Genomic DNA, 57,671 nt, shown 5'->3' on the forward strand with positions numbered 1-57,671 from the left:
GTTTCAACAGATAAACAGTTACCTTTGTCGTACCACATACAAGCCATGCCAAGCAGAGGGAAAGAGATGAAGGTTTCGATTGAAATCAATTTTTTAGGAGCATCCAAGCGCATTTGATATTGCTCCTGGAACTGCAGGTTCTTAATGAGTACCTCTTCAAAGTCATAATCAATATCGGTTGTCAGGGCGGCAAAGGTTTCTAAAATGCCCATGGCGATTTCTAATGCCCAGTCATCACCCTGAGCAACTGCAGCGTCCATTGCTGCGACTAGCTTATCGGGGTAATCCGATGTGCGGTTGTGGAATGACTGAATCACATCCACCAGCATGTAAGAAAGCTCACCAGCCTTCGTAGAACTTTGTTTCATCAGAGAAATCGGAAAGCTCGCCAATACGTCCATACTTGGCCTGTCACGCACGATCACCGAAGTGAAATAAGCATCAAGCCATCGGTTAGGGTGTAAACACCCCGTTTTTAAAATACCTTCACCTTTCCAGGTTACTTCCGGGTATCCAGGTAATTGAATACTTTGAGGCTCGTCAGGTCTCATGGCGAGCTGATGATAAAATGCACGCATTAATGATGCTTCATATAGACATAGTGTGCCGGTTCTCTCATCATCATTTAATGGAGGTAGCCATGTATACAGGCGAATTTGCTCAGACACATCATCACTCAAATAAACCAAGTTTTCTCTTTTTATCGCAATGCGCCTTTTTCGTTTATCTAAGTTCTCTTTTACTTCTTCTCTGTAAGCATCTATTGCCGCTTGAGTTAGACTAATATGAGCCAATCGCTCAATCTTTTTTAATTCCTTGGCATCAAACATTTCCAAATTCTCCCATGTCTATATCAAATTCTTTCGCTTTAATTTTCGAGACTTTACCATCTGAAGATATTTCTGCTTGTGTATGAATATAACGAATCGGAATATCATCTTTGATAGCGGATTTGATGTGATTTGCAGCAATCTTTTCCGTTGTACCTTGTTCTTGCTTAGACATCTCACCAATAATTGCTGCTGTATATTCAGTTGTCCCTTGCTGATATGCCATATTTCCAATTTTACGACTGCCGAGCGGGCTGCTGCCACCCTTAGCCTCGACGATGATGATTTCTTCAGGATCATCTGAGAGGTACACCATATCGAAATCACCTGGTTTCGATCCCGAAGTTGCAAGGTCTTTGGGATGGATCAACTTAGCATTAGGGCGTATATTCCGAACAAAGTCATCCGCGACCAACTCACCAATTTTTGCTGACTGCTGGTTAATTTTAGCAATTTGGGCGTTATGCCCTTCTTCGCCGCTACGCGCATCCATTGCCTTTTGACGTTCTGCTAAACACTCATCAACCTTTTGTTTGCATTCTTCAGAAAGTTTGTATTTCTCATTCTCATCCTCATCCTTATTATTGAATTCGAATTCTGAGTTATCCTTGTAATCCGCTTTATTCAGCACTAGGTCCTCGGTGAAGATGGTGCAGGTCTTATCGCCACCGACCTTCTCTGAATCAAACACGTGAGCATTAACAAACTCTTCTATCCCGACTACGTACTGCACTTCATGTTTGCTTCCGTCAGAATGATTAATGTGGCGATAAAAAGTAATCTCGTTCTTCTCGCAATCAATATGGTCTAAATCGTATTCATATCGAATATGATTTTTACCTTTGGGTTTTCGGATTTTGACTTGCGAGCGAACGCCATCTTCTCCGACGGATGACTCTTTTGCTGCTTCTAAAATCTGATCGCAAACCTCTTGGGGGACATCGCTTTGCGCCTGATACTCTGCCAACATTTGACCCAAGCGTTTTAGCCCTTCTTCACATAGGAAACCTGTTGGGTCAATCCATTGAATTGGGTTGACTGCATATTGGTAATGGTTAATGCCACCAGCAATAGATATCGGATCTTGTTGGATAAAGCGTCCTAGCTTAGGATCGTAATACCGAGCGAGGTTGTAGTGTAAGTCGGTTTCTTGATCGAAGTACTGTCCTTGAAAACGCAGTGGATTTGCTACATTTTCAATATGTACATGAGCAAAGCCGTTAGCATCGTAACTGGCACTCCATACAACATTCCCTTCGCAATCGATTAGTCGCTCTGGTTTACCAACTTGATCGCACTGGTACCAATAAATAACGTCATTTTCTAGCAGTGCCACTGGCGTGTAGGTTTCGGGTTGATATAGGTACCAGCGGAAAGCACCTGAAGAGCGTTCACCAATTAAACGTTCCCCTTCCCACAAGAACTCCGTAACGCCTTGTTGTGTAATTTTTTTCGTTCTGCGCCCTAATGCATCATATTCATATTGACTGATACCATCGTCGGTGTGAACTTCAATGAGCTGATTTAACGCATCAAATACGCGAGTCTGAACGTGTCCTTGCCCCTCACGTTTTGTCTGGTTTCCTTGCGCGTCATATTTGAACCTGACACCATCGTGTACTTCAATACGATCAGCGAATACCTCTGAAGTTGGCAAAGTAGGATTGCCAAAACTATCGTATTCAAATTTAGCCACATCTCCGGAAGCATTGACTCGTTTAAGTTGCCCTAAGGCATCGTACTGATAGTGTGTTGCTCCTGCCGTATTATCAATGATTGATGAAATACGGTTTTGCGCATTGTAAACGTACTTTTTCTCTCTATCTGGCCAATGCTGTTCAACCAAGCGACCAACACCATCATAAATGATGCGCTCATTAAAATATGCCGTTTCAATTTGGGAAACTCGTCCCATTTCATCGTAATGAAATTTGATTTGAGGTAAATCTAGGTTTCCAAACCGAATCGCTGAAAAACGCCCATATCGATCATAAGAGAAGTTCAGCTCCGTATTATCTGGCAGTACCTGAGATACGCGTTGGCCAACTCTGTTAAACTCCTGCGTTATCTCAAACTGGCCTTGAATGCGCTTTGTTAAATGCCCGAATGAAGAGTATTGGTATTGCAGTGTGTGATGGCGATTGGATGCGAAAGTAAGTCGCCCACCAAGCGTATAATTGAAGTGGTTCTCTACAATACTGCTACCATTTCCTGCTTTGACGTGCTTGAGATAACCCGCAGCGTCATAGCGATACAGCACCGTCCTATCGGCGACTTGCTTACGATGGATTCGCCCCATATGATCATAATCAAATTGGCTTTGTAGATTATCAAACCCGACAGTTCCTGACAGCTGGCCTTCATCGTCATACAGGAATTCGAACTCTAAGCCGTCACTCCGAACTAATTTAGTCAGGTTACGTTGTTGATCGTATTCGTAAGAAATATGGCTGCCATCGGGAAAGATGACTGCTTCTTGTTGCGCGAGTGCTCCCCATTGATACGAGGTAATGCCTGCTGGCGTTCGAATCTGAGCAACACGGCTGTGCTCATCGTAAGAATATTCTTCGCTATAACCGACTTTGTCTTCGTCGTTAAAATAACGAACTGATGTACGCCTGCCAAATTGATCATAAGCGAGTTGAGCAATACACCCATCGGGATAAGCAACGCCATTCACTAAATCTTCTTCATTGTAGCTATAACGAAGTAATGTACCGTCTATTTCATTCGCGATAAGTCTTTGTTGTTCATCCCACCACCACTGACTTTTCTTACCATCTTCAGACTCTTTTTTGACGACTTGACCGTGTTTATCGTAATCATATTCCGTGACACAGCCGAACTGATCGGTATCCCAAACTCTTTGACCGAGGCTATTGTAGTAAGCCTTCTCGATATCCCCGTCAGGTGAAACCGTTTTAACTAACTTACCTAAGCCGTCATAACCATATTGAATTTCTTTGCCAGAGGAATGAAACTTAGAAACTAATTGACCATGCTGATTATATTGATAATTGACCGTTGACTGATCAGGATAGATAGCTTGCGCTTTTCGCCCTAATTCATCATATTGCCATCGCCAAGTTCTACCTGTGGGGCTTATTTTCTCGAGTAAGTTACCCTGCTCGTCATGCAAGAAAGACCATTGATGATCTAACGAGTCAGAATAAGAAGAGTGATTTCCTTGATAATGGAAGCGATAGTCATAAATTCCTGCGTCCCCAACGTTTCTGATGCATTTCGCTTTTGCACCTTCGCCATCCCATTCAAAATAATGAGTAAAGCCAGTTGGTCGTACACGTTTAACAATTAAATGCCCGCGGTATTGATACTGTTCCTTTAAGCCTAAATGATTAGTTGCACTGACCAAATCATCGTGCTCATCATAGGTATAAGTTGTCAGAACTTTTTGGGACTTTGCATTTAGCAGTTCTACAAGGCGTCCTTGCTTATCATATTGACATTCAAGAACCGGACGCTTGTTGTATGCAATCTCGATCAATCGATGGTTTCGAGAATACTGCAGTTGAAACGTTGAAAACGTGCCATTTCTGACTTGTTTAACAACCCAACGATCATCTTTCTGTTCAAATCGATATTGATGCCCACTAGCGAGCGTCACGATCCGAGTTGCTGAATTTAGGAAATAACAGCTCGCACCAGCGTATATCTGGTAACTTGTTGCTCCAATATCTACTGGCTCAAATTCTGTGATATCGGCCTTATCGTCAACAAACTCCCAAGCGATAACATTGTCTTTCTCGTCCGTCTTTTCGCGTAATTCAAACTGAAATGCATGTCGCCAACCAAAGCCCATTCCATGATTTACATCCGACTGCGAAGAGCGGTAAGTACGCTGCCAAGTAGTACCTTGTTGTAGCTCGATATCATAGAGTTCGAGAATTTCTTCACCCGTCACAAGTGATACAGGATCACCGGCTTTCTCATGTTTTTCGCTGCTTTGTTGCTGAGGCTTGGCGGATGCGGCACTTCTGCCACTCTTTTTATTCGACTTCCCCTTTCCCTTCGATGGTTTTGCATTGACGGTATTTTGAGTCGGTGGAGGCGTAACCGCTGACGAGAGTGCGTAGTTTTCGCCGGTAGGTACAATTCGAGCGACATGCAAATCACCGTTCACCAAAGCATTGGCAAACGTTGAATTATAGTGTTGGGAAGTAAGCTCACCGTCAGGTATGTTTGGCTTGAGTTGACCAATCGTATAGAACAAGTCCTCGACAGAGCGAAGGTCAAGCTCACCAAAGCTCTCAAGAAACTCTATTGCCTCTTGTTTGGTCACGAATGTTTTAGGTTCGCCGCTAGTAAGTAACTGACCAGAGAAGTGATAACTTTCGCCAAAGCGATTCGTGATAGGAATGACGAATTGAGGGATCATAGCCGTAACGTGTTTGTCCTTTTCTTACCTTGCCGCATCATTTAATGCTCGTTTCGCTCTTTTTATTTGTGAGAGCAAGATGCCTTAATCAAACATCCTCCGATAGAGATTCCTCTGTATGCGTAGACTGAATGTATTGATGGCAATTTTCACGTATGCAACTCTTTGAATTTCTGAGCGCAGCGTACTTTAACGGGACGATGAATCCTGAGTAAATGAACAATAGCGTGAGTGAGACTAATGTCTCATCGTGACGCGATTTTTTTACATGTTTCTTACTTAACTATGATTTTCTGCCCAGTTACGTAAATTCACTCAATAAGTTGCATCAAGTATCACCACTGCGACTAAGTGCTTCATATTTGAGACAAAACAGCAACAAAAAAACCGCCTATTACGGCGGTTTTGCTTAAAGAATACTGATTAAAGGTTTGGACCTGTCGATGGTCTGTGTGGTTGGTTATTGAGCAGTTGCTGCATCCCTTGAAACATTCGCATAAACCACACCAAGATGGCTAATGCAGCAAACACCATCCCTACCCAAGGAATAAAGTAAGCGATGGTTTCAAGCAAAGTACTATGCAACCAATAATCACTCACGCCAACGAGTACACCGTTAGAAGTCGCGACGGTGACGATCAACACAACAAAAAACGTCAGGTAGAGAAAGAAGGTGCGAATTAAACCGTAGTAATGAGAAATCACTACGTCGCTGTCTTCTCCCTTATCTAATCGGTAACCCGCATAGATAATTGCGATAACGCCTGAGATCAGAAACGTAAACGGGGTCAGACAGCTCAGGATGTACGCAATCCAAATCCCGTTATGAGGTTTGTTCATTCGCTTTCGCTCCTTTTACTTCCGTTTGTGCCGTATCTGTTTCACCCATCGCTTCTTTGGACTTCACTTCCTCATACCAAAGATCGTGATGCTCTTTCGCCCATGTTTCATCAACTTCACCTGTCACCATGCCTTCTAGCGCACCTTCCATTCCGAATAGACCAATATAGATGTGGAAGATAAAGCCACAGATTAGAATCAGCGCCGAAATCGCATGAACTAAGTTAGAAAGCTCCATGTCACGGCGAGTTTGGCCAAAGATAGGAAAGTCCAGAACTAAGCCACTCACTGCCGCGATAGCACCAAAGAAGATTAACAACCAATAGATTGCCTTCTCACCACCGTTTGAGAAACCAGCTGACGGATGTGTGCCTTTGTGTTTACCAACCATGCCGCCCATTTTCATAAACCAACGAACATCTGTCATGTTTGGAATCGACTTGCGCCACCATTTAAAGAGCACGAGCATCAGTAAAATGAAGAACAATGGTCCCATGTAATTGTGGTACTGCTTCGCCAACATGACGATAAAGCCCCAGAACTCAGTAGGAACGTACGGTTTTAAGAAGTGCTTACCGTAAACCAGCATCAAACCACTGAATGCCAGCGTTAAGAATGTAAACGCCATGCTCCAGTGAAGCGCGCGGTCTAAACGAGACCAACGCTTCATTTTTTTACCAGTACGCGGCTTGCTAAGCATCAAAGGACCAACGAATACGTAAGCCATGATAACCATCGCGATACTGCCGAAAATCGCGACAGCACCAGCAGGAGACATCCATTTCTCTTTTAGAATGTACCAAGTCTCACCAGGTTTACTGATCAATACGCCATGTTCTGGCGATTGGGACGTGGTGTAGCCTTCTTGCCCCTCTCTGACTTCACGCCAATAGTCTGCCCCGGCGAGTCGCGTGATCTCCTGTTGAATAACTTTAGAAGATTGTTCCTCTGCTGAAGCAGGCATTGCGAAAGTCAGCAGCAATGCTGTCATCATTGACAGCATTGCTAAAGATGCACGTTTAAGCGTGTTTAACATGTGCCTCTCCTTACTTAGCTTTTCGTCGCATCGTAAGAAAGATCGTTTCCGTCTGTCCAACCTGCGTTTTTCGCGCCGCGTTCTACCACACGTTGACGGAAAATGTCAGAGACTTTCTCTGCGTCACCCGCAAGCAGCGCTTTAGTTGAACAAAGCGATGCACACATCGGTAACTTGCCTTCTGCGATACGGTTCGCACCGTATTTTTGACGTTCTTCCTCAGAGCCAGGCTCTGTTTCTGGGCCGCCCGCGCAGAAAGTACATTTATCCATTTTGCCACGTTCACCAAACGCTTCTTGTTTAGGAAATTGAGGTGCGCCAAACGGACAAGCAAACAAACAGTAACCACAACCGATACACAGATCTTTATTGTGAAGAACGATGCCGTCTTCGGTATGTTCGAAACAATCAGCTGGACAAACTGCCATACAAGGCGCATCGGTACAGTGCATACAAGCAACAGAGATAGAGTTTTCACCAGCTTCACCGTCGTTTAGTGTTACCACGCGGCGACGTTGAATGCCCCATTCAAGCGCATCGTCGTTTTCGTTCTTACATGCAGTAACACAGCCGTTACACTCGATACAGCGTTTGGTGTCACATAGAAATTTCATTCGTGCCATTGTCAGACTCCTTACGCTTTACGAATGTTACATAGGGTTACTTTGGTTTCCTGCATCAAGGTAACCGGGTCGTAACCGTAAGTGGTTGCCGTGTTGGCCGATTCGCCAACAACGTAAGGCTGTGTACCTTCTGGGTATTTAGGACGTAGGTCTTCACCTTCGAACTTACCGCCAAAGTGGAACGGAATAAACGCCAAACCAGGTTTCACACGACGTGTTACCATCGCTTTCACCTTGATTCGTCCTTTCTCTGCACCTTCAACCCAAACATCATCACCATCTCTAAAGCCAAGATCGTTCGCGTCTTTCGGGTTCACTTCAACAAACATTTCTTGTTGAAGCTCGGCAAGCCAAGGGTTTGAACGCGTCTCTTCACCACCACCTTCGTATTCAACCAGACGGCCAGAAGTCAGAACGATTGGGTACTCGCCCGATTTGTCTTGCTCTTGAATGGATTTATACAACGTAGGAACACGGAAGATTGCATCTTTGTCTTCCCAAGTTGGGTAATCCGTTACAAGGTCACGACGTGGTGTGTAAAGTGGTTCACGATGCAGTGGCACACGGTCTGGGAACGTCCAAACAATCGCACGCGCTTTCGCGTTACCAAATGGAATACAACCGTGCTTGATCGCGACACGCTGAATACCGCCAGACAAATCTGTTTTCCAGTTTTTGCCCTCTGCTGCCACTTTCTCTTCTGCAGTTAAGTCGTCCCACCAACCAAGTTGTTTCAACAACTTGTCAGTGAATTCTGGGTAACCGTCTTTGATTTCACAGCCTTTCGAGTAACTGTCTTCTGCAAGAAGGCTCTTGCCTTCGAATTCCACACCAAAGCGCGTACGGAAGTTACCGCCACCTTCTGCAACCGTCTTAGACGTATCGTATAGAATGTGTGTGCCTGGGTGTTTCATTTCCGGTGTACCCCAACATGGCCAAGGTAGACCGTAGGTTTCACCGTTGACAGGGCCACCTTCCGCTTCCAATGTGGTTTTGTGGAACGTATGCCAGTTTTGTTGGTGCGCTTTCAAACGCTCTGGGCTTTGGCCTGTGTAACCAATCGTCCACATGCCTTTGTTGAATTCACGCGTTAGGTCTTCAATCACCGGCTGGTTGTTTTCAACACGGATGTTTTTGAACAGAAGATCGGAATAGCCCAGTTTCTTCGAAAGCAGGTACATGATTTCGTGGTCTGGTTTTGATTCAAACAAAGGTTCAATCACCTGATCACGCCATTGTAGAGAACGGTTAGATGCGGTAACGCTGCCGTGTGTTTCAAACTGTGTTGTTGCAGGAAGCAGGTAAACGCCGTCGGTACGGTCGTTCATTACCGCAGCAACCGTTGGGTAAGGGTCCACAATCACCATCATGTCCAACTTCTGCATCGCTTTTTTCATCTCAACACCACGTGTTTGAGAGTTAACTGCGTGTCCCCAGTAGAACATTGCACGGATGTTTTCGCGTTGACGAATGTTGTCTTTGTTTTCCAGTACACCATCAACCCAACGAGATACAGGAATACCTGCACTGTGCATTGGTTTCTGACCGCTATAAGCGTTGTCATCGAAACGACCTTTGATCCATTCGTAATCGATTTCCCACACTTTTGACCAATGACGCCAAGCGCCTTCAGAAAGGCCGTAGTAGCCCGGTAGCGTGTCAGAAAGTACGCCAAGGTCGGTTGCGCCTTGTACGTTATCGTGACCACGGAAGATGTTTGCGCCGCCGCCTGATTTACCAATGTTACCAAGCGCTAGCTCAAGCACACAGTAAGCACGTGTGTTGTTGTTACCAGTAGTATGCTGAGTACCACCCATACACCAAACAATACAGCCTGGGCGATTTTCAGAAAGCAGTTTTGCTGTTTGGTAAACGTCTTCTTCACTTACGCCTGTTACGCGCTCTACTTCTGCTGGCGTCCACTTCGCTACTTCAGCACGGATTTCATCCATACCGAATACTCGTTGACGGATGAACTCTTTATCTTCCCATTGGTTTTCGAAGATGTGCCACAACACACCCCAAATAAATGCTACGTCAGAACCTGGACGAAGTGATACATAGAGATCCGATTTTGCTGCCGTACGTGTACGACGAGGATCCGCTACGACGATCTTACAGTTGTTCTTCTCTTTCGCGATCAGAATGTGCTGCATCGCCACTGGGTGTGCTTCAGCTGGGTTTGAACCAATGAACAGCATCGACTTACAGTTGTGCATGTCATTGAAAGAGTTGGTCATCGCACCGTAACCCCAAGTGTTTGCTACACCCGCCACGGTTGTTGAGTGACAAATACGCGCTTGGTGGTCAACGTTGTTAGTGCCCCAAAGTGATGCCATTTTGCGGAACAAGTACGCTTGTTCGTTGCTGTGCTTTGCGCTTCCCAAGAAGTAAACCGAATCAGGGCCAGACTCTTTGCGGATGTCCATCACCTTGTTACCGATTTCTTCGATCGCTTGATCCCAAGAAAGCTTTTTCCACTTACCGTTTTCAAGCTTCATTGGGTATTTAAGACGGCGCTCACCGTGACCATGTTCACGCAGTGCTGCGCCTTTTGCACAGTGACCACCGGCGTTAAATGGGTGGTCGAATGCAGGCTCTTGACCCGTCCAAACACCATTTTGAACTTCTGCGTAAATACCACAACCCACTGAACAGTGAGAACAGATAGTACGTTTTACTTCTGTTTTCGCTTCTGGATCGACTGATTTTGCTTGCGCTTTTTTCATCATTCCCGGTGCGAATAGACTAGCACCAACCACTGCGCCACCAGCGGCAAGCGAAGTGTTTTTCATGAATGCACGACGAGATACGCCAAGCTGGTTCGTTTCTTTGCTCACACTGTCGGAGCGTTTGACAAGTTTCATCCGTTATCTCCTAAAGTGTGTCGTAGTAATCGCGAATGTGTTGAGTTTCACGATACCCTTTCTTCTTCACGTCGTTTTCAGAAGGCTCAACCGTTTCTGAAGCAACGGCCACTTTCGTGGTTCCCGCAACAACAGCACCGGCAACGGCAGCGGTTGTGAAGCCTTTTAGGAGATCCCTACGGCTTGTGTTTATTTCTTTATTATCTTTCATCATTGCTTCCTTACCTTACGGTAGATCTTTGGAGACTCATGCCTCTCTATCGATATGACCAAGTACTGCTCGATTACTCGTAATCAGTGACGTTTTTCACATCAATTTTTAATTTGTTCTTACTGCTTTTGGTGTTCACGCTAAAGCGCACTTGCTCTAACGTTAAAAACGCATCGCAAAGCTGTGCAGCTGGCTTGTAGAAGTTCACGCTTTCTGCGCTCTCTAGTTGGCGCGTAAAAGATTGGAACCAAGGGGCGATGTGTTTGTTAAACACCGCTTGTTGAAGTTCTTCCTCTTCACCTGTCAGCATTGCCATCACTTCGCACAGTGCAGAAATATGGTCTTCAGGCTCTTTCACGTTCTCTTCTCGTTCGATGCCTAAAAGATCCAAATCGCGACGAATTTCCGCTAACGGTTTTTCCATCATCGAGCCAGTGCGATGCCAAGATCCGAATGGCACAACTTCACCACGTCCAATGCCAATAAACAGATCTTGATATTCTTCTTCTAACGCTTCTCGCTGCGTTTCGTTCGCGGCTTGTTGCAGTGCGAGCCAAGCTTTTTGCATCGCGCTCTCAGACGGTTCAATTTCTAGCGACTTCAGGAACGCCAGCATTTCATCACTAGGCGCACTACGAAAAAGTGCAGATAGTACGAGATAAATGTCTGTTCTCAGTGTTTGTTCTTGTTGTGTGTCCACTGCGAGCTCCTAGTATTTCAGTTGTTTCATTGGGTCTTCTGCCATCGACTCAAACATGTCGATCACACGGCAGTCTTCACACATCGCGATACGATTGATTGCCGCTTCATCAGAGAAATGAGAGTGACCGCGTAACTTGTTTTGTAGCATGTCGATCATCGATTGCGGAGCAAAAGGCTTGTGACAACGAATGCACTCGGCTGCCTTTTCTTCATGAATCACAACCGCTTTCTGGCGTTCTTCTTTCACCCAGTTCATACGAGGAGTAAGCGTCAGCACTTTCTCTGGACACGCTTTCTCGCACAGCCCACATTGAATGCAGTCTTGCTCGACGAATTTAAGCGACGGAGATTGACCATCGGTATGAAGTGCACGTGTAGGACAAACTGCCACACAGCTCATACACAACGTACAACCTTTACTTTCACAAGAGACTGTGCCGTAAGGTGCGTTCGCTGGAAGTTCAACAATGTTCTCAACTGGAATACGTGATGCGGACAACGCATCCAACGCCGTAAATAGACGCTGACGTTTGTTACCTTGCAAGTCTCCTAATGCCAAATCAAAAGACTCGGTACAAAGTGTCGGAGCACCTTCACGTAGTGACTCTAGATACAGAATGTCGATGGTTTCTTTGGCGATACCAAGCTGACCGAGCAGCTCTTGAGCAATACCTACTTCGCTATTAAGCACACGAATAATGGTTTGAGGCATAAAACGTGAAGCCGCAAACAGCACCTGAGTAGCACCATTCACAAGCGCGGCGAACCAAGTATCAATACCAACCGAAGGCAGTTCTTCCACCACAATTGGAATCACATTATCTGGCAGTGCTTTTAGTGCCATCACGTTGTAGCTCTCGTGGCGAGAACTACAAATCAATACGATAGGATCTAAACCACCCGCTTGCTCATAGTTGGCGAGCGTACGTTCAATAAACTTTTGCGTATCTTCAGGGTTTGGCAGTGCGTAATGAATCGCTTCTGTCGGACACGCTGTAGCACAAGTACCCACGCCTTGACATAGGTATGGGTTGATCTCGATGCGATGGCCCGTTCTGTCGCTGCCTTCACTCGATAGTGCCCCTGCCGGACAAGCATCCACACACCGTTCGCAACCTTTTACGCCACGAGAGCTGTGTGCACATAAATCGGTATCTAAACGGAAGAATTTCGGTTTATCGAACGTCCCCATTAAGGTTGGAATCTCTTCCAACGCTTCAGCCAGTTTCGGATAGCCACGACCTACTGGGTAGTAGCCCGGTACTGGGACTTCTTCCGACATGCAGCTGTTAAGGCAAAGATCGAGTACGATATCGAAACAATCGCTATTGATCGCGACCTTGGCAAGATTGTTGGTCGAACCATGATTTTCAATCAGAACTTCAAACGTACCTAAGAACCCTGAAACCTGAACCGAATTGGCGTAATAAAGCTCGGGATTTGTGCCCTTTTCGCCATCGGTAGAAAGCAGCGTTAGGCTGTTCATTTGCGACAATTGCGCTGCCGCACTTTCGATGATTGCTGTTGGGCCCACAATCAAAGTATTACCGCCGCTTTCATAGCTTACGGTTGGTGGAATAAGATTGGTCAACTCTACGGTATTTTCGAAAGCGTACAGCCTCGCTTTACCGTTATTGGAAGTTGCTTGTTCTAATAATTGTTTCAGCATTGCTCAATTCCATTTATGAACATGGATAGTCTTTTCCATCTCTTAGTGTAGTTAGCGCCGGAGATTCTGCTGATTAACTTATCAATGAGCATTCTTATTCCGCCATCTATAGGCGATGAATACTACGCAGTGCGTCCGTACTAACTTCAACCAGATTGGTATTGAGCAACAGATAGCAAGTGTCATGCCAATAAAATATCAACTAAAAATCAATAGGTTATCAGTTTTACTGACAAATAGTAGGGATAAAAAAACCGGTTGAGACATTTTGTCTCAGCCGGCTCATTGAGTGTTTAGTCAAAATGTACCTATTCTTTGTGTGGTATATTTTGTCTCACCTCGTTAGGCGGTGATTCTTCAGCAAAAGTATCACTTTCGCCAAGCACTGTATTTATATACAGTTCATTTTCATCTTGAGTAATTTGGGCATTTTTGTCGGTGTTTGACTCTGCGTCTTCAACTACCTCAGATGCGATATCGTTAACATTAAGCTCAGACCCTTGCGCAGTTTCAGCGTCTGGTTCGTCTTCCACTTTGTCTTTAACCCAATCACGCAGCGTCTCAGCGACGTCTTGAGAAAGTGACTTTAAGTTACTGTAATCATCATCGTAATCGTCTAGGCCGTCACGCACGTTAAATTCTTCGGACAAGAACATTTTGCGCAGCGCGGCTTTCTTAACGCTTTCTGAAGCTTCAGAAACCAGCAGTTGCGCCACAGACATTTCTTCGGTTTTTTCAGTCTCTACACTCGCGGTAATGTCTGGAGCCTGACTATCCTCATCGATGTTCAAAGCATCTGAGCTTTCGTCAGCGTTTGAAAGCGCTGTGACATTATCTTCGGATTGCTCCGTCTCTGCTATCGGCGTAATCTCTTCATCATGTTGGGAAGATTCTTCTAGTTTACGTTTCGACCAACGGCTTAAAAAACTAGTTGCCATTTGCTCTGCCTGCTCCTTTGCGTTTCTTGCGTCTTACTTCTAACAACTCACCGTGACGACCAATAAAGGCTTCCATCCAAGCCTGAACGGCTAACGGCATATCGTTGGATAGTACAAGGTTATCACCATCCATATATTGCGCCGCAACAGATTGTGAGGCCGTCAGTAGCTGTATCGCTGGTTTTTCACCAGACTCGACGTTATCCATCACTAAAAAGAGTTTAGGTTGCTGAGAGCTTAAGTTAAAACGGTAGTCTGTACGCTCGTCTTTATGTAATTGCAACAGACAAACATCTGGAGTCTCTTCCGTCGGATTCAGCGCAAATCCTGTCAACTGCCATTGGGTTGTCACCCAAATCCCTGTACTGATCTCATGCTCAACAAGCTCTACGCCGATTGGCCATGTATCCTCAGTCTTTTCGTAATTTTTTTCGAAATCTTTCTTATCCGACATAACTCACCCAGTCTTTCTATTTTTGGTCTGAAAACACACGGGAGATTTTGCCCCCGTTTTCGACCATTTTTATTGTCTTCGAAGCAATAAACGCGCCAAGCTGATATAACTTAGTCTATATACTCCCTCAGGCTACTCAGGCTATAAGTACCAAACTAGACGAAACTCAAATGTATTGATGTGTCATTACTGCGAACTCGCAGTTTTAATGCATTGTTGACATAAAACCTCGCAATTTCTGTGGGAACCGCTATTTTGGAATGAGATTTGCTAGCTATTTAAAAAGCTAAAATGCGTAGCAACCTAACGCTCTTAATCACTAGGACACGACTGTGCTGAAACCAAATATTATTAAAACCAGTGAAAATCCCCTGCAAACCATTGAAGTCGATGTGTATGACGAGTACGGCGAAAAGCTCACGAAGCAAATCGCTTGCGAGCGTCCTCTTACGGTCATGCTGAACTGGAAAGAAGTGGTCACGCTCATGACGCTAGGTTCGCGTCCAGAAGCACTAGTACTGGGTTATTTAAAAAACCAAAGCTTCCTGTCCGATCCAGCCGCGATTGAATCTGTTATTATTGACTGGGAAACGCATTCCGCAGCGGTGATTACTAAAGAAAACACTGAGCACTTAGAAGGCGCCCTGAAAAAGAAAACCGTCACCTCAGGTTGTGGCCAAGGCACTATGTATGGCAACGTGATGAAGCAGCTTGAAAATTATCAAGTGCCTCAAGTTCCTCTTAAGCAGTCAGAAATTTATTCTGCGCTGGAAGCGTTAACTCATTACAACGACACCTACAAAAAAGCGGGCGCAGTACACGGCTGTGCGGTTTGCAAAGGTAATGAGGTGTTATCATTTGTGGAAGATGTCGGCCGTCACAACGCAGTGGATACACTTGCAGGTGAGATGTGGCTCAAAGAAGAAACAGGTGAAGATAAAATTTTCTACACAACTGGTCGCCTTACATCAGAGATGGTGATTAAAGTGGCTCAAATGGGCATTCCTGTTCTGCTTTCTCGCTCTGGCGTTACTCAAATGGGGTTAGATCTAGCGAAGCAATTTGGTATTACGACCATTGCGCGTGCGAAAGGTTTGCGCTTCCAAGTGTTTACAGGAGCCGACAAGGTTGAATTTGATGTAAAAGGCAACCAATAACACCTTTTCAGTGTAAACTAAAACCAATAATGCGGATTCACAGAGGATGTGGACTATGAATAATGACCAATTGTGGAATTTTCTGCTTACGCCCAGCGGTATCATGCTTTCTATGATTATTACCTTTGGCGTAGTCGGAATCTATGCGTATATAACAGGTCAGTTTAAGGATTAAGGCCAAATATCAAAAAAGCCTCGCTAAATAGCGAGGCTTTTGCTTTTTAAACGCTTTGCGAGTAATTACGCGTCAACGCCACGAGATTTTAGGAACTCAGAGTACGTGCCTTTGAAGTCTGTGATCTTGCCATCGCGGATTTCGATAATACGCGTTGCTAGCGAGTCTACGAATACACGGTCGTGAGAGACGAAGAACAACGTGCCTTTGTATTGCTCAAGCGCCGTGTTCAAAGATTCGATCGATTCCATGTCCATGTGGTTGGTTGGTTCGTCCATTAGCAGCATGTTTGGCTTGTGCATCATTAGCTTACCAAGCAGCATACGACCTTGCTCACCACCAGACAGTACTTTTACTGACTTCTTAATGTCATCTTGACCAAATAGCATACGACCAAGGAAACCACGAACGACTTGCTCGTCATCACCTTCTTGACGCCATTGACCCATCCAATCCGTTAGATTCATATCTTCTGCAAAGTCATGCGCGTGGTCTTGCGCGTAGTAACCGATGTTTGCATTTTCAGACCATTTGAACTCACCAGCACGCGGTTCAAGTACACCAGCAAGCGTGTTTAGAAGTGTTGTTTTACCCACACCATTTTCACCGATGATCGCAACGCGCTCTCCCACTTCAAAAATTGCATTGAAGTCTGAGAACAAGTCCTCTTCAAAACCTTGGCTCAGGTTTTCTACAATCAGAGCGTTACGGAACAGCTCTTTAGACTGTTCAAAACGAATGAATGGGTTTTGACGGCTAGACGCTTTCACTTCGTCCAGTTTGATCTTGTCGATTTGCTTCGCACGAGATGTCGCTTGTTTTGCTTTCGATGCGTTTGCAGAGAAACGTGCAACGAACGTTTGTAGCTCAGCGATTTGTGCTTTCTTCTTCGCGTTGTCGTTTAGTAGACGTTCGCGAGCTTGAGAAGCCGCCGTCATGTACTCGTCGTAGTTACCAGGGTAAACGCGTAGCTCACCGTAGTCCAAGTCAGCCATGTGTGTACATACTGAGTTTAGGAAGTGACGGTCGTGCGAAATGATGATCATTGTGCAGTTACGCGCGTTTAGCGTATCTTCCAACCAACGGATTGTGTCCATGTCCAAGTTGTTGGTAGGTTCGTCAAGAAGCATCACATCTGGGTCTGCGAATAGAACCTGCGCTAGAAGCACACGAAGTTTCCAGCCTGGTGCTACTTCACTCATTAGACCGAAGTGTTGCTCCATTGGGATACCTACAGCAAGAAGAAGCTCGCCCGCTTTGGCTTCTGCCATGTAGCCGTCCATTTCAGCAAACTGAACTTCTAAGTCAGCCACTTTCATGCCGTCTTCTTCGCTCATTTCAGCAAGTGAGTAGATGCGGTCACGCTCTTTCTTCACTTCCCATAGCTCTTTATGACCCATGATAACGGTATCGATTACAGTAAATTCTTCGTAAGCGAACTGGTCCTGGTTCAGTTTTGCAACGCGCTCGTTTGGATCGTAGCTTACGTTACCACTGGTTTGCTCAAGCTCGCCGCTGAGGATCTTCATAAAGGTTGATTTACCACAACCGTTAGCTCCAATTAAGCCATAGCGATTGCCTTCGCCGAACTTAACTGAAATGTTTTCGAATAGCGGCTTAGCGCCGAATTGTTGAGTAATATTCGCTGTGGAGATCAAAACCTTTACCTTAGCAATTGGGGTGTATTTAGAAAAACCGGGCAACGGTACTTGTTCATGCTACATACTGCAAGTGTTGTTTTTATTAATTCACTCCAAGTGAAATCATTGTAAGGTTTCTAAGAAGCAAAAGCGTAAACATAAATGCGTCATTAAATACAAAAAAGAGCCACTATCGTCAGTGGCTCTTTTTCCATTAATACTTCAAAAAAGTGACTAAGCGATGTTCGTCACCTCTAGGATCAGTTCGGCTTTTTTAGGTAAATAAATACTGAATTTACTGCCTTTTCCCCATTCAGACTCTGCTTTTAACTCACCACCCGTTTGGCTGAGAATACTTTGGGAGACCGATAGCCCTAACCCTGTGCCTTCTCGTTTAGTTGTGTAAAATGGCGAGAAGATTCGACTCAAGTTTTCTGGTTTAATACCGCAGCCCTCATCGATAACATGAATCGCGGCTCCTTTCACTTCGCCCTCTTCAATCCAGTCTTCACTGACTACTGTTAAAGTTCCTTTACCGCTCATTGCGTGAATGGCGTTCATTTGCAAATTAACTAAGATTTGTAGCAAGTGGTGACGGTTTATCTCAACGGACGTATGCGCTTGTAGGTCAGTCACAAACTCAACGTCGCGTTTCTTGGTGCCAGTTTTAACCAAGGTGATGCTTTCATCAATGATAGGATTGACATGTTGCCAAGTGATTTCATCTTGAACACCGCCTTGGCGACTGTATTGCAATAAACTGCGTGTGATATTGCGGATACGGTCGATTTGCGCGTGAATCGCATCAATCTCTTCTTGTACTCGACTTGCATCGTCACCCAACTCAAAGTGGATCAACTCCACGTTGCCAAGGATCACGGCGGTTGGGTTATTAATTTCGTGAGCAATCCCCGCGGTGAGTTCTCCCAATGCTGCCAGTTTTTCATGAACAACGAGTTTGTCGCGAGTTTGGTTAAGCAATTGAATATGCAGCTCTAGATCTTGGGTTTTTTCTCTAAGGCTCGCTGTACGCTCTTGAACTTTGCATTCAAGTTGCGCTGCGGAGTTTTTCAGTTCAATTTTGCGCTCCTCTAGCGCGTCTAACATATCATCAAACTGTCTGGCTAACTGCGCAAGTTCATGATCGGCATCTAAGCCCAATGGACCAATCCGTTTTTCTTTTCCTTGTTGGACCTGCTTAACTACTTTATGAATGCGTTCGATCGGCCGAAACAGATCATAAGAACCGCGATATACCATCACGCCGGAAACCAGCAATAACATAACCGTAATCAAGCTAATTTCGGCAATGTTGGTCATGTAGGCTTTAACGAATGGCCACATTAGGTAACCCGTATAAAGCATACCAATGACGTTGTCGTATTGGTCTTTGATCGGTTGATACGCCGTAATATACCAAGCGTCATACACATAGGCTCGGTCAACCCACTGCTCACCTTTTGAAAGTACTTGGTTATACACTTCTGCGCTCACGCGAGTGCCTATGGCGCGCCCTAACCTATGCTCGCTGTCTAGAGGGACGTTGGTGCTTACACGCAAATCATCAAGAAATACGGTCAATGTGCCAACCGGACGAAGGCGATCATTATCGCTGAGATAGATTAAGTCGCGAATTTGATCTACCAATACAGTGCTGTTATTGAGAAGCAAACCACCATCAAGAAAGCCGATCAAATCATTCGTTTGGCTATACACAGGAATCACGGTTCGACTGACTAACCCACGCGCTTCCATGCCACCATCAGCAAGAATAGGCACTTCCGCTCGTTTAGCGAGTTCAGGATCAAGGCGTTCGAGTTCTTCTTTATTGAGTACATCAAAAAACGATTCTCGCTTAGTGAGATCCATAAAGCGGAATTTGTTTTCCATCGAGTTGACGCGTTGGAAAGAGAGAAAATCTAAAGCATATCTTTTCTTCTGCTCAGTGACCCACTTTTGCAGCTCATCTTGCGGTATCCCTTGATTGATGCGAATACGAAAATCGTATGAGTCAGCAAACGCACGTACGTAATTCGATTGCTTTTGCTGTAACAACGTTACGCTGTTATTTGCAACACCCAAACGTTCAGAAACATCCAGCAGTGCATTTTGCCACGTATAATGGATGGACCAATAAATGGTAATCCCGATCAGGGCTATCAAAGTGAGGAAGATAGGTGCGGAGGTTAAAAATAATAAGCGATAACGCACCATAGTTTTAAAACGGTGCGTCCATTTCGACAATCCTTTGTGCTGTGGGCCGTTAGTCGGCATATTCCTCACCCTCAGAATCCCATTCTTTGTACTTACGTTCTAAGGTCTTGCGAGCTACGCCCAAGTCACGAGCAGCAGCAGACTTATTGCCTTCATGCAAGTTAACGACTTGTTTAATATGTGCTTTCTCGACTTCTTTTAACGTCCAGCTGTTTGGATAGCCTTCGCCAGTAAATTCTTTGCCTTCTCTAAAGGTTGGTAACTCAGCAGAGTGAGAAACAGTAATCGATACATTAGGCATTGAATGCCCGCCATTCAGCTCTCGCCAATAGTGTGCAGGTGGTTTGCCAAGCAAGATACAACGCTCAATCAAGTTTTTCAGCTCACGAATGTTACCCGGCCAATCGTACTCACTCATGGCTTCCATGTCCTCGTGCGCCCATTTGGGCGCGGGCATACCGAGCTCGCGCGTCAGCATGTTGCTGAAAAATGGCACCAACTCAAACAAATCGGTTTTGCGCTCACGCAGAGGACACACTTCGATTTTGAGCACATTCAAACGGTAATACAGGTCACTGCGGAAATTGCCTTGGTTGACCTCTTCTTGCAGATTACGGTTGGTTGCCGCCACGATACGGACATCAATGCTGATTTCTTTTTCTGAACCAACAGGACGGATAGTACGCTGCTCCAAAACGCGTAACAGCGACGCTTGCATTGCAAGTGGCATTTCCCCAATTTCATCGAGGAACAAGGTGCCGCCATTTGCTACGCGGAACAAACCTTCACGAGATTTTTTCGCACCGGTAAACGCGCCCGATGTATGACCAAATAACTCACTTTCAAGTAGCTCTGGCGCAATGGCGCCACAGTTGATTGGCACAAATGGGCCCGTTCGCCCACTCGCTTGGTGAATACCTCGCGCAACCAGCTCTTTACCCGTACCCGACTCACCTTCCACCAAAACAGAAGCACGCGACGGTGCAAACTGGTTAATAAGCTGCTTAAGCTGACGCGTTTTTTCTGAACCACCGATGATCTCGGAGGTATTGTGACGTTGGTAATCGCGCTTCATGGCGTACTGCATGCGCTCGTTTAGACGTCGGTCCATGCAGCGACTGACCGCTTTTAGCATTTGTTCTAGGTTGAAGGGCTTGAGGATAAAGTCAGAAGCACCAAGTTGAAGTGCGCGAATAGCAATCTCTAAATCCGCATAGCCCGTCATGAAGATCACATCGGCACGTTTGTCGTCATCTTCAAACGCTTCTTCCCACTCAATCCCAGAGCGCCCCGGCAGATTAATATCCAGTAAAATCAGATCATAATGTCGAGAATTACGCAGTTGCTCTGCTTCTTCGATGCTGCCAGCAGTGTCGACATGTGAGAAAAGCTTCCCCAATGCCTTTTTCAAAATGGCTTGCATGCCCAATTCATCATCAACGACCAGTACGGAAAAGGCGTTATATTGTTGGTTTGTACTAATATGGGATTGAGTAGACATATTTACCCCAGATGGCTTCGGATGGGACAGAGTGTACCAAGTTTAAACAGAGATACCCTACAAAAAGTGCGACATTTTGTACCAACGCAAACTTTTGTGCAAATAACCCCATGATTTAGTGCATAAATCGAGCACTTTTCGCTTGTAAAAGGTTGGCATCTTGTTTGCTATAAGGTGGCTACAGGGCGTATTCAAGTGATCTCAGGATGTTGGTGTTTGTTATTCCAACACCCTAAGACAACTTGCACTTTGAACTAATCGCTCTCGCCCAAGAGGCCTCTCCCAAGACATCGGGAGAAAAGCCAAAGAATCATTGGAAAGGAACACATAAAAATGAAAAAAATTGCGCTAACTCTGGCTGCGACGTCAATCACGCTTGTAAGTTACTCTGCGTTTTCCGCTCAAGATGGCGAGCACGTTCGCCTAGCAACCACTACCAGTACTTACCATTCAGGGTTACTTGATTACCTGCTTCCAAAATTTGAGAAAGACACGGGCTACAAAGTCGATGTTATCGCTGCGGGTACTGGCAAGGCCTTAAAAATGGGCGAAAACGGTGACGTAGATTTGGTGATGACACACGCACCAAAAGCAGAAGGCACATTCGTTGAGAAAGGCTACGGCGTTCTACCTCGTAAACTGATGTATAACGACTTTGTAATTGTTGGCCCGAAAGCTGACCCAGCAAAAATCAAAAATGACGAAGGCGTGTTAGATGTATTCAAAGAGATCGCGAACAAAAACGCAACGTTCATCTCTCGCGGCGATGATTCTGGTACGCACAAAAAAGAAATGGGCTTCTGGGCTCAAACTAAAATCGAACCAAACTTTGGTGGCTACCGCAGCGTAGGTCAAGGTATGGGCCCAACTCTAAACATGGCGTCTGAAATGCAAGGCTACACCATGACAGACCGCGGCACATGGTTGGCTTATCAAAACAAATTGGATCTAGAAATTCTGTTCCAAGGCGATGAAAAACTGTTTAACCCGTACCAAGTTATTCTTGTTAACCCTGAACGTTACCCAACGATCAACTACCAAGGTGCGAAGGCATTCAGTGATTGGTTGGTGAACCCTCGCGGACAGGAACTTATCAATGGTTTCCGCCTGAACGGTAAACAACTGTTTGTTGCGAATGCTGAGAGCAAATAACGCAATATGAATCTTGCTGATACAACACTGGAAGCGCTTCGCTTGCTGGTGAATTTTGATGCAGACCTATGGGAGATCGTTGCGGTCTCCTTTAGTGTTTCTATCACGGCAATATCCCTAGTGGTATTGCCGGCTATTTTGATGTCCTTTGTACTGGCGTATACCGACTTTCGCGGTAAATGGTTTTTGTTGTCGATCGTAAATACGCTGCAAGCGGTCCCTACGGTGGTGATTGGCCTGTTGCTGTACATGTTGCTGTCGCGCGCTGGCCCTTGGGGAGACTGGCAAATGCTGTTCACTCAGAAGGCAATGATCTTCGGCCAAATGGTGATCTGCTTCCCTGTTTTGGTATCGATGATGCATGGTGCATTACAATCTAGCGACCGTCGTGCAGTGGAAACTGCCATCACGCTGGGCGTCTCCATTCCGCGCTTGGCAGCAACGATGATTTGGGAAACCCGCTTTCCTCTACTTGCGGCTATCATTGCAGGATTTTCACGTATCGTGACCGAGGTGGGCTGCTCAATGATGGTTGGTGGGAACATTATGGGCGTGACGCGAAATATTCCCACGGCTATCGCAATGGAAAGCAGTAAAGGTGCTTTTGCGCAAGGAGTTGCATTAGGAATTGTATTACTATCTTTAGCGTTGGCTCTAAACTTCTTCTTATCAAGTATGAGAGGCAAAGGCTACCTCAGAACATAGAACATGAAGCAAACAAACGACTCACCATTAACCCCATGTCGAGGCGAATTATGACTATAAAAATCACCGCCGAACAGTTATCCATGCGCTTTAAAGAGCGTGTGCTTTTCCACATCCCTGAGTTAGCCATCGGCCCAAATGATGCCATTTATCTCAAGGGTGACAATGGTGTGGGCAAAACTACCCTACTCAAAATCCTTGCTGGCTTGCTCAAACCCTCTACTGGCGATGTTGTTGCGCCAAAAGATACGTGGCTGAAAAGACTGACGCGTCGCAATGGTCGTGTCGATGTGATTTATCTCCATCAATCCCCTTACCTTTTTGACGGCACTGTATATGAAAACGTAGTCTATGGAGTGAAATATCAACAAGACACGCAAAAAGATAAGCGAGCTCAAGTTATTCACGCGCTGCGCATGGTAGGTTTAGAAACCTTAGCGGACGAACATATTTCCGTGTTGTCCGGCGGTGAAAAACAGCGCGTTGCCATGGCAAGGGCTTGGATCTTAAAACCGTCGATTTTATTGATGGATGAGCCAAGTGCGTCTTTAGACCAAGAATCCATTGAACGATTGGTGGTGATGGCGAAAGATCTTTTGGATCGCGGTTCCAGTATCGTGGTGACAAGCCATCAGGCAAACGCACTGACCGACTTATGTAAAAAACAGTGGTGGATTAAAGACAAGACTTTGATAGAGTCTCCTCTGTTGTATGTCATACCAAAAGAAACATCCCAAGAGAATGCATATGCTTCAACCAACACAAACTAGTTGGGTCATTTTGGCTGGTGGCCAAGCCAGCCGTATGGGTGGAAAAGATAAAGGTCTGATTGAGTTAAATCAGAAGCCACTCATCGAACACGTTATTGAACGTTTATCTCCACAAACTCCACGCATTTTAATTAATGCCAACCGAAACCAAGATGCGTACAGCAAATTTGGTTTCGTATTTAGTGATCAATTCAAAGATTTCCCTGGGCCTATGGGCGGTATTCACGCGGGTTTGATGCATGCTGAAACTGACTGGGTCGGATTTGTACCTTGCGATAGTCCACAAATTAACACCGACCTTGTCGAGCGTTTCTGCCAAGCCGCCAAAGAAGACAGTGATATTTTGGTCGCGCATGATGGTGACCATCAGCAACCTGTTTTTACGCTCTACCACAAGCGCGTACTGCCAAAACTCACCGCGTTTTTAGAACGTGGCGACCGAAAAATCATTCTGCTCTACAAAGAGTGCAATACCAGTTACGTTGACTTTAGCGACTCACCAAACTGTTTCGTCAACTTGAACACTCCGGAAGAACTGGCGCAATTTGGACAATTAGAATCATGAAACACACGCTAAACATTCCTATTCTTGGTTTTGCGGCTTATTCAGGCACAGGCAAAACCACACTACTTGAAGCTCTATTGCCAAAGCTAACTGAAGCGGGCCTGCGCATTGGCATGCTAAAACATGCTCATCACAACTTCGATGTCGATAAGCCGGGTAAAGACAGCTACCGTTTACGCAAAGCTGGCGCATCTCAAATGCTGATTGCTTCTCGCAACCGTTTTGCGTTAATGACAGAAACGCCAGAAGCCGAAGCGGAGTTTGAATTCCTATTAACACGTTTTGATGAAGACATGCTTGATGTGGTTTTGGTCGAAGGCTGCAAAAACATCGCGTTTCCTAAAATCGAATTGCACCGTGAAGAAGTCGGCAAGCCTTGGCTTTATCCAAACGATGAAAACATCATCGCTATCGCTTCAGACGGCGGCGAGTTGGACTCTGAACTGCCACAAATGAACATCAATGATCTTGAAGCGATTGCTCAGTTCGTTATTCAGTATGTTCAAGAAGCGAAAGCACCAAAAAACAAAGAGAAAGAAGCCGCATGTTGCGACACACTTTCTCCTGCTTTCCTTTCTGTGGTTCAAGGCCAAGAGAAAATCCTTTCTTTGGTGAACACGGTTTCGGAAATAGAAGCATGCAAGATTGAAAACGCCTATGGCCGCGTTCTTGCGGAACATATCGTTTCACCAGTAAATGTGCCGCAATACACCAACTCCGCGATGGACGGTTATGCCATCCGCAGTGATGATGTTGACCGTGATAGCTACCAAGTGGTTGTTGAAGTGATGGCGGGCCATGCTTACGATCAGCCTCTTGAAGTTGGTCAAGCGGTGAAGATCATGACTGGCGCACCAACACCACGTAACGGCGACACAGTGGTCATGCGTGAGCAAGCCTCTCAAGAAGGTGACAAGGTCACCTTTAACGGTGCGAATATCAAAGCAGGCCAAAACGTTCGTCAAGCAGGTGAAGATCTCGCTATCGGCAGTGACGTCTTTACCGCAGGCACTCGCCTAGCCTCTCCAGAAATGGGCATGATCGCTTCGCTTGGTTTTGGTGAAGCGAATGTGTTCCGCAAAGTGAAAGTTGCCGTGTTCTCCACCGGTGACGAAGTACAAGCGCCGGGAACAGAGCAAAAAGCGAATTCTATCTACGATTCCAACCGTTTTACCATCATGGGCATGCTTGAAAAGCTCGGCTGCGAGATCTTGGACTTCGGTATTCTGGAAGACAACGAACAGTTAATGATTGAAGCGTTGGAAAACGCATCGGCGCAAGCGGACGTGGTTATGACTTCTGGTGGCGTATCTGTTGGTGATGCGGATTACATCAAACTTGCCTTGGATAAACTTGGTCAAATAGATTTTTGGCGAATCAACATGCGTCCGGGACGTCCATTAGCGTTTGGTCAAATCAACAACAAGCCGTTCTTTGGTCTGCCGGGCAACCCTGTTGCCGTGATGGTTTCATTCATCAACTTTGTCGAGCCTGCACTGCGTAAGATGCAAGGCGAACAAGGCTGGAAGCCTCTGAAAGTGAATGCCATCGCGACTGAAAACCTTCGCTCTCGACAAGGTCGTACCGAGTTTAGCCGTGGTGTCTATGAACTGGATGCAACTGGCCGTTTAACCGTTCGTACAACAGGCAAGCAAGGATCTGGTATTTTGCGTTCAATGAGTGAGGCGAACTGTTTGATCGAAATCTCCTCAGCTATTGATACAGTTAAAGCGGGAGAAAGCGTGACAATTATCCCACTTCAAGGCAGAATCTAGCTCAAACTAGAAATTCAAAGGTCAGCGAGTCTGGCCTTTTTGTTTAATACCGAAACCTTTTCAGAGAGACAGCTATGGCTCGCACCATTCTTTACATTTACAAAGACCAAGACAAAGAACTGACGTTCTCATACCAGCAACACCGCAACATTCAAGAAGCAGTTGCAGAAGCCGAAGGTATCGATATCACTGAGTTCCTAAAGATGGAGCAACAAATCGAAGCAGTGTCTGACACTAAAGCAGTGCGCAACTACCGCGACAACTACTTCAGAAAATTAGGCTTTAGTAAAATCACCCTAGCTCAAAAAGAAAACCTCGGCGTAGGCAAAAAGAATAAATAAGCTTAGCTGCAAACAGAAAACTCACGATTCGCCGTGAGTTTTTATGCATGCTACTTTTGTTCATGATCCATACCCGAGCATACCGAAATTACTTAGGTATATGAGTTACTTGGGTATATGAGTTACTTCGATTATAAGTAAAAAGCCCCGTTTTACCTTGATGGTCTAAACGGGGCTTTAAATTTCTTACTTTGTATCGAGTAAGGTTTCAGTCGCTACTTGATGTTTAAGAACGCAGCGCCGCGTACACCACCTGAATCACCGTGTTTTGCTTTGATGATCTTAGGACACTTAGCCACAGACAATAAGTGTTTAGGGATGCGTTTTGGCATCTCTTCGTAAATCAATTCGAAGTTAGATAAGCCTCCACCAAGTACAACGGTGTGTGGGTCTGTTGCAGTAAACAGGTTTGCAAAGCAGATTGCTAGCAGCTCCATAAAGCGCTCGACGTGCTCTACTGCTTTCTCTTCACCCTCTGCGTGCGCTTTAATAATGTCGATCGCTTTCTTCTCTTCGCCGTAGTAATGCGCGTAAAGAAGCTCGAAACCACGACCCGATAGGTAACTATCTAAACAGCCTTTGTTGCCACAGCCACAGCCAAGTAATGGTGCGTTTTCGCCCAGGTGGAACCATGCGTCGATAGGAAGACGTGTGTGACCCACCTCACCCGCTACGTGGTTGCGGCCAGAGAATACTTTGCCTTCGTAGATAAAGCCGCCACCAAAACCAGTACCAAGGATCAAACCTAGTACAGATGGTTCATCTTGAAGATCTTCGTCCCAGGCTTCAGAAAGCGCGAAACAGTTTGCATCGTTTTCAATTTTTACGCTGCGACCGATTTTAGCTTCCAGATCAGCACGAAGTGGTTTGCCTTTTGCCGCAGGAACGTTAACTGTTAGTACCGTTGCATCATCGGCGTCTTCCATACCTGGTAGGCCAAGACCAATCGTACCTTCGCAGCCAAACTCTGTATCGTATTTGTTCACCAATTCCGCAATGGTATCAACCAGCAGCTCGTAGTTGTCTGTTGGTGTAGGTACACGTTCCGTCGCTACACGCTCAAGCTTCTCGTTAAATGCACCAAATTCAATTTTAGTGCCGCCGACATCAAAGCCGTAATACATGTATTTCTCTCCTAAAAAATGCTTCAAACGACTCTCAAAAATGGCTAGAGTCAAAAGTATAAACTGATGGCATTATCCATATCTGTACGCCTGCAAACCGTGACCGAATGCAGATTTATCCCCTCACCGAAGCCAGTTGAACAACATACCATCAACAAAAGCTCATTCCTTAGAGTCAGCTCTCGGTTTTCATCCACTCTTTGAAACGTTTCAAGTGTGGCTGGTTAGGGTCGTTTTTGACTCGAGTCTTGCTCAGCATGTAAGTTTCTCTGAAGGCTTCAAACCACAATTGAAGGCATTCCGCAGCTTTCGGCTCACCAGCTTGTTTTAAAACTAATGTCGCGACTTCGGCGGTTGAAAGATGCTGCTCATTCTCGGAGCGGCGCATGATGTATTCAGACAGAGATTCCGGCTCAATGGAAAGCACAGGCAAAGATTTAAGAAAATCAGAACGACGGAATATCTTTCGCGCCTCACGCCAGCTACCATCAATAAAGATCAGCAACCATTTTTTGTTCTCGACATCTTCTTTTACCAATCGCCCTGGCTCTAAATCTTCAATTAAACGAGAGGGATCATCCACATAGTCTGCAGGAAATACAATCACCGGTTGGTAACTGTCATCCTGTAGTAGCGCTAGCATCTCTTCAGACGGTTCTGTTCGGTTCCATTGATACACGTAAGTCTCTTGAATCGTATCAGCGATTAGACGACCGGTATTACTTGGCTTAAACACTTCGTTTTCAGAAACAATCAACATACATGCAATATTGGCCTTGATGTTTGGCTGAAGGTCGCACAAACAGTGTTGCTCAGAAACCTGGCAATATTGGCAACGAACCACTTTACATCCACGCGCGTTGAAAGGCTTGGTTGAGATAGATTGTCGGTACTGATATAAACGGTGGAAAGCGTGAATTCTCATGGTAAGTAATGCCAAGTAAAAAGTAGAGCGCGATTCTACTGATATTATGGTTTCGCCTCAAGATAAGCCCATCAGCAGTGTGTTGAAATAATTTCACTCTTATCTCGGTCATAGATAAAGAAATAAATAAGGGAATGACAGTGACAGAAACGACATTTCAAGAACCCTCATGGCTCAGATTAGGCTTTTTCCTTGGCGTATTATTGCTTTGTGCCATTTGGGAGAACAAATTGCCTAGAAAAACACTGACCGCTTCGCGCAGGTTTCGCTGGGTCAATAACTTGTCATTGGTTGCTTTTAACAGCCTAGTTATTGCTTTAATCATGCCTATCGCCGCCTTTCAAGCTGCGGTCATAGCTCAGGAGCAACAATGGGGGCTGCTGAATATTCTGTCCCTCCCCGCTTGGTTAAATATTTTTCTAACCGTCATTTTGCTTGATTTCGTCATTTACGCTCAGCATGTTGTCTTTCATCATGTAAAACCGCTGTGGAAGATTCACCGAATGCATCACGCCGATCTCGACATAGACGTCACTACAGGCGCACGCTTTCATCCCTTCGAAATAATCATTTCAATGGGAGTAAAAATTGCAGCCGTGTTTATCTTAGGTGTTTCACCTATCGGAATTGTGGTATTTGAAATTGTGCTTAATGCGAGCGCGATGTTTAATCACAGTAATGCAAAACTGGCTTTATCTATGGACCAAAAACTGCGAAACGTCATCGTTACACCAGACATGCATCGCGTGCACCATTCAGTGATAGTAAAAGAGACCCACTCAAACTTTGGTTTTTTCCTTTCAGTTTGGGACCGCTTTTTTGGGACATACCGAGCTCAGCCTAAGTTGGGTCATGATGATGTTGTTATTGGTGTGCCGGAAATTAGAGACGAAGAAGAGCAAAGATTAGATAAGCTTTTAACGCAGCCCTTTCGCTACAATAAAGAGAAGAAGTAATGGTTGAAAAAAATATTGTTGGATGAAGTATGTCAACAAAACGAATAGACCAAGCCTAAACCCCAGTTAAACACTACTTCATCCTCATGATGTGTAAGAGCAGATTAGTTTTCTGCTAGCTGACGCTTTTTGTTTAGCTGAGTAATACCAACAAATAAACCAACAACACCAAGCACTGCACATGCCAAAGCATTGGTGTTCATTACTTGCTGTGCCTCTATTGAGCTGTATAGAAAAGCAAGGCTGAAGAAAGTGGTGGCAAAGCTCAAACCTGTCAGTACGCTGAAACCAGCAAAACTGGCCAAGTCTTTAAAATCGTTCATAACGAGTCCCTGTTTACAATCCTTAATCGAGTGTTGTGAAAATAATAATTAACGAAATATTTGGCGCGATTGACTATGTTTTCGCGCATTCCATAACCAGATAGATACCCCAAATGAGAACCCTAAAAACAGTGTCTTCATTTGTAGGGCGACGTTGTTATCTAATATTTCTAATGTATAGTGAGCGTGGGAACTAAAGATAACATTGGTTATAAGAATCAATAACATAACGACTATGCCAGAGCGGCGATGCTTGACCAATAGATACGCTGCTAATAAGTCCAATAGTCCCAAAGCGCTCCAATACATATTCAACCAGCGCGGCGCAAAATCGTAAGGTAAAAAGCCACCAACAATGTTGTCATAAAGATGAACCACTCCGCCAACTGTCATAAAAAGGCATAAGAGAAACAAGACGAATTTATCCATTACCGTTTCCTTATCTGAATGAATGAGCAAAGCATATAGAAGTCACTTAAACATTTGTAATCTCATCGCCATTTTTGAGATCGACAGTGCCATTATCAACACGATGAGAACAGTAACGGCTACTCTACCTTCTTTATTTGCTTCTAGTAGAAGCATAGTGTTTGCTTTGTCATTGTCCCAAATCCGCCAATGCAACGACAGAATCCTCCTTTAAATCACGCCTTGGTTTAGCAACTCTCGTACCTTTTCCAGCCCGCGCTGAAACACAGTATGTGCATTCGCGGGAAGGCCGCTCTCGACATCGTGCCAGAAGAACGCGAAATCATGTCCACCATCGTCTTGCGTATGAAACAGCCATGAATTAGCGAGATCAGCACACTCACACAAAACAAAATGCCATGCTTGATTTTGAAAGCCACTGTCCCATGAGCATAAATATCGTGCGGAACGAACATGTGTGATACCAGACTCCTCAGCGAGCTCCCGCTTGGCCGCTATGATGTAACTTTCATCAAACACTTCAACAGTGCCCTTGACGAGCTGAACACCCGCCAACGGATGTTTAAAAAGTAGGATCTCTTGATTTTGATTACGTAGAACGACGGGGCAAACTTTATCGATCACAAAACCACTCCTTCTTATGGCTTTAGCTTTCTCTGGATATAAAAAAATCGCATGAAGCTGCATGATTCATTCCTTTGAATTCTGGCGACATTCTAGTCAACGAGTCCCTCGAACAAAGCATTAACATCACGTTGTGATAACTAAACCCTTTAGAAATGAACGAGATGAGATGTAACTCACTTTTGCGATGCAAATAGGAGCCATTAAATGAGTAGCCGTAACAAAAAAGCAGAACCGAGGTTCTGCTTTTAGTCGGTGGAAACATCTCATTTACTTGGTCTGATGAAGCTCATACTTGTGCAGCATTGCTTGCTGGTGCCCAGCAATTTCCGCCACTTGCTCAGAACTCTCAACCATAGACTCAAGCTGCAGCTTTGTGCGTTCGCCAAGATCAGAAATATGTGTGATGGATTGAGATACATCTGCCGTCGCTCGTTCTTGTTCTTCTGTAGCAACTGAGATTTGCTCAACACGTTCTTGAATGTGCTTAACCGCGAGGTTGATATCAGAGAATGTCGATTTCACTTCATTGCTGGACTGTAGCGCGTGGGTCATTTCTTCTCTTGAATCATTAACTGCTTGGCGCGAGCGCTCTGCGGCAGTAATAAGCTCGCTCATCATTTCTCGGATGTTCGTAGTTTGTTGAGAGGTATCACTTGCAAGTTTGCGAACTTCATCAGCGACAACCGCAAATCCACGCCCTTGCTCACCAGCACGGGCAGCCTCTATTGCCGCGTTGAGAGCAAGTAAGTTGGTGTTGTCCGCGATCCCACTGATCATATCCACCATTTCACGAATCTGTTTAACACGCTGGTCTAGCTCTAACATTGACTGTTCATTTACATCCAAAGAGCTTTCTAATGACTCCAAACGTTCGCGGTTTTGTTCCACGACTTGAACCCCTTTTTCAGTGTGTTGGGTTGCAAGGAGCGAGTCCTGTGAAGATGCATTTGTCACCATTGCTATTTCACGAATAGAGGCTTCAAGCTGCGTTATGGTCGTGATCATACTCGACAACGCTTCATTTTGTGTTGCCAACCCATCACTTGTTTGTTCGGCTGCACTGTGACTTACTTCTGCCGTCTGATAAAGCGTTTCACAATTGCGCGTCACCGTTTGAATGGAGTCATGTGTGGAATCGATTACTTGATTCAACTTTCGTGCTACTTCTTTCAGCTCATAGGGGCCAACTTCTTCTGCCTTGTCACGAAAATCATGTTCGGTAAGTGCTGAAAGACGCGTTAGTACATTCCTTAACCCTCGGTTTGTCCATGACTTGAGACTAAACCAAGTAACCAGAATAATAAAAGAACTCACACACGCCGCAAACACGAGCACAACGCTCACCGATTCAATGGTCTCGTTGACCACCCGCTCCTTTTCATCGATCAACTGACCAGCGGTTTGGGAGATTTGATCAAGTAACCGCATGGTTTCATCCGCAAGCATCGAAGCCTGTTTAAACTCTGAACGTTGCAATTCCCCTTGTTCTAGTTTGGCGAGGATCAAACGCAGCACGCCCTTTTCACTAAAGCCTTGTTTCACCATCTCATATGGTGCGGTTAAGCTTGCATATTCACTTACTTCAGGATGGAAAGATTGGAAGTCTTCATAGGCGAGTTTAATACCTGCTATGCGATTTCGCATTTCTCGGTATTCTTTTTCGGCTTTGTTTAATTCTGAGTGCATCATCATGACTAAGAACGTACTTTCCATTGAGCTTGCAGAAGCAATGAAACGGTTAGCGGCATCGCTCGACTCAGGATTATCAGCACTAAGGAACGAACTGATTCGATTCATTTCCGGGCCGATAGAGCTAAGCCCATAGCGAAAACCACCAACAGCGGCATCAATATCCATTTGAATTTGTATCACCGAAGATTGCTTCAACAAAATGGACTGCGTGATGTTATGTAAACGCGCTAGTTTGGTGTCTAACTCCTCCGAGAGTTGCTGAGCTACACCAGACGCTTTCACAACCAAAGTTGTGCTTTGAGTTGCAAGAGAGTCGATTTGCTCTTTTATGAGAGGCAACTCTTTCGGCTCAGTAATCTGCATACCATGGTTGAGTAGCTTAACCATCTCCAATACATTCCTGGTTAACTTTGCGTTTGCCATCGCGATTGGTAATGCTTTTTGCGACAAGTCTTCAAATTGTTCCCCTACCTGTTCCATTCCTTTGAAACTTGAGACAGAAAGGGCTATAACAAGAGCAATGATAGTTAAAAATGTTGCACTGACAGCCTGAATCAGTGAAAGTGATGTGCGTGAGCGTTTTCGCTTTGCCATAATCAATTTTTATTCTTTCTTAAGGTTGAATCGGTTCTGCAGTGATTCCGTCACATTTGTGAGACAAAACCGTGATTTGCAGCCCATACTATGGATTGGTTATGACACTAATATTTCAGTTGTGAGTCATAGAGATGACAGGTGGTGATTTGCGTCGAGTATATTTTCCTTTGATAATCAGTGTGCTACTAAGCGCCTGCTCTTCTGGGCCTGAGCCTAGTGAGCAAGCACAGGTGACAACACCTACAAATCAGCTATTGTCGGACAACCCTGACTTGTTCGACTTTTACACAGAGTGGCACGGCACGCCTTATCGCTTAGGCGGGACACAGAAATCTGGAATTGATTGCTCAGCATTTGTACAAAAAGCGTTTATTGAGGCTTATCAGCTCTCGTTACCAAGGACAACGAAGCAGCAATCAAAGCAAGGTGTGAAGTTAAGTTGGACGGATGCCAAGCAAGGGGATCTAGTGTTTTTTAAAACAAGACGTACAACTTATCATGTCGGAATTTACTTGGGTAACAAGCAGTTCATGCATGCATCGACGTCTAGAGGTGTGATTATTTCAAGAATCGACAACCCATACTGGGCATCTAAGTTTTGGCAAATAAGAAGAGTTACAATGTAACTCCTCTCACTCTTTAACCGGACATTGCTGTAAGTTAAAACAATATCAGTCGTAAGTCGCAACAGCATTATCGAACAGATTTTTGACCAGAGCGATGTATTCATCAAGGAACGTGATCTGTTCATTGGTCGCTTTTTTATGCCATACCCCAGCCAATATCTCACCAAGATCTTCAACAACTGCATCAGCCTCTTTCAACAATTTGAAGCGTACGCTCGAGTGAAGTTCTGGATTTTGCTCAAAAATCGCCATGATGTTTGAAGCCACCATATCGGTGACAACATCTTCGATGCTTTCGGATCCAGTGTCGCCAATTTCGGTCGTAAAAATATCTAGATTTAGAGACAAGTGCTCGATAAGAGCGAGATATCCATCGGTTTCTAAAACCACTGTTTTTCTCCGTTTATTGCAAGCCTTCGAAGCTGAAAGCAGAATAGTTTCAATAGTAAGACATGCCGAGAAAATTTCATTAACTTATTTCATATTAACAAACATTCACGAACCAACTGGATGATTTTCAAACAATTGAGCTTTGCTTCACTGAATTCGGATACAGGGTTTCTTCAAACCTTTTTATATTTCAGTCATTTTCATGCAAACAGGTTTGGTTACGACCATTTTCTTTTGCACGATACAGCGCAGCATCGGCACTCTTTAACCATTGAGTGTGAGTTTCAAAATAAGGCTTATACTCGCAAACACCAATACTTATCGTGTAATTAATCAAAAAATCTTCCACTTTCACGATCTCTTGCTCAATTCTTTTGCGCAAACGCTCTGCGAAATAGCAAGCTTGCTCCTGGTTTGTGTGAGGAAGTAGTACCGTAAACTCTTCACCACCAAAACGACCGCAGATGTCACTGCTTCTTGCTGTTTTTCTCAACAAGGCAGAGGTTCGACGAATGACTTCGTCCCCTGTCGGGTGACCATAAGTATCATTCACCTTCTTAAAGTGGTCGATATCGAATATTACTAATGAGCATGGTCCGTCGATAACTTTTAAGTGAGCAAACTCATCTTTCAATGATTGCTCCCAATAAGCGCGATTAAATAAACCTGTTAAACCATCTTTGCGACTGATTTCCGACAAATGTTGATTTGTTTCTTTCAAATGAATGCGATTTCTCGCAGTTTCAGAAACATCATTGACTTGAATCGCTATGTGGCTGACCTCTCCTGAAAGCCCAATTAACGGCGTGATCACGATATCTTGATACATAAAATCACTGCTGTTTGAAACCGGAGAAAAATTGTTGAACTTAAAAAGGTACGGTCGGTTTTCCCAGCTAGAAAAAGAACGAGTTTCCAGATCGGCGGCAGCTTTTATCTTGGTTTCTAGCCAAGTTCTTGGCAGCTCTTCAAAATGCTCAAATAAACATTCACCAAGAATTTCTTGTGATAGAACGCCACTGTATGACTGCATAAAACTGTTCCACACACACACTTTATACTCTTGATCCAAAACAATAAGCCCTGAATCCATCGTATCGAGAATTTGTGTGACCCAATGAAAGTCTGCTATGTCCAGCGTGATATCGGACATTAGATTAGCTCCATGATTTCATAGATTATTTCTACGGATGGCTTATCAATTAAAAACAGTACCTCGCACTCGAAATCGAGCGCTTCTGCCATGTAGGTGTATTCAATAGTAAAGAGCTCGCCCAACTCGCCTTGCTCTTCACAATAAGGTGTTAAGGTATCCACAATGCCTGGCTGACGAAGTGAGAATTGCTTGTCGAGTTGATCGCCTAACGACGTGAGAAATGACGAAACCAGTAGGTTAGAGATATTCAAGATGATTTCATTATGAGGCGTAAACTCAAGAAGGTAACCTAATTTTTCCCCAATCTGATTGATATCCCTACCACGTAAGCACACCAGTGCCTCCCCGTGAATACCACCACCGACAAACCTCTGCGCTACCGCAACGGAACTGTCACGCCCAACCACATCAACCAGTGTCATATGAAGCTCGCCGTAGGACAAAGGTCCAACATGAGGAACAGGAAGTTGGATGAACTCATGTAAATGGTCGGCCATAATCGCAGCCCCTTTACCAAGGGCAATGTTCGCAATTTCACGGAATTTGGCTAGTAAGGAAAGCTCTTCGCAACCCTGGTTTTTAGAATCAACCGAATGACTAGGTTTGAACGCATAATGCAGTCCTAATTGTTCGTATAGTGGTAGCACCTGCTCTTCTGTCAGAGGCTTAGCGATAAAAGCTTGAGCACCAAGATCGAGACAGCGCTGTTTTGCCTCTTGTTGAACATCTCCAGAAATAATGACGATTTTGGTCGGGTACTGACTAACAGGTAATGATTCGAGGACCTCAAAACCATCCATTATGGGCATCGTTAAATCGAGAAACAAAATATCGATATTTTGCTCAGCAAGAATATTAAGCGCCTCATAACCATCTTGCGCTTCAATAAGATGCAATGATGTATCTTGTACGATAGAACGCGCAATAAGCTTTCTTGCAACAGCTGAGTCATCACATATCAGTATTTTCATGCCACCAATGGAACTAACGTCAAAAAAATCATAATACCTGTTGTAAACGTTCATCTCCATATGCTAAGCCAACAAATCAGAGGCTTATAAGCGATTTGATTCACATTTATACAAATTGACTACACTAAGAGGAAGGTTTCTTTACTAAGTATGCTCAACACAGCGCCAACTCCCTGCTATTTATCCTAAACTATTGGTGGTCAAATAGATTCGCGAGGTTTTGTATGTGGCAAGCAATATCGCAACAGCTTTCTGATACTTTATTGTTCGATTACCAGATCACGGAAAAAGTAAGACTGTCTGGTGGGGATATCAGTGAAAGCTACATGATCAATGATGGCGAGCAACGTTATTTTGTGAAAATTAACGATCGCGAGTTTTTGTCTAAATTTGAGGTAGAAGCTGAAAGCCTGCATCTTTTGCGTGAAACATCCACCCTATTTGTACCTGAGGTGGTATTGGTTGGTAAAACCAAAAATGCCTCATTCCTAATTCTTAACTACCTTCCAACGAAACCATTAGAAGATGGTCCCAACAGCTTTAAATTTGGGCAACAATTAGCTCACCTACACCAGTGGGGCGAGCAAAAAGAGTTTGGTTTTGATACCGACAACTATCTCGGTTCGACTCTACAGCCCAACAAATGGCACAAGAAATGGTGTGTATTCTTTGCTGAGCAACGCATAGGTTGGCAATTACAGCTCCTTAAAGAAAAAGGCGTCACCTTGGTTAATATCGATGACTTTATCGATGTCGTAAAACAGCGGCTAGCAAACCATGCTCCGGAACCTTCTTTGTTGCATGGCGATTTATGGAATGGAAATGCGGCACTCACTGCATTCGGTCCTATCTGTTACGATCCTGCGTGCTATTGGGGGGACAGGGAGTGTGATATTGCGATGACAGAGCTTTTTGGTGGATTTCAACCAGAATTTTATCAAGGCTACGAATCGGTTATGCCACTTTCTTCAAGCTATGAGGAACGTAAAGATATCTATAACATTTACCATGTTCTCAACCATTGTAATTTGTTTGGCGGCCATTACTTGGAACAGGCTCAACTGGTTATTAATAAAATCATTTCTTATTAATTTGGAAGCCACTGCATATTTCAAGATGTAAAATCTCGAGGCACATCACTACAGAAAATCACCCTAAGCTCAAGGTTGAGTTTGGGGTCAAGTTTTGTACTTATTTCGACTCAATTAGCAACAACTCGACCTAATATCAAAGGAGACTTAACTTTGGATTGTGCCTATTTTCCTTGTAGGCAAAGTAAGTAAAGGGCTGTGCTTCCTTGATGAATAGTGTGTTTAAAAGCCCTGCGAGATTAGGAGTTGTTGTATGAAAAATTATACCGAAAGGTATGTAAAGTGCCCGCATTGCGGACACTCTATCGGCATTACATTGGATGCAAGTAATGGTGACCAAGAGTTTTATGATGATTGCCCAGCTTGTTGCCACGCTATCCACCTAAATATGCGAGTGGATGAGTTACAAGATAAGGTCGAACTATTTATCGATGACAATTACGAATAACAGCTCGAGCATGTGAACATCAGAAATATAAAAACGCTTAAATGAAAAAGGAGCACTAGGCTCCTTTTTCTCATTCTAAAGCTGTTTTGCTGCAAGAACGCGCTCAACAGTATCAACAATTGCTTGAGTCTGAGGATCAAACTCAATATTAACACGCTCCCCTACTTGTCTCACTCCGAAAAGCGTTCGCTGCAAGGTTTCTGGAATTAGGTGTACCGAAAAACGACACGCTTCAACTTCACCAATAGTTAGCGAGCAGCCATCTAAACCAATGTAACCTTTCGCTAATACATATTTCATTGATTCTTGCGGCAGTTGGAACCAAATCGTGCGGTTATTGGGCGTATCGATGATATCGACAATATCTGCCGTTAAACTAATATGACCAGACATGCTATGCCCGCCTATTTCGTCACCAAACTTAGCCGCGCGCTCAATGTTTACGCTATCCCCTTCCACCAGCCGACCTAAATTAGTAAGAGCCAATGTCGCTTGCATTAAATCAAAACTGATAAGGTTGCCTTCGATCTTAGTCACAGTTAGACAACATCCGTTGTGTGCAACGGATGCACCAATTTCTAACCCTTTACAAAGTTCATCGCTTAACTCGACAACGTGCGTTTGAAAGCGTTCTTTTTTATCAATTTTAACGACCTTCGCCGTACCCTGAACTATTCCTGTAAACATTTCTTTTTACCTATTGATTTAATACCAACTGTAGTCGAAGACTAAGCCCTAAACACTGCGCTACAGGTCGGAAATAAAGACCGCAGACGATAAAGCCATGGCTTAATGAACACTGGTTTGTTCTCATGCATGCTTCAACATTACCATGATTCGCTGCTGTTCTCAGTAAAAGCGTATCCTTAGCGTGGAGAGCGTCCAGTCAGTGTTATCGACTATTAGCTACCTAGCTATGGAATATAAACATACAATTGTTTATCATTTGCGCGGAGTTTCTCCGAGGCATTTTTTCACCTTATCGTGACTAAAATCAACCATCAGATCCGTTCACCACATCTTTTGCCCTCGAGTACTCTCATTCTTTCAACTTATTGTTCCGCTCTGGAGTATTTTTCGTGCATCGCTATAAAGAAGAAGCATCAAGTCTTATCAAATTGGCGACCCCGGTATTGATCGCATCTGTCGCTCAAACTGGTATGGGGTTTGTTGATACCGTAATGGCTGGCGGCGTTAGCGCCACCGACATGGCTGCGGTTTCTGTCGCTTCAAGTATTTGGCTACCATCCATTTTGTTTGGGGTGGGTTTATTAATGGCATTGGTCCCTGTTGTCGCACAGTTAAATGGCTCTGGTCGTCGAGTGAAAATACCGTTTGAAATTCAGCAAGGCGTCGTTTTGGCATTGCTGATCAGTGTGCCGATAATTGCAGTCCTGCTTCAAACCCAGTTTATTCTCGGGCTGATGGATGTTGAAGCACTGATGGCTGAAAAAACGGTGGGATACATTCATGCCGTTATATTAGCAGTACCCGCTTTTTTACTTTTCCAAACGCTTAGAAGCTTTACGGATGGTATGTCATTGACGAAACCGGCAATGGTTATTGGCTTTATCGGTTTGCTACTCAACATTCCTCTAAACTGGATTTTCGTGTACGGCAAGTTTGGTGCACCTGAATTAGGCGGTGTTGGCTGTGGTGTAGCAACCACGATTGTTTACTGGGTCATGTTTGCCATGCTATTGCTGTATGTGATGACATCAGAGCGATTGAAAAGCATCAACCTATTTGGAGAATGGCATCGCCCACAATGGAAAGCGCAAGTTCGTCTATTCAAGCTCGGCTTTCCTGTTGCAGCAGCGCTGTTTTTTGAAGTGACATTGTTTGCTGTTGTTGCACTGCTCGTTTCACCACTGGGTCCTATCATTGTGGCAGCGCATCAAGTCGCGATTAACTTCTCCTCGTTGGTATTTATGCTACCAATGAGTATTGGTGCAGCAGTAAGCATTCGTGTCGGCCATCGACTTGGTGAAGAAAACGTCGATGGCGCGCGCGTAGCGTCACGAGTCGGCATTATGGTTGGTCTAGCATTGTCCGTTCTCACAGCGATTTTAACCGTCTTGTCTCGTGAGTGGATCGCCGAGCTTTATACTAGCAACCCAGAGGTAATCACTCTAGCGATGCACCTGCTCGTGTTTGCCGCTGTTTATCAATGTACGGATGCGGTTCAAGTGATCGCAGCTGGTGCATTACGCGGCTATAAAGACATGCGAGCCATCTTCAACCGTACTTTTATTGCTTATTGGATTCTTGGGCTGCCAATTGGTTACGTCCTTGGCCGTACAGACTGGATTGTCGAGCCAATGGGAGCACAAGGCTTCTGGCTTGGTTTTATCATCGGCCTATCTTCTGCGGCCTTTATGTTAGGCGTCAGAATGCGTTGGATGCATCGCCAAGAGCCAGAAGTGCAATTGAACTTTTCAGTTCAATAAAAAGTAAAAAAAGCCAGCATCCGCTGGCTTTTTTGATCGAATAATCACACGGTTGAGTATACTTATAACAAGATTACAAAGCGGTTGATTTTGCTCTCTAGACAACGGATACGAAGTTAGAAAAAAGGATATTTGTGCGGTCTATTTTATTGTTCTTAATCTTGATTCTTAATGGTTGTGATAACTGGTTCAATCCAGAGAACGCCATGTTTGATAAGTATCATCAACGTGTAGCCAATGTATTGGACGTTCCTGCTATTCCAATAACATTACAGTCTACGGTAACGATTCCTGCGAAACGCGTTTTGTTCGAGCCATTGCCAAGGCTATCTATTGGCCTGCTAGAGAGCTATCAATTACGACAGTGCGGACTCTTCAATTTACTTGCTGAGAAAAACTCGCAACTTGGAAAGGTGCAGGATGCCTTTCATGATTTTGATTATCAAACTGCCCTTTTAAGAGTCATGCATCGATGTTTATCCGAATTTCCACTTAGCGATGAAGAACGCGCGACATTGACAGAGCTTTACTCAACCAAGTGGCAACATTTAGACATTCATCTCGACAACTTACTACTCGTAAGTGACGCCATGCAAAAGCAACTAACTGCCTCTGATTGGCTATCTCAAAATACGACGAATGATATTGCACGCATTAAGGATGTCTATCGTATTTTCAGCGAAATGTATGATTTACCCCACCGCGCGGTCTCACGTCTACCCGACGTGGAAGTTACGCAATATCAAGAAGAGTTAGAGAAATCTCGTTTACTCGGACGACTTTACTATTCAATGGTAAACACATTCCTTTGGTTAAAAGCGACAACTCAGCTACTTGAGCAGAACCAGAGCAATGTATTGTGCGGGCCGAACAGAGACACCACTCAGTTCCGCTACTTAAGAAATGTCTTTCAATCCATTTACGTTGAAGAAGTGCAACCTTATTTGGCTTATTTAGACAGTACCTATCAACAACTTAATGATGGTGCCACTTTGGTGGAGAACCGTATGCAACTCCATGGTCACCAGTATGGCATAATTGAGGCACATAGGACATTTAGGCAAGAAACCCTAAACCACGTTCAGTTTTGGCAGGGTCTCTTCAAACGATGTGGCGTAACCGTTGGCAACTAGTAAGTGCAGAGCGTTCTATTCCTTCAACCTTTCACGCAAGAATCGAGCAAAACGCGGTTTACCAGTATGTGTAAAACCGTTATATCTAAATGTAATGGTTGAACCAATTTTCGGAGGCTGGCGACGCACTTCATCGGTAAATCCGCTACCGATGTAAAACTCAATGCCATTTGGTAAGCGAACTAACATTGCTCCCATCATACCTAATAAGCGCCCTGTTCCTGGCTTATAACCCACAACTAACGCTTCATCATCTGCGTATCGTTTTAGTTTAAGCAAATCACTACGGCGTCCAGCCTGATAGCGGCTTGATACCTTTCGCAACATCACCCCTTCACCGTCGGATATTGAAATTTTATCCAACTGTGTAAACAGATGAGCTTCATTTTGAATCGCTCGGTGCTCGACATATTTGATATGAGGCTGGTCGACTTCAAGCACTAAATCTTTGATGTTGTAATAACGCTTCCGATAATCACCAGCGGAATATGGCATATCAAAGATCATAAAGTCGATGTGTCGCCAAGCAGACTCAACAGGAGTTTTATCTAATACCGTTTGCTGAACAAGATGGAAGTTACCTCTCCCAGCCCAAAGTTCACCGTCCAACGGATAATCAGGTAAAGGTCCTGTAAACCAATCTGGGGCGTAGATTCGATTACCATTTCTCGTCACGAGATGTTGCCCAGTCCAATAAGCGCGAACACCATCAAGTTTTTCGCTATACCAATATTCAGACACATCAATGCCATCCTGATAGCTTTGTGCAAGAGAAACTGGTGGTGCGAGAGACGTATCCGCTTGAAGCTGTGAAGACGCTGCCATAACAGCCAGCGCAATTAATGTCATTTTTAATGGCATAAGAAGACCTTGTACAAAAAATCGTCTTTATTGAAACGTAAGTCCTCTCGATGACCTATTTATTACTAGTTGTTCTTCGACTCATAACAATCAACATTAGTAATAATTTGCAAAGATAATCATAAACTTTAGACAGGTTTTGCATTTAGTCGTTACACGTTATTCACTTAAGGCGGATGGTTCGTCAATCGAGTTGGAATCTAATCATGACGAGATCCCCCGCTCTAATGACTTCTTTAGGTTCAACACCTCTTATAAGCAAACCATTTCTCTGTGCATTTTTGATTCTCAATTTGAGAATCAGTCCTTTCTCAAATTGAACAACATCATCAACAGCGCTTAAACTTTTGATTTTTAAATAGTTTAAAATTGGCACGTTACCTGCTCTATATCCAATTAGAAAAACAAACGGAGACAGAGTCATGGAATTACGCAAACTAGAAATCAATCAAGACAAGTTAGCCATTGAGTTTTTTGGTGACTTAGACGCAAGTGGCTGTCGACAAGCACAACATCACATTGATGAAGTAATTCACAACAATCATCACAAAGAAGTCGAAATTAACCTACAGCACGTCCAATTTCTTGATTCTTCAGGGATTGGTGCCATTGTTTACTTATATAAGCGTCTAGTTGAACGTGAAAGAAGCATGAGTATTGAAAACGTATCAGGCCAACCTTTAGAAATCATGAGCTTGCTTCGTATCAACCATGCCATTCCCGTTAACTCAAAAGGACACTAAAAATACCGGTTTAAACGGAGGTTGGCATGGTAAATCTTTTACGACGATATGCAGTAAGCGGTCTTGTTGTCGGCATGTTTGGTTGTTCGTCGTTTGACTACCCAGAACACGGGAAAGGTGGCTTGGCGGAAAGCTATCAAGATATCTCGATCGAGAATTATCAGTTTTCCCCAGTAATGCCTGACGAGCCTTTAGGTCCAGAACATGGGTTAAGGTTTGATTGGCAATTGACCAAGTTACATCTAGACGCACTAATCCAAGAGGGCGCGCGCTGGTGTTTTCCTGCGGCAGTTGTTCAGGCCCTTGAAAAACAAAATAGAATTGCGCGCGAGTTAGAAGGTGGGCTTTTACTCGACGCTGCCAACGACCTTGTGATTCAGCGTCGACGCTTAAACCAGCTCGAACAACAACTCGACTACGTACTGAGCCAAACAACTTGCACACCGCCCGATGATATTGAAGCACTACGTAGCGACCTAAACATAGTCTCGGATATCTATGCACTACTTAATATCGACAACCAGTTTGCTGTCGATTCAGCAGAAATCAACCCGAAGTACATGGGACATTTGGCAGAAGCAGCCTACATTTTACGTGACCACCCCAACCTATCTCTTGTAGTAACGGGGCATGCGGATGCAACTGGAACACCCGATTACAACCAGAAACTTGCTCAAGCGCGTGCGGAACAAGTAAAGCGTTACCTAACCGTATTTGGTATCACTTCAGAGAGAGTCACTACCAAATCTGTCGGAGATAACCTGCCACTCTATGAAGGTGAAACATCCGCCGTGCGTTTAACTAATCGTCGAGTAAGCATCGAGGTTATTAGCCCTAATTCAGATAGCGATACCTCAATAAACCGCAACTCAACGGCAGGAGGCGCGCTATGAACACGATGAAACCATTTATCCTCTTAATGTTGTTGTGTCTGGTTGCGTGGGTACCTTCTTCCATAGCGGATGAGAGCAATACTGTTAAGGTCGGTGATTTAATACAGATTAACTTACCCGGAGAGGCGTCGTTAAACCAAGGGTTTCAGGTTGATCGTCGTGGACGAATTAATTTACCAGAAGTCGGCCCTGTATTAGTGGCCGGCTACAATGAACAACAACTCCAAGACGTGATTATCGACAGGCTAAAGACCGTGTATCGTGACGTTAACAACGCTCGAGTTTTTATTAAACAGCAACAGTTGTTAGTGTCCGTTCAAGGCTACGTGGTCAAACCCGGTGAGTATACCTTACCTTCTGGGTCCAACATTCAAATGTTTGTTTACGAAGCTGGCGGCCTGCGCGCAGGGGCTCAGCTTGATAAAATGATCGTGAAACGTGGAAATAGAAGCATTGAATTTGACTACAAACGCTTCCTTGATACGGGTGACAATAGCCAGCTGCCAAAACTAGAATCACTGGATGTCTTATTTGTCCCCGCTTCCCCACTCGTAGGGAATATTGAGCAAGAGTTTGATGCAGCAAAACTCGCGAATTCAGGTGACAGCGCAGATTCCGCTCGTGCAATCAAAGTCTTTGGTGAAGTCAACGCACCTGGCTCGTTCTCATACAAGCCAAACACCACGCTAGTTGATGTCGTAATGCGAGCTGGCGGCGTGACACGATATGCCAGTGTTGAGCAAATTCGCGTGATAACAAACAATAACCCAACCATGTTTAACCTGAAAAAGTACCTTGATACTGGAGACCAAAGCCTACTGCCGGAGATCCTGCCAGGTGCCACCATCTTTGTCCCAAAACAGGAAGAAGAAATCAAAGCAGGTGCAAATGTGGTTTACGTGATGGGTGAAGTCGCCCATCCTGGGGCATACGAAGGCAAGCAAGGCGCTAGCTTCATGGATATCCTCGCCAACGCTGGCGGGCCCACTCGCTACGCAGAATCTCGCCAAATTCGCGTTATAAAAGCCGATGGCAAAGTCATCAAATTCGATCTTACCGCGCATACAGAAGGACTATCTTCAGCCAGACCACCAAATGTTGGACCAGGAGACGCGATTTTCGTACCGGAGAAAACCGATTTCAATGAGAAGTCTTGGTTAAAAGTAGCACCTAGTCGAGCGGTCGCAGTGATGGGAGAAGTTGTTCGCCCTGGACGCATCGAGTGGTCAGACGAAATGGATTTGATTGATCTGCTTGCACACGTTGGAGGCCCAACTCGACGAGCTGATACCACCAAAATTGAAGTCGCCAATAACGGTCAAATGACACAATTTGACTTAGACCAATACATTCTGGATGGCTCACCAACATCAAGCCTACCTCAAGTTTCCGCTGGTACAGTAGTAAGGGTACATGCATTGCCTGACGACCCATCCGATAATAAATCGCAATGGGTAAGCCAAAGCTCTGACGCATCGATATACGTTTTCGGGCAAATCAATGCACCTGGGCGCTATCGTTTCACCGAAGATATGCATTTTCTGGATATTTTGTCTGCCGCCGATGGACCGACAATGGATGCAGATATTCACAACATCCGTGTCACACATCGAGGCCTAGGTTATGCCAAAGTGAGTAAATTGAATTTATCGATGTACTTTGAAACAGGCGATGAGTCAATTCTGCCCCACGTTCGTCCTGGTGATACCATTTACATTCCAGAAAAAAACAAAAACTGGTTAGATCGTTCAAAAGAGTCCACGGTACGCGTATTAGGTGAAGTAAGAGACCCAGGGCGGTACGTATTCAATGACAACATGACTGTGCTTGATCTGTTAGCGGAAGCAGGAGGACCAACTGACAATGCCTACCTTGAAAAGATCAGTGTGGTCAATATGTCTTGCTGCCAAGGCCAAGCCCGAACATTTGATTTGGTTAACTTTAGTAAAACAGCCAACATTTATGAGCTGCCAGTTATTCGCGCAGGCGACACGATTTACATTCCCCATAAAGACGAAAGCTTTGTTGAAAAAGCGAGGGCCGGATTAAGAGATATTTTACAAATCACCACAACCATCGTGTTAATAGGAGCGTTGTAATGACTATTCCTGCAACTCACGCTGAGATTGAGCAAATTTATCTTCAGAGCGAACAGAAAGGCCACAAAACGATTTGTGTTGTGGGTTGTAAATCTGAAGATGGTGTCACTTCCGTGGCGTCATCTCTTGCAGAGCGCTTGGTTTTAGCAGGCCACAATACTTTGTATGTAGACCTTAACTTATTCAAACCCGCTTATCACACTGTTCACGAATTTGATGATGACGAGAAGGTTGGCCATTTGATCACACGAGAGAATACACATCAAACTTTAGTCGGCCTCCCTGCTCCATCTCTCGCCAGCACTCAGTTAGCGTACCGAGACCCAACAATGCTGAAACGAAACATTGCACAATGGTTAACGCAGTACGAGCGCGTCGTGATAGATACATCACCACTTCTTAGTGTCAACCGAAGCAATATTGCGCCTCAAGTGATTGCTGGCGTATGTGATGCTACTTTGTTAGTAGCGCATTATGGTTCTACGACTGCAACCCAGCTCGAGCAAGCCAAAAAGCTACTCGATGCTAGCGATGCGAACTTGATTGGTTCTGTCTTGAACATGAAGCATACACCAAGCCTGAAAGATGAGTTAATCCGCCAAGTTTCCAAGCTGCGTTTCTTACCAAAAAAGTGGAAAGAAAAACTGTCTCAGCAAATTAAAAAAAGCGAACTGTTTATGTTATAGGGAGCGCTATTATGACGATAAATAACACATTGACTATCGAGCAAGAATTAGTGGATGAGCATATTCTTCAGCAAATGATCAAAGATACGTGCGCCGAAATCATCCCTACCTTGATTGATCACTATGTCGAAGAGTCACGCGATCGCATGGAGAAAATAGAGCAAGCATTAAGCACAAAAGACCTTCAAACATTAGAGTTCGAGGTTCACACACTGGGCAGTTCTGCTCTCGCTCTAGGCAATCGAACGCTTTCAAGACAAGCAAGAATGATTGAGAAGTACTGTGTCGAAGGAAAAATACCAAAAGCATTGGAGCTTTGTGAAACACTTCCTCAACTCGCCAATGAATCGTTTGATGCGTTAGAAAAGCGAAAAGCTCAAGGGTTTGAGTAGTATCAGTGTCTTACTCCCTAGCGAAGCATCGCGTTTGATAAAGCGCGATGCCGACATCATCTCAGAAATTTAGGCTCCAAATTCAGTCACCCTCGCCAAGCCACACACCTTGAAGTTATTTGGGCATAACTTAATCAATTAAAAAGTATGGATTTTTCGCAAATTTCCTACCTTGTGCTAATACTTAAATAACGCTTTCTCAAATTGAGAATTTTCAGCACTAGAAAGCAATAAACCACTCATAACGCCAAATAGTAGTGCTGACAAAAATCATAAAAAATGAAACAAACTACGTTGGGATGGGACTATGAGACCAAGGGTGTTACTGGTAGAGGACTCTACTTCACTAGCCATACTTTATAAGCAGTATGTGAAAGACGAACCTTATGACATTTTTCATGTCGAGACAGGTCGCGAAGCGATTCAATTTATTGAAAGAAGCAAACCTCAGCTCATCATTCTCGATTTGAAACTGCCCGACATGTCTGGCGAAGACGTGCTGGATTGGATCAACCAGAATGACATTCCTACGTCCGTTATTATTGCTACGGCACACGGCAGCGTCGACTTAGCCGTTAATCTAATTCAAAAAGGTGCGGAAGATTTCTTAGAAAAGCCCATAAACGCTGATCGCCTAAAAACGTCAGTTGCATTGCACCTTAAACGCGCCAAATTGGAAGATTTGGTGGAAAATATTCAGTCCAAGTTTGATCGCCACAACTATCACGGATTCATCGGTTCAAGCCTCCCGATGCAGGCGGTATACAAGACCATTGATGCTGTTGCGCCAACTTCTGCCAGTGTGTTTATTGTGGGAGAAAGCGGCACAGGTAAAGAAGTTTGTGCTGAAGCCGTCCACCGCCAGAGCGACCGTAAAGACAAGCCTTTTATTGCAATTAACTGTGGGGCTATTCCACGAGATTTGATGGAAAGTGAGATTTTTGGTCACGTTAAAGGGGCCTTTACTGGAGCAACAACAGATCGAAAAGGTGCGGCGACGCTGGCACATGGTGGTACGCTTTTTCTTGATGAGCTATGTGAAATGGAACTTGAGATGCAAAAGAAGTTGCTCCGCTTTCTACAAACGGGCACTTACACTCCTCTTGGTGGCACTCGAGAAATGAAAGTGGATGTGAGAATCATTTGTGCCACCAACCGAGATCCATTAACAGAAGTAGAAGAAGGTCGTTTTCGTGAAGACTTATACTACCGTGTGCACGTTATACCTATCGATATGCCCCCATTACGTGAACGAGGAAGTGACATCGTCACGCTTGCTAAGCACTTCTTGACCACTTACGCCAAACAGGACAAAAAGAAATTCTCAACAATCGACAGCGAAGCTCAACATATCATCAAGCATTACGAATGGCCGGGTAATGTAAGGCAACTACAAAACATCATACGTAACATTGTGGTGCTTAATAACGACGAAAAAGTCACGGTGAGCCACCTACCCGCTCAACTTACTAAAAAGTCTAAAGTGACGAAAACAACGACGCCTGCGCATGTTGCTCAAGAGTCAGCAAACATTGCACCAATCACACCACCACCTGTTTATACTGAGGAACTTTCACCTTCTGCGGTCGAACCGTCGATTACCGCAGCGGAGCTGCCTGGTACACCGTCCTCTGCTGCTACCTCACCGTACTTTAACTCTGATGGAACCATTCGTCCTATGTGGCAAGTAGAGCGTGAAGCAATTCAAAACGCAATCGCGTACTGTGATGGCAACGTCCTCAACGCCGCTGTCATGCTGGAGTTAAGCCCATCTACGGTTTACCGAAAAAAACAAGCGTGGGAAGCGGATGAAATTAATCTCGAACAATCTTGATAAACCTGCCATTGGTGAAATTTGGATCTTGCTTGATAGCCGTCTATTCGGTGGCATTGAAAGTCACGTTATCGAGCTAGCTCGGGGATTAATCGCCTTTGGACACAAAGCTCGAGTTGTGCTAACCACTGAGTATTCACCAGCCGCTCAGATTGTACAGAAGGCAAAAGAAGCCGCGATCCCTGTGAGTTACTTAAACTATTTGTCTGGCGAGCCCAATAAAGCTTTAAAAATTAAACACCTAACAAGCGCCGTCGCCAATCACCAACCCTCAGTGGTTCACTCCCATGGTTATAAAGCGTCGATTTTGTCGCGCTGCGCCAAACTGCTCACCCGTACGTTTCCTCGTTTGATTTCAACTTATCATGCTGGTGAATCGTCCTCAGGGAAACTATGGCTATACGATTGGCTTGATAGAAGCTCAGGCAGCCTATCTGACCATTGCTTTGCTGTTAGTCCAAGTATTCAGCGCAAAGTTTTTTGTTCTTCAGAACTGCTGAATAACTTTGTTTCGATTCCCAACAGTCAACTCAACTATCAGGAGATCGCTTTTGTCGGCCGATTGAGTCAGGAAAAAGGCGCCGATCAATTTATTGAGGTAGCGAGGCTCTGTCCAACATTACAGTTTAGTGTGTACGGTGATGGCCCAGAAAAAGAGTCGCTTAATCAAACTGCCCCTTCAAACGTGACTTTCCTCGGCCATCAAACCGATATGGAAGGTGTTTGGGAAAATATCAGTGTACTTATCATCTCTTCTCGTTATGAGGGGCTTCCAATGGCGGCGCTTGAAGCCATGTCGAGAGGCATTGCCGTGATGAGCTTACGTGTAGGTCGTCTTCCAGATATTATCCAAACGGGTAAAAATGGTTTTATCGTCGAAGACATTCCCTCTCTTGCTAAATGTCTTCATGACTGGATGTCGATTGGTGAAGCGCAACAATCACTCATTCGCCAGAATGCTCGACAAACCATCATTGATGATTTCTCAGCGCAAAGTGTGATTCCCGTATTGCTACAAAAATATCAAATTGAAACGGATCACTAATCCATATTGGTTCTCAATATGAGAATGATGAGTTCCAAACATAAATATCATATAAGATTCAATCACATAAACTAATAGCATATTTTGGCATCTCTATTGCAGCTCAGCAGTTAACGCAGATTAATGATGAGACAGAGGTGACTTATGACTACGCCAAAACGCATTCTATATGTTCATTATGGTGATAATTGGATTCGCGGCAGTGAAGTGGTGCTTCTGGATCTCATTTCAGGAATCGACCGCAATAAGTTTGAGCCATTCGTATGGTCAAACTGCCAACCATTAATCGATAAGTGCCAATCGCTCGGAATTGAAGCGGAACATTCAGCCTTCAATTTGGTGGGTGGTTGGAGCGCTCCACGCTGGGATATTAGCGGGTGGAATAGCCTTATCAAACAAGGCTCAGCTTTGATCGAAAAGCACAGCATCGACTTGGTACACGTCAATAGCGGCGGCCCTTGTCAATGGATGTGTTTGGCTGCTCGCATGAATCATATACCACTTGTCACGCAACTTCATTGCCATTATACATTGCGCGATCGCTTCTCTCTCGGACTTCACCTCTCTCCAAAATTGATTTGCGTTAGCAAAGATGTTGGACGCGAAATTCTTCAGGACGGCTACCCACAAAACCAACTTCATGTCGTACACAACGGCGTGTCACTTCAAGGCGTGGATACACCCATCGACATTAAAGATAGCCTCGGAATCCCATCACAGGCCTTTACCTTTCTGTCGGTGGGTTCGCTGATTAAGCGCAAAGGGTTCGACCGCCTTATTCGCGCAATACGCATGCACAACTACCACCACAACAACCCTCACCTTGTTATTGTTGGTGACGGCGAAGAAAGAGAAGCATTGCAACAGCTTGCATCGGATCTTGGTATCCAAGAACGAGTGCACTTTGTCGGAGAACAACACAATGCCGGAGCGTGGATGTGTGGTAATGCAGACGCTTTTATTAGCGGCGCCTATGAAGAGGCCTTTGGTCTCGTGCTCGGGGAAGCGGCTTTAGCTCAACTGCCTATCGTGGCTCCTAAAACGGGAGGCATTCCCGAGTTGTTCGAGCATAATCACTCTGCATTGCTGTACCAGAACAGTGGAATGGCGAGCCTGTTAAACGCGATTCAACAAGTCATGCAAGACGCGGCATTAAGAAACAAGCTGGCGGAAAACGCTTACCTACATGCTAGCCAGCACTTAACGACGACTGCATCTATCAACGCTATTGAACGTATTTACGAAGGTGAACTTAATAACAACGCTATTACACCAATGCCAATGACTCACTGCATGAAGCCTCTTTCACGCTGGTTGAGCATCAATTGAGGAGCCCGGTCATGAAACGTGTATTGATGTTCGACGCCATCCCAATGCAAGGTGGATCCAAAATCGCGAATGCAGAGCTCCTTAAGCAGTGCGATAAGCTGAATGTGATTGGTTATCTACTCACTACAAATCCAGAGCATTGGGCGTCACTGCTTAGTGATACACCGCGTGTGCAAGTCATAAAAATAAAACCATCACCATTTAACTCGACTCATGGCCTGACCTACTGGTTGATGAACGCTTACTACTTTCTCCGACTTCTCTACGCGTGCATGAAGCTTCCAAAGATAGATAGCTTTTTGGGCCTATCTTGCCCAAGTAATGATATGCCTTTGTACTTACTACGATTAATTAGCAAAAAGCCTGTGGTACAGATGGTTCATGGCCCTATTGGACGATCGAGATCTGCTGGCTACTGCTTAGTAAAAGCATCGGCAATTTACTACTTGGCAAACACCCGCGAATCAATGGTAGAAGCATTACAGGCCTACCTCAAAACAGAGAAGCCAGCCACCGAACGCTATTGGTGTGGTTTGAATACATCTACGTTTGTTAATGGATTATCGAAAGAGCGCTGGCCAAAACAAGCGAATCCGATTTCAAGCCGCGTTTTCTGGGCAGCTAGCTTACTAAAATGGAAGAACATCGATCTTTTGCTTGATGCTTTAACACTTGATGAGTCGAAAAAGATCAAATCCACCGTGTGTTACATCAAACCTAACGTGGCAGGTGTGGAATATTCAACACCGGACTTCAACACACAAGGTGTTGAATGGCATGAGTGCCCAAACAACTTAGATGAATTGCGTTCACAGTGTGGTGTGTTTGTTTCCACCAGTATCAACGAACCTTTTGGGTTATCTATTTTGGAGGCTCTCGCTGCAGGTATGTGTGTCGTCATTCCACATGATGATAGTTATTGGGACCGCGTGTTAACTCACGGCCGAAATTGTATTAAATACACGCCTAACAATGTGGCTTCGCTACACAACGCAATTCGCCTTTTGAATGAATCGCCGTGGATGAAAGTAACGATGGGTATCGAAGCACTTAATGTTTCTCAACTCTACACAGCCGAACGTTGTTATTTGCCAATCGCCCAGCACCTTGCTGCCGAAATTGCTACCAACAATGATTGCACACTCAAGACACCGCGAGACATCAAAGGATATGATCATGTCTAAAGCAATGACCAACATGACGCTATTTGCTATCGCCTTAGTGATCAATAAAAGCATCAGCCTAATCATGCTGCCTGTATTGCCCCACTTTCTCTCACCAGAACAAATGGGCAAGCTTGAGCTTCTAACAACCTTTGGTGTTGTTACGACCTTGTTTGTCAGTTTCGCTTTGCATGAAGCGCTTTATCGATTCGTCGGCGTTGAAAAGGATCAAAATACGCGCACAAGCCTACTAAACCAGCTGTACTCACTTGCTTTACTCATCGCTGGCGTCGTCGCTCTTAGCTTGCTCACTATCATTTTAATCGCCCCCATTCCCGCGCCTTTTACGCGAGTCGAATTTGCTATTGTTATGTTTGCCATCGTTCTAGAAGGCAGTATTGCAATCGGCACTGCCTGGTTAAGAACACAAGACGACAAAGCAAGAACACTGCTTAACGTCATGGTCACTACCACCATTTTTCAGGTCATTTTTATCGTCGCGGCGCTGTCTGTTCATCCCCATGTTATTTCTGTTTTGTGGGGTGGCTTGTTGGCTGCTATTACTCAATTTGTTTGGCTGCACATCGTTAACCGTTACAATGTCACCCTTCCTAAACTGACATTGGCAAAACAATACCTAAACTACTGCCTACCAATGATGATGGCCGGTTTAGTAGCATTTTGTCTCAATGGCGCTGAACGCTGGTTCATTGGTGCCAACACTTCTCTTGCGACGTTAGGGATTTACGCGATAGCGGTAAAATTTGCAGTGGGCATGTGTATTTTAGTGCAGCCATTTGGCATGTGGTGGATGCCACGTCGATTTAACTACTTAGAAGGGCGCAAGAGCACTGAAGCAGTGCGCATCACACACTTAGGTATGATTTACATTACAGGTTTGAGTGTAGTGGTCGGCACATTAGCAATGGTGATGATCACCCACTTACTGCCAGAAACCTATCATGACGCGGTATTATTCAGCTTATTCTTGCTGCCTATCTCCATGTTAAAAGAATGGAGTGAGTTGATTAACATCTCCATTTTGTACAAGCGTCGTACTCGCTGGCTACTGGGTATAAATGTCGTCTCTGCGTGCGTTGCGATTGCTTTGCTGTTTGGCTTATCTTCTCTGGGTATTTATGGGGTGTTCATTGCGCTTTATTACGCACAACTGTGTAAGTTGGGCCTGACTTATGTAGTAGGCCAACAATGTATGACGTTGCCTTTTCACCTCAGTCTGATGGTTTTATTACAGATTATATCCGGTGTGGCACTGTTCCTGCTTCACTCTTCACAATCAATAGGAATCGCCATCGCAATTTGCATTTTGACATGCAGTTTGCTGGCAGGGATAGCCACTCGCTACATGAGTAAAGAGACGCTCAATGCTCTCACTCGATACATAGTGAAACGGCGTGGACAGGTGAAGAGATACTCGTTATGAATGAAACCAAGGTGAGAACAAAACAGTCCATCGCAGCACTGACGATTACAGTCTGTATCGGCCTGCTTTGGATTGTTATGCCTCATCCCATTTTGATTGTTGCGTTGTGTTTCGCACCACTCGCGTTACTGTTTGTTCTCAATCAAACGTTTTGGCTTGTCACACTGTTCGTTATTTTTTCATTCTTTCGTATTCACGAAGCCTTTCCTGTTATCTATAACTTCAAGATCCCATTACTGTTATCATTGGGGGCACTCGCCGCACTCGCCTTTCACCTTCTTATAAGCCGCCAGATTACAGCTTTTTGGCACCCTTCATTAAAGTGGCTGTGTATATTTTGGGGTCTGGTGATCATCGGAATCATATTCGCTTCCAGTCGTGATATCGCAATAACGGTGTTCAAAAACACCTATTGGAAAATCATCATTATGACGTTGGCCATCACCTGGCTTATTACTAAACCTTCACAGCTCGCACAGATGTCAAAAGCAATTATTTTCGCCGGATTATTGATTGGCTTAGTGGCATTACAAAACGCTGCGAATGGCATTGATTTGGTTGAAGGGACGCGCGTGTCGATAGGACGATCCATAGGTTCAGTACTTGGCGATCCTAACGATTTGGCACTAGTGCTGATGTTTCCCCTTGCCTTTACCGTTAGTCAATTGATGGAGAAGCATTCCCCCAAGCATCTCAGGCTCTTTGCCCTTATCACCTGTTTGGTTTTGTTCTTTGCGATCATTGAGACGCAGAGCCGCGGGGGGTTACTAGGTTCACTGTCTGTATTTGCCTACTTTGCTTTTAAACACATCAAAAGCAAAACATTAGTCTTGGTATTAGGCGCTATCGCAGCGATCGTACTCTACGCATTCGCTGGTATTTCAGGACGAGAATCGGGGGGAGCCGCTGAGGATGGTATAGATGCCTCTGCGATGGGGCGACTTTATGCGTGGGAAGCGGCATTTAAAATGGCGCTGCATCACCCGTTGACTGGCGTAGGTCTAGATAACTTCTACTTTAATTACTATTTCTACAGCCCACACTGGGATGGTATCAACCACGCCGTCCATAGCACTTGGTTTGGCGTGTTAGCAGAAACGGGTTTTGTCGGGCTCGCGGTGTTCATTACTTTAATTGTGTCATTGATCCGCACCTCTTTGCATTCCATCTCATTGTTGACACCAAAATCAGATTACACCCTCTCTGTTGGTGCAAACGCCGTGTTAAGTGGGCTTATCGGTACCATCGTATCAGGTACGTTTCTGACTCAAGGTTTCACTTGGCCAATTTACATTCTAGCGGCATTAACAGTTGTCGTTAGCCGAATTGTTCAAAGTGACTGTCAAAATGAGAAATCCTAGTTTCAAACATAAACAAAACCCATAACTCACTGTTTTAAAATGGCTAATTCCTTGGCACGCATTGTGATTACTCACTTAATTAGTAATCAAATAACCAAGACTCAAGGAGAGCCACATGACGGACATCGTAGTATTTGGAGAAGATTTTGGTGGGTTACCCTCTTCCACTCAGCATATTGTCAAGCAACTAGCAGCGAACCATCGAATCCTTTGGGTGAACTCCATTGGCCTTCGTCAACCTAAGCTGGATTCTAAAGACATACAGCGTGCGTTAAACAAACTCACTCGTGTATTTCATAACGTAGGCTCACACAAGCCAACATTGGACTCTGAAACAAACCCAAACATTCACATCATCAACTTGCTCACCATTCCTGCCCCTAGTTCTGCATTAGCAAGAAAAGTGGCCGCTAAGATGATGAAACACCAACTCAACAAACAATTACAAGCTCTTGGTTTTGATAAGCCTGTATTTTGGACGTCGCTCCCGACTGCTGCCGATCTTTGTGCAGAAATGAACCCACGTGGACTGATTTACTATTGTGGCGATGACTTTAGCGCTTTAGCTGGTGTTGACCACGACACGGTGGCCAAGCACGAACGTACTCTTGTTAATGCGGCCAGCGTTATCTTTACGGCAAGCGAAACACTCTCCACCAAATTTCCATCTGGTAAAACCGTCACTTTGCCTCACGGTGTCGACGTTAGTCTGTTTTCTGAGCCAGCACCTAAGGCTGAAGATTTTCCTAATAATGGTCGCAAAGTGCTGGGCTTTTATGGCAGTTTGTCTGAATGGTTAGACTACGACTTAATTGCCCAAGTCGCAGACCAAGCGCCTGACTGGGATCTCGTGTTCATCGGCCCTAACGAGTTCAGTGATAATCCACTTCCACAAAGATGCAACCTATACTACCTGGGCCCGAGAGCGCATCACACTCTGCCAAGCTACTCCCAACACTGGGATGCCAGTTGGTTGCCCTTTGTTGATAACGCTCAAATCAAGGCATGTAATCCGCTTAAACTTCTTGAGTACTTGGCAACAGGAACCCCTGTTATCAGCACACCGTTTCCTGCATTAATGCCCTACAAACATATGCTTCATGTGGTTCAAGATGTCGAAGACGTGCGTGCCAGTCTCGATCACCTCCTACCGCCACCGACAGATTCAAAGTCATTTGTTCAACAGCAAAGCTGGGAAGCAAGAGCCAACCAAGTTGATAAATTAGTGAGGGCGCTATGAACGATTTAAGAGAAAACCTCAGCGTACTGTTACATGGAGCTTGGAGACGTCGCTACATGATCGTTATTCCTATGCTTGTCTTGCCTGTGCTGGGTTTCATCGTAAGTAAACTGGTTCCGACGACTTATGTTGCTCATACCAGCATGCTTATTCAAGAGACAGCGAAAATGAACCCGTTCCTTCAAGACCTTGCCGTCTCAACAATGCTTAAAGACCGATTGAGCGCACTCAGTACTCTGCTAAAAAGCCGACACGTTTTGTATTCTGTCGCAAAAGAACAATCGCTGATCAATGACGAGATGAGTGCAAAAGAGCAAGAGTTCATCATAAAAGATCTTGCGTCGCGCCTGTCTGTTCAGCCACTCGGTAAAGACTTCATTCAAATTCAATTGCAAAGTGGTAAATCAGAAGGAATGGAGTCGATGCTGCTCTCTGTCAGAGAGCATTTTGTCGAACAGCTTTTGGCACCTGAGCGTTCTTCGATTAAAGATTCGAGCCATTTTTTGACTATCCATATCAACAAACGCAGGGAAGAACTAGACAAGGCAGAGCAAGCCTTTGCAGAATATAAAAATACTTACTCAGACGCGACGCCCGAAATGCAAGCTCAAAGCCTTACTCGCCTTGCTAGCCTCAAACAAACGCTAGCCGAAAAGGAAGCGGAGCTTGCTGGTGTTTCACGAAGTCTAGGCAGTTTGGATCAACAACTATCCAAAACGAACCCGGTTATCGGTAAACTGGAAGAGCAAATCATCGACATTCGTAGTGAACTTACCCTGCTTCGCGCTAAATACACAGAGGCGCATAGTTTGGTGCAAGGTAAGTTGCGAGAATTAAACCGGTTGGAGCAGGAACGCTCGGTACTCTTGAACTCTAAACAACCAGAACTAAACAGTGCTCAACTATGGGATATCGCGAGCAATACCACAGTAAACAGTCTTGGCGAAGCACAGCCTCTACTTGTCTCCCAACTACATCAATTACAAATGATGCGCGGACGTTTTGAAGCACTTACGGAAGAAACCAACAGCTTGCGAGACATGATCCAAGAATTAGAGCGAAATGCGCACCAATTTGGGAGC

At 44.7% G+C, this 57,671-nt stretch carries 51 protein-coding genes (1 of these 51 running past the window's edge); 26 read left to right on the forward strand and 25 right to left on the reverse strand.

The annotated features are described in order from the left end of the window. From R7E38_RS10605 to R7E38_RS10655, 11 genes are all read right to left on the reverse strand, one after another. Positions 1–830 (reverse strand): immunity 49 family protein (locus tag R7E38_RS10605; protein WP_226083597.1); only part of this gene is annotated, 830 nt, incomplete at its 3' end. Further along, positions 823–5,226 carry an RHS repeat-associated core domain-containing protein gene (locus tag R7E38_RS10610; protein ID WP_226083598.1) on the reverse strand — a complete coding sequence of 1,468 codons (4,404 nt, stop codon included), beginning with the start codon at positions 5,224–5,226 and terminating at the stop codon, positions 823–825. The genes R7E38_RS10610 and R7E38_RS10605, both read right to left, overlap by 8 nt. A gap of 423 nt (positions 5,227–5,649) precedes the next feature. After that, the gene (locus tag R7E38_RS10615; protein WP_226083599.1) at positions 5,650–6,066 is read right to left on the reverse strand and encodes a hypothetical protein; all 417 of its coding nucleotides are present in this window, start codon (positions 6,064–6,066) and stop codon (positions 5,650–5,652) included. Then, positions 6,050–7,102: a formate dehydrogenase subunit gamma gene (locus R7E38_RS10620; RefSeq protein WP_226083600.1), complete on the reverse strand. Its 1,053-nt coding sequence runs from the start codon at positions 7,100–7,102 to the stop codon at positions 6,050–6,052. Before R7E38_RS10620 ends, R7E38_RS10615 begins: the two co-directional genes overlap by 17 nt. Before the next feature lie 14 nt (positions 7,103–7,116). Beyond that, positions 7,117–7,725 carry a formate dehydrogenase FDH3 subunit beta gene (fdh3B, locus tag R7E38_RS10625; RefSeq protein ID WP_005377536.1) on the reverse strand — a complete coding sequence of 203 codons (609 nt, stop codon included), beginning with the start codon at positions 7,723–7,725 and terminating at the stop codon, positions 7,117–7,119. An 11-nt stretch (positions 7,726–7,736) separates the two neighbouring features. Beyond that, entirely contained in the window at positions 7,737–10,592 is a 2,856-nt protein-coding gene (locus tag R7E38_RS10630) for a formate dehydrogenase subunit alpha (RefSeq protein ID WP_226083601.1), read from the reverse strand. Positions 10,593–10,602: 10 nt separating this feature from the next. After that, the gene (locus tag R7E38_RS10635; RefSeq protein WP_005377542.1) at positions 10,603–10,803 is read right to left on the reverse strand and encodes a twin-arginine translocation signal domain-containing protein; all 201 of its coding nucleotides are present in this window, start codon (positions 10,801–10,803) and stop codon (positions 10,603–10,605) included. Positions 10,804–10,876: 73 nt separating this feature from the next. Next, entirely contained in the window at positions 10,877–11,503 is a 627-nt protein-coding gene (locus R7E38_RS10640) for a molecular chaperone (protein WP_005377544.1), read from the reverse strand. A 9-nt stretch (positions 11,504–11,512) separates the two neighbouring features. Continuing rightward, entirely contained in the window at positions 11,513–13,174 is a 1,662-nt protein-coding gene (locus R7E38_RS10645; RefSeq protein ID WP_054574151.1) for a 4Fe-4S dicluster domain-containing protein, read from the reverse strand. A gap of 308 nt (positions 13,175–13,482) precedes the next feature. After that, on the reverse strand, positions 13,483–14,112 hold the full coding sequence (locus R7E38_RS10650) for a DUF3306 domain-containing protein (protein WP_005389513.1): 630 nt from the start codon (positions 14,110–14,112) through the stop codon (positions 13,483–13,485). Further along, the gene (locus R7E38_RS10655) at positions 14,102–14,566 is read right to left on the reverse strand and encodes a DUF3305 domain-containing protein (RefSeq protein ID WP_005389514.1); all 465 of its coding nucleotides are present in this window, start codon (positions 14,564–14,566) and stop codon (positions 14,102–14,104) included. Before R7E38_RS10655 ends, R7E38_RS10650 begins: the two co-directional genes overlap by 11 nt. Positions 14,567–14,898: 332 nt before the next feature. Between R7E38_RS10655 and R7E38_RS10660 the strand changes: the two genes are divergently transcribed. After that, the gene (locus tag R7E38_RS10660) at positions 14,899–15,723 is read left to right on the forward strand and encodes a formate dehydrogenase accessory sulfurtransferase FdhD (RefSeq protein ID WP_017820681.1); all 825 of its coding nucleotides are present in this window, start codon (positions 14,899–14,901) and stop codon (positions 15,721–15,723) included. A gap of 240 nt (positions 15,724–15,963) precedes the next feature. Here the strand turns inward: R7E38_RS10660 and R7E38_RS10665 are convergent, their stop codons facing one another. The 3 genes from R7E38_RS10665 to R7E38_RS10675 all read right to left on the reverse strand — a co-directional run bounded on the left by R7E38_RS10665 (position 15,964) and on the right by R7E38_RS10675 (position 21,253). Beyond that, positions 15,964–17,556: an ABC-F family ATPase gene (locus R7E38_RS10665; RefSeq protein WP_025766654.1), complete on the reverse strand. Its 1,593-nt coding sequence runs from the start codon at positions 17,554–17,556 to the stop codon at positions 15,964–15,966. A gap of 216 nt (positions 17,557–17,772) precedes the next feature. After that, positions 17,773–19,812: a cache domain-containing protein gene (locus R7E38_RS10670; protein WP_145474035.1), complete on the reverse strand. Its 2,040-nt coding sequence runs from the start codon at positions 19,810–19,812 to the stop codon at positions 17,773–17,775. After that, a complete protein-coding gene (locus R7E38_RS10675; protein ID WP_226083603.1) occupies positions 19,802–21,253 on the reverse strand; it encodes a sigma-54-dependent transcriptional regulator in 1,452 nt (483 codons plus the stop codon). The genes R7E38_RS10670 and R7E38_RS10675 overlap by 11 nt, the downstream gene beginning before the upstream one ends. A 333-nt stretch (positions 21,254–21,586) precedes the next feature. Here R7E38_RS10675 and R7E38_RS10680 point away from each other — a divergent pair, with 333 nt between their 5' ends. The 6 genes from R7E38_RS10680 to R7E38_RS10705 all read left to right on the forward strand — a co-directional run bounded on the left by R7E38_RS10680 (position 21,587) and on the right by R7E38_RS10705 (position 26,561). Beyond that, the gene (locus R7E38_RS10680; RefSeq protein WP_152812149.1) at positions 21,587–22,405 is read left to right on the forward strand and encodes a substrate-binding domain-containing protein; all 819 of its coding nucleotides are present in this window, start codon (positions 21,587–21,589) and stop codon (positions 22,403–22,405) included. A 6-nt stretch (positions 22,406–22,411) separates the two neighbouring features. Beyond that, entirely contained in the window at positions 22,412–23,110 is a 699-nt protein-coding gene (locus R7E38_RS10685) for an ABC transporter permease (RefSeq protein ID WP_005389524.1), read from the forward strand. Between the two features lie 50 nt (positions 23,111–23,160). Then, positions 23,161–23,880: an energy-coupling factor ABC transporter ATP-binding protein gene (locus R7E38_RS10690; RefSeq protein WP_025766658.1), complete on the forward strand. Its 720-nt coding sequence runs from the start codon at positions 23,161–23,163 to the stop codon at positions 23,878–23,880. Continuing rightward, positions 23,858–24,445, forward strand: a complete 588-nt coding sequence (gene mobA, locus R7E38_RS10695) for a molybdenum cofactor guanylyltransferase MobA (protein WP_025534433.1) — start codon at positions 23,858–23,860, stop codon at positions 24,443–24,445. Before R7E38_RS10690 ends, mobA begins: the two co-directional genes overlap by 23 nt. Continuing rightward, entirely contained in the window at positions 24,442–26,220 is a 1,779-nt protein-coding gene (locus tag R7E38_RS10700; RefSeq protein WP_226083604.1) for a bifunctional molybdopterin-guanine dinucleotide biosynthesis adaptor protein MobB/molybdopterin molybdotransferase MoeA, read from the forward strand. Before mobA ends, R7E38_RS10700 begins: the two co-directional genes overlap by 4 nt. Before the next feature lie 74 nt (positions 26,221–26,294). Continuing rightward, on the forward strand, positions 26,295–26,561 hold the full coding sequence (locus R7E38_RS10705) for a DUF2960 domain-containing protein (protein ID WP_226083605.1): 267 nt from the start codon (positions 26,295–26,297) through the stop codon (positions 26,559–26,561). Positions 26,562–26,776: 215 nt separating this feature from the next. Here the strand turns inward: R7E38_RS10705 and nagK are convergent, their stop codons facing one another. Both nagK and R7E38_RS10715 read right to left on the reverse strand, forming a co-directional pair. Continuing rightward, positions 26,777–27,685 (reverse strand): N-acetylglucosamine kinase, encoded by a 909-nt coding sequence (gene nagK / locus R7E38_RS10710; RefSeq protein ID WP_005377586.1) that lies wholly within the window; start codon positions 27,683–27,685, stop codon positions 26,777–26,779. Between the two features lie 175 nt (positions 27,686–27,860). Further along, positions 27,861–28,610 (reverse strand): tRNA-uridine aminocarboxypropyltransferase, encoded by a 750-nt coding sequence (locus R7E38_RS10715; RefSeq protein WP_021033873.1) that lies wholly within the window; start codon positions 28,608–28,610, stop codon positions 27,861–27,863. Between the two features lie 140 nt (positions 28,611–28,750). Here R7E38_RS10715 and R7E38_RS10720 point away from each other — a divergent pair, with 140 nt between their 5' ends. Further along, complete coding sequence (locus tag R7E38_RS10720) at positions 28,751–29,566, forward strand: sterol desaturase family protein (RefSeq protein ID WP_054579312.1); 816 nt, start codon at positions 28,751–28,753, stop codon at positions 29,564–29,566. Between the two features lie 104 nt (positions 29,567–29,670). Here the strand turns inward: R7E38_RS10720 and R7E38_RS10725 are convergent, their stop codons facing one another. From R7E38_RS10725 to R7E38_RS10740, 4 genes are all read right to left on the reverse strand, one after another. Next, on the reverse strand, positions 29,671–29,889 hold the full coding sequence (locus R7E38_RS10725) for a hypothetical protein (protein WP_005389537.1): 219 nt from the start codon (positions 29,887–29,889) through the stop codon (positions 29,671–29,673). 48 nt (positions 29,890–29,937) lie between these two features. Next, positions 29,938–30,318, reverse strand: coding sequence for a hypothetical protein (locus R7E38_RS10730; RefSeq protein ID WP_025766661.1), 381 nt, complete (start codon positions 30,316–30,318; stop codon positions 29,938–29,940). A 210-nt stretch (positions 30,319–30,528) separates the two neighbouring features. Then, positions 30,529–30,942: an NUDIX hydrolase gene (locus R7E38_RS10735; protein WP_025766662.1), complete on the reverse strand. Its 414-nt coding sequence runs from the start codon at positions 30,940–30,942 to the stop codon at positions 30,529–30,531. A gap of 270 nt (positions 30,943–31,212) precedes the next feature. Continuing rightward, on the reverse strand, positions 31,213–33,231 hold the full coding sequence (locus R7E38_RS10740; RefSeq protein WP_226083606.1) for a methyl-accepting chemotaxis protein: 2,019 nt from the start codon (positions 33,229–33,231) through the stop codon (positions 31,213–31,215). A 134-nt stretch (positions 33,232–33,365) separates the two neighbouring features. Between R7E38_RS10740 and R7E38_RS10745 the strand changes: the two genes are divergently transcribed. Then, complete coding sequence (locus tag R7E38_RS10745; RefSeq protein WP_226083607.1) at positions 33,366–33,860, forward strand: NlpC/P60 family protein; 495 nt, start codon at positions 33,366–33,368, stop codon at positions 33,858–33,860. Between the two features lie 45 nt (positions 33,861–33,905). On the opposite strand, the gene R7E38_RS10750 is transcribed toward R7E38_RS10745, so the two are convergent. From R7E38_RS10750 to R7E38_RS10760, 3 genes are all read right to left on the reverse strand, one after another. Then, positions 33,906–34,250, reverse strand: a complete 345-nt coding sequence (locus R7E38_RS10750; RefSeq protein ID WP_005377620.1) for a DUF3802 family protein — start codon at positions 34,248–34,250, stop codon at positions 33,906–33,908. Positions 34,251–34,440: 190 nt separating this feature from the next. Next, positions 34,441–35,403: a GGDEF domain-containing protein gene (locus tag R7E38_RS10755; protein ID WP_025766666.1), complete on the reverse strand. Its 963-nt coding sequence runs from the start codon at positions 35,401–35,403 to the stop codon at positions 34,441–34,443. Then, on the reverse strand, positions 35,403–36,377 hold the full coding sequence (locus R7E38_RS10760) for a response regulator (RefSeq protein WP_021033872.1): 975 nt from the start codon (positions 36,375–36,377) through the stop codon (positions 35,403–35,405). The genes R7E38_RS10755 and R7E38_RS10760 overlap by 1 nt, the downstream gene beginning before the upstream one ends. A gap of 224 nt (positions 36,378–36,601) precedes the next feature. Here R7E38_RS10760 and R7E38_RS10765 point away from each other — a divergent pair, with 224 nt between their 5' ends. Both R7E38_RS10765 and R7E38_RS10770 read left to right on the forward strand, forming a co-directional pair. Then, the gene (locus tag R7E38_RS10765) at positions 36,602–37,468 is read left to right on the forward strand and encodes a fructosamine kinase family protein (protein ID WP_226083608.1); all 867 of its coding nucleotides are present in this window, start codon (positions 36,602–36,604) and stop codon (positions 37,466–37,468) included. Between the two features lie 253 nt (positions 37,469–37,721). After that, entirely contained in the window at positions 37,722–37,916 is a 195-nt protein-coding gene (locus R7E38_RS10770; protein WP_017634925.1) for a CPXCG motif-containing cysteine-rich protein, read from the forward strand. 75 nt (positions 37,917–37,991) lie between these two features. Here the strand turns inward: R7E38_RS10770 and R7E38_RS10775 are convergent, their stop codons facing one another. Next, positions 37,992–38,603, reverse strand: coding sequence for a riboflavin synthase (locus R7E38_RS10775; protein ID WP_005377625.1), 612 nt, complete (start codon positions 38,601–38,603; stop codon positions 37,992–37,994). A gap of 392 nt (positions 38,604–38,995) precedes the next feature. Here R7E38_RS10775 and R7E38_RS10780 point away from each other — a divergent pair, with 392 nt between their 5' ends. Together R7E38_RS10780 and R7E38_RS10785 are read left to right on the forward strand one after the other, a co-directional pair. Continuing rightward, positions 38,996–40,366, forward strand: a complete 1,371-nt coding sequence (locus R7E38_RS10780) for an MATE family efflux transporter (protein ID WP_005377626.1) — start codon at positions 38,996–38,998, stop codon at positions 40,364–40,366. A 134-nt stretch (positions 40,367–40,500) separates the two neighbouring features. After that, a complete protein-coding gene (locus R7E38_RS10785) occupies positions 40,501–41,499 on the forward strand; it encodes a DUF3080 domain-containing protein (RefSeq protein WP_226083609.1) in 999 nt (332 codons plus the stop codon). Between the two features lie 15 nt (positions 41,500–41,514). On the opposite strand, the gene R7E38_RS10790 is transcribed toward R7E38_RS10785, so the two are convergent. Further along, on the reverse strand, positions 41,515–42,360 hold the full coding sequence (locus tag R7E38_RS10790; protein ID WP_226083610.1) for a DNA ligase: 846 nt from the start codon (positions 42,358–42,360) through the stop codon (positions 41,515–41,517). A 422-nt stretch (positions 42,361–42,782) separates the two neighbouring features. On the opposite strand from R7E38_RS10790, the gene R7E38_RS10795 reads away from it, so the two are divergent. The 13 genes from R7E38_RS10795 to R7E38_RS10855 all read left to right on the forward strand — a co-directional run. Beyond that, a complete protein-coding gene (locus R7E38_RS10795) occupies positions 42,783–43,103 on the forward strand; it encodes an STAS domain-containing protein (RefSeq protein WP_017634929.1) in 321 nt (106 codons plus the stop codon). A gap of 26 nt (positions 43,104–43,129) precedes the next feature. Beyond that, on the forward strand, positions 43,130–43,996 hold the full coding sequence (locus R7E38_RS10800) for an OmpA family protein (RefSeq protein ID WP_017820663.1): 867 nt from the start codon (positions 43,130–43,132) through the stop codon (positions 43,994–43,996). Further along, positions 43,993–46,095: an SLBB domain-containing protein gene (locus tag R7E38_RS10805; RefSeq protein WP_262664486.1), complete on the forward strand. Its 2,103-nt coding sequence runs from the start codon at positions 43,993–43,995 to the stop codon at positions 46,093–46,095. Before R7E38_RS10800 ends, R7E38_RS10805 begins: the two co-directional genes overlap by 4 nt. Continuing rightward, on the forward strand, positions 46,095–46,781 hold the full coding sequence (locus R7E38_RS10810) for an AAA family ATPase (RefSeq protein WP_017820661.1): 687 nt from the start codon (positions 46,095–46,097) through the stop codon (positions 46,779–46,781). Before R7E38_RS10805 ends, R7E38_RS10810 begins: the two co-directional genes overlap by 1 nt. 11 nt (positions 46,782–46,792) lie before the next feature. After that, positions 46,793–47,173 carry an Hpt domain-containing protein gene (locus R7E38_RS10815; RefSeq protein ID WP_005377636.1) on the forward strand — a complete coding sequence of 127 codons (381 nt, stop codon included), beginning with the start codon at positions 46,793–46,795 and terminating at the stop codon, positions 47,171–47,173. 307 nt (positions 47,174–47,480) lie between these two features. Beyond that, a complete protein-coding gene (locus R7E38_RS10820) occupies positions 47,481–49,007 on the forward strand; it encodes a sigma-54-dependent transcriptional regulator (protein WP_031777249.1) in 1,527 nt (508 codons plus the stop codon). Next, entirely contained in the window at positions 48,982–50,052 is a 1,071-nt protein-coding gene (locus R7E38_RS10825) for a glycosyltransferase family 4 protein (RefSeq protein ID WP_017820658.1), read from the forward strand. The genes R7E38_RS10820 and R7E38_RS10825 overlap by 26 nt, the downstream gene beginning before the upstream one ends. Positions 50,053–50,196: 144 nt before the next feature. Then, complete coding sequence (locus tag R7E38_RS10830) at positions 50,197–51,381, forward strand: glycosyltransferase (protein ID WP_054701426.1); 1,185 nt, start codon at positions 50,197–50,199, stop codon at positions 51,379–51,381. 11 nt (positions 51,382–51,392) lie between these two features. Continuing rightward, entirely contained in the window at positions 51,393–52,565 is a 1,173-nt protein-coding gene (locus R7E38_RS10835; protein ID WP_226083612.1) for a glycosyltransferase, read from the forward strand. Beyond that, a complete protein-coding gene (locus R7E38_RS10840; RefSeq protein ID WP_226083613.1) occupies positions 52,558–53,988 on the forward strand; it encodes a lipopolysaccharide biosynthesis protein in 1,431 nt (476 codons plus the stop codon). Before R7E38_RS10835 ends, R7E38_RS10840 begins: the two co-directional genes overlap by 8 nt. Continuing rightward, positions 53,985–55,349, forward strand: a complete 1,365-nt coding sequence (locus R7E38_RS10845; protein WP_005377645.1) for an O-antigen ligase family protein — start codon at positions 53,985–53,987, stop codon at positions 55,347–55,349. Before R7E38_RS10840 ends, R7E38_RS10845 begins: the two co-directional genes overlap by 4 nt. 115 nt (positions 55,350–55,464) lie before the next feature. Then, the gene (locus R7E38_RS10850) at positions 55,465–56,589 is read left to right on the forward strand and encodes a glycosyltransferase (protein WP_225472909.1); all 1,125 of its coding nucleotides are present in this window, start codon (positions 55,465–55,467) and stop codon (positions 56,587–56,589) included. Continuing rightward, a protein-coding gene (locus R7E38_RS10855) for a GumC family protein (protein ID WP_005377649.1) crosses the window boundary here: on the forward strand, positions 56,586–57,671 show its 5' portion. It continues 348 nt past the right edge of the window; only the first 1,086 of its 1,434 coding nucleotides appear in the window; it begins with the start codon at positions 56,586–56,588; its stop codon lies off the right edge, out of view. Before R7E38_RS10850 ends, R7E38_RS10855 begins: the two co-directional genes overlap by 4 nt.

The sequence above is a fragment of the Vibrio sp. Vb2131 genome, assembly GCF_033338535.1.
GTDB classification, from domain to species: domain Bacteria; phylum Pseudomonadota; class Gammaproteobacteria; order Enterobacterales; family Vibrionaceae; genus Vibrio; species Vibrio alginolyticus.

Bases quoted from the DNA above. Each gene is read 5' to 3' on its own strand.
- R7E38_RS10610 (WP_226083598.1), bottom strand. From the start codon at position 5,226: ATGATCCCTCAATTCGTCATTCCTATCACGAATCGCTTTGGCGAAAGT.
- R7E38_RS10615 (WP_226083599.1), bottom strand. From the start codon at position 6,066: ATGAACAAACCTCATAACGGGATTTGGATTGCGTACATCCTGAGCTGT.
- R7E38_RS10620 (WP_226083600.1), bottom strand. From the start codon at position 7,102: ATGTTAAACACGCTTAAACGTGCATCTTTAGCAATGCTGTCAATGATG.
- fdh3B (WP_005377536.1), bottom strand. From the start codon at position 7,725: ATGGCACGAATGAAATTTCTATGTGACACCAAACGCTGTATCGAGTGT.
- R7E38_RS10630 (WP_226083601.1), bottom strand. From the start codon at position 10,592: ATGAAACTTGTCAAACGCTCCGACAGTGTGAGCAAAGAAACGAACCAG.
- R7E38_RS10635 (WP_005377542.1), bottom strand. From the start codon at position 10,803: ATGAAAGATAATAAAGAAATAAACACAAGCCGTAGGGATCTCCTAAAA.
- R7E38_RS10645 (WP_054574151.1), bottom strand. From the start codon at position 13,174: ATGCTGAAACAATTATTAGAACAAGCAACTTCCAATAACGGTAAAGCG.
- R7E38_RS10650 (WP_005389513.1), bottom strand. From the start codon at position 14,112: ATGGCAACTAGTTTTTTAAGCCGTTGGTCGAAACGTAAACTAGAAGAA.
- R7E38_RS10655 (WP_005389514.1), bottom strand. From the start codon at position 14,566: ATGTCGGATAAGAAAGATTTCGAAAAAAATTACGAAAAGACTGAGGAT.
- R7E38_RS10670 (WP_145474035.1), bottom strand. From the start codon at position 19,812: ATGCCGACTAACGGCCCACAGCACAAAGGATTGTCGAAATGGACGCAC.
- R7E38_RS10675 (WP_226083603.1), bottom strand. From the start codon at position 21,253: ATGTCTACTCAATCCCATATTAGTACAAACCAACAATATAACGCCTTT.
- R7E38_RS10680 (WP_152812149.1), top strand. From the start codon at position 21,587: ATGAAAAAAATTGCGCTAACTCTGGCTGCGACGTCAATCACGCTTGTA.
- R7E38_RS10685 (WP_005389524.1), top strand. From the start codon at position 22,412: ATGAATCTTGCTGATACAACACTGGAAGCGCTTCGCTTGCTGGTGAAT.
- R7E38_RS10690 (WP_025766658.1), top strand. From the start codon at position 23,161: ATGACTATAAAAATCACCGCCGAACAGTTATCCATGCGCTTTAAAGAG.
- mobA (WP_025534433.1), top strand. From the start codon at position 23,858: ATGCTTCAACCAACACAAACTAGTTGGGTCATTTTGGCTGGTGGCCAA.
- R7E38_RS10700 (WP_226083604.1), top strand. From the start codon at position 24,442: ATGAAACACACGCTAAACATTCCTATTCTTGGTTTTGCGGCTTATTCA.
- R7E38_RS10705 (WP_226083605.1), top strand. From the start codon at position 26,295: ATGGCTCGCACCATTCTTTACATTTACAAAGACCAAGACAAAGAACTG.
- nagK (WP_005377586.1), bottom strand. From the start codon at position 27,685: ATGTATTACGGCTTTGATGTCGGCGGCACTAAAATTGAATTTGGTGCA.
- R7E38_RS10715 (WP_021033873.1), bottom strand. From the start codon at position 28,610: ATGAGAATTCACGCTTTCCACCGTTTATATCAGTACCGACAATCTATC.
- R7E38_RS10725 (WP_005389537.1), bottom strand. From the start codon at position 29,889: ATGAACGATTTTAAAGACTTGGCCAGTTTTGCTGGTTTCAGCGTACTG.
- R7E38_RS10730 (WP_025766661.1), bottom strand. From the start codon at position 30,318: ATGGATAAATTCGTCTTGTTTCTCTTATGCCTTTTTATGACAGTTGGC.
- R7E38_RS10740 (WP_226083606.1), bottom strand. From the start codon at position 33,231: ATGGCAAAGCGAAAACGCTCACGCACATCACTTTCACTGATTCAGGCT.
- R7E38_RS10745 (WP_226083607.1), top strand. From the start codon at position 33,366: ATGACAGGTGGTGATTTGCGTCGAGTATATTTTCCTTTGATAATCAGT.
- R7E38_RS10755 (WP_025766666.1), bottom strand. From the start codon at position 35,403: ATGTCCGATATCACGCTGGACATAGCAGACTTTCATTGGGTCACACAA.
- R7E38_RS10760 (WP_021033872.1), bottom strand. From the start codon at position 36,377: ATGAAAATACTGATATGTGATGACTCAGCTGTTGCAAGAAAGCTTATT.
- R7E38_RS10765 (WP_226083608.1), top strand. From the start codon at position 36,602: ATGTGGCAAGCAATATCGCAACAGCTTTCTGATACTTTATTGTTCGAT.
- R7E38_RS10770 (WP_017634925.1), top strand. From the start codon at position 37,722: ATGAAAAATTATACCGAAAGGTATGTAAAGTGCCCGCATTGCGGACAC.
- R7E38_RS10775 (WP_005377625.1), bottom strand. From the start codon at position 38,603: ATGTTTACAGGAATAGTTCAGGGTACGGCGAAGGTCGTTAAAATTGAT.
- R7E38_RS10790 (WP_226083610.1), bottom strand. From the start codon at position 42,360: ATGCCATTAAAAATGACATTAATTGCGCTGGCTGTTATGGCAGCGTCT.
- R7E38_RS10795 (WP_017634929.1), top strand. From the start codon at position 42,783: ATGGAATTACGCAAACTAGAAATCAATCAAGACAAGTTAGCCATTGAG.
- R7E38_RS10800 (WP_017820663.1), top strand. From the start codon at position 43,130: ATGGTAAATCTTTTACGACGATATGCAGTAAGCGGTCTTGTTGTCGGC.
- R7E38_RS10805 (WP_262664486.1), top strand. From the start codon at position 43,993: ATGAACACGATGAAACCATTTATCCTCTTAATGTTGTTGTGTCTGGTT.
- R7E38_RS10810 (WP_017820661.1), top strand. From the start codon at position 46,095: ATGACTATTCCTGCAACTCACGCTGAGATTGAGCAAATTTATCTTCAG.
- R7E38_RS10815 (WP_005377636.1), top strand. From the start codon at position 46,793: ATGACGATAAATAACACATTGACTATCGAGCAAGAATTAGTGGATGAG.
- R7E38_RS10820 (WP_031777249.1), top strand. From the start codon at position 47,481: ATGAGACCAAGGGTGTTACTGGTAGAGGACTCTACTTCACTAGCCATA.
- R7E38_RS10825 (WP_017820658.1), top strand. From the start codon at position 48,982: ATGAAATTAATCTCGAACAATCTTGATAAACCTGCCATTGGTGAAATT.
- R7E38_RS10830 (WP_054701426.1), top strand. From the start codon at position 50,197: ATGACTACGCCAAAACGCATTCTATATGTTCATTATGGTGATAATTGG.
- R7E38_RS10835 (WP_226083612.1), top strand. From the start codon at position 51,393: ATGAAACGTGTATTGATGTTCGACGCCATCCCAATGCAAGGTGGATCC.
- R7E38_RS10840 (WP_226083613.1), top strand. From the start codon at position 52,558: ATGTCTAAAGCAATGACCAACATGACGCTATTTGCTATCGCCTTAGTG.
- R7E38_RS10845 (WP_005377645.1), top strand. From the start codon at position 53,985: ATGAATGAAACCAAGGTGAGAACAAAACAGTCCATCGCAGCACTGACG.
- R7E38_RS10850 (WP_225472909.1), top strand. From the start codon at position 55,465: ATGACGGACATCGTAGTATTTGGAGAAGATTTTGGTGGGTTACCCTCT.